This is a genomic window from Gordonia sp. UBA5067, from assembly GCF_002414845.1.
Lineage (GTDB): Bacteria > Actinomycetota > Actinomycetes > Mycobacteriales > Mycobacteriaceae > Gordonia > Gordonia defluvii.
Window position 1 is genome coordinate 220 of the sequence record NZ_DIAX01000078.1, and the last position, 46,053, is coordinate 46,272.

The 46,053-nt window shown below is 68.2% G+C and carries 36 protein-coding genes and 1 tRNA gene; 16 read left to right on the forward strand and 21 right to left on the reverse strand.

Annotated elements, in window-relative coordinates; genetic code table 11:
• The first annotated feature begins 110 nt into the window (after nucleotides 1-110).
• The 5 genes from B4M62_RS12795 (at nucleotide 111) to B4M62_RS14715 (ending at nucleotide 3,272) form a co-directional block, all read left to right on the forward strand.
• The gene (locus tag B4M62_RS12795) at nucleotides 111-797 is read left to right on the forward strand and encodes a VIT1/CCC1 transporter family protein (RefSeq protein ID WP_290713590.1); all 687 of its coding nucleotides are present in this window, start codon (nucleotides 111-113) and stop codon (nucleotides 795-797) included.
• A gap of 314 nt (nucleotides 798-1,111) precedes the next feature.
• Nucleotides 1,112-1,432, forward strand: coding sequence for a YchJ family protein (locus tag B4M62_RS12800; protein WP_290713595.1), 321 nt, complete (start codon nucleotides 1,112-1,114; stop codon nucleotides 1,430-1,432).
• A 166-nt stretch (nucleotides 1,433-1,598) separates the two neighbouring features.
• On the forward strand, nucleotides 1,599-2,285 hold the full coding sequence (locus B4M62_RS12805; RefSeq protein ID WP_290713598.1) for a VIT1/CCC1 transporter family protein: 687 nt from the start codon (nucleotides 1,599-1,601) through the stop codon (nucleotides 2,283-2,285).
• Between the two features lie 127 nt (nucleotides 2,286-2,412).
• Nucleotides 2,413-3,000 carry a type IV toxin-antitoxin system AbiEi family antitoxin domain-containing protein gene (locus tag B4M62_RS12810; RefSeq protein WP_349678355.1) on the forward strand — a complete coding sequence of 196 codons (588 nt, stop codon included), beginning with the start codon at nucleotides 2,413-2,415 and terminating at the stop codon, nucleotides 2,998-3,000.
• Nucleotides 2,958-3,272 carry a DUF559 domain-containing protein gene (locus B4M62_RS14715; RefSeq protein ID WP_344716608.1) on the forward strand — a complete coding sequence of 105 codons (315 nt, stop codon included), beginning with the start codon at nucleotides 2,958-2,960 and terminating at the stop codon, nucleotides 3,270-3,272. Before B4M62_RS12810 ends, B4M62_RS14715 begins: the two co-directional genes overlap by 43 nt.
• Here the strand turns inward: B4M62_RS14715 and B4M62_RS12815 are convergent.
• From B4M62_RS12815 to B4M62_RS12825, 3 genes are read right to left on the reverse strand one after another with little or no spacing between them, the layout of a single operon-like run.
• Entirely contained in the window at nucleotides 3,267-3,869 is a 603-nt protein-coding gene (locus B4M62_RS12815; protein ID WP_290713601.1) for a NifU family protein, read from the reverse strand. The genes B4M62_RS14715 and B4M62_RS12815 overlap by 6 nt on opposite strands.
• A 4-nt stretch (nucleotides 3,870-3,873) precedes the next feature.
• Nucleotides 3,874-5,973 (reverse strand): ferrous iron transporter B, encoded by a 2,100-nt coding sequence (feoB, locus tag B4M62_RS12820; RefSeq protein ID WP_290713604.1) that lies wholly within the window; start codon nucleotides 5,971-5,973, stop codon nucleotides 3,874-3,876.
• Nucleotides 5,970-6,206 carry a FeoA family protein gene (locus B4M62_RS12825; RefSeq protein WP_290713607.1) on the reverse strand — a complete coding sequence of 79 codons (237 nt, stop codon included), beginning with the start codon at nucleotides 6,204-6,206 and terminating at the stop codon, nucleotides 5,970-5,972. The genes feoB and B4M62_RS12825 overlap by 4 nt, the downstream gene beginning before the upstream one ends.
• Nucleotides 6,207-6,341: 135 nt before the next feature.
• Between B4M62_RS12825 and B4M62_RS12830 the strand changes: the two genes are divergently transcribed.
• Nucleotides 6,342-7,142, forward strand: coding sequence for a thioesterase family protein (locus tag B4M62_RS12830; protein ID WP_290713610.1), 801 nt, complete (start codon nucleotides 6,342-6,344; stop codon nucleotides 7,140-7,142).
• 85 nt (nucleotides 7,143-7,227) lie between these two features.
• On the opposite strand, the gene B4M62_RS12835 is transcribed toward B4M62_RS12830, so the two are convergent.
• The 10 genes from B4M62_RS12835 to B4M62_RS12880 all read right to left on the reverse strand — a co-directional run bounded on the left by B4M62_RS12835 (nucleotide 7,228) and on the right by B4M62_RS12880 (nucleotide 25,923).
• Nucleotides 7,228-8,430 carry an acyl-CoA dehydrogenase family protein gene (locus B4M62_RS12835; protein WP_290713613.1) on the reverse strand — a complete coding sequence of 401 codons (1,203 nt, stop codon included), beginning with the start codon at nucleotides 8,428-8,430 and terminating at the stop codon, nucleotides 7,228-7,230.
• Nucleotides 8,427-9,749: a salicylate synthase gene (locus tag B4M62_RS12840; protein WP_290713616.1), complete on the reverse strand. Its 1,323-nt coding sequence runs from the start codon at nucleotides 9,747-9,749 to the stop codon at nucleotides 8,427-8,429. Before B4M62_RS12840 ends, B4M62_RS12835 begins: the two co-directional genes overlap by 4 nt.
• 59 nt (nucleotides 9,750-9,808) lie before the next feature.
• Nucleotides 9,809-11,149 carry a lysine N(6)-hydroxylase/L-ornithine N(5)-oxygenase family protein gene (locus B4M62_RS12845; protein ID WP_290713619.1) on the reverse strand — a complete coding sequence of 447 codons (1,341 nt, stop codon included), beginning with the start codon at nucleotides 11,147-11,149 and terminating at the stop codon, nucleotides 9,809-9,811.
• Entirely contained in the window at nucleotides 11,142-12,647 is a 1,506-nt protein-coding gene (locus B4M62_RS12850; protein WP_290713675.1) for a pyridoxal phosphate-dependent decarboxylase family protein, read from the reverse strand. The genes B4M62_RS12845 and B4M62_RS12850 overlap by 8 nt, the downstream gene beginning before the upstream one ends.
• Before the next feature lie 77 nt (nucleotides 12,648-12,724).
• Nucleotides 12,725-14,212, reverse strand: coding sequence for a condensation domain-containing protein (locus B4M62_RS12855; protein ID WP_290713622.1), 1,488 nt, complete (start codon nucleotides 14,210-14,212; stop codon nucleotides 12,725-12,727).
• On the reverse strand, nucleotides 14,212-16,536 hold the full coding sequence (locus B4M62_RS12860; protein ID WP_290713625.1) for a penicillin acylase family protein: 2,325 nt from the start codon (nucleotides 16,534-16,536) through the stop codon (nucleotides 14,212-14,214). Before B4M62_RS12860 ends, B4M62_RS12855 begins: the two co-directional genes overlap by 1 nt.
• On the reverse strand, nucleotides 16,536-18,449 hold the full coding sequence (locus B4M62_RS12865) for an IucA/IucC family protein (RefSeq protein WP_290713628.1): 1,914 nt from the start codon (nucleotides 18,447-18,449) through the stop codon (nucleotides 16,536-16,538). The genes B4M62_RS12860 and B4M62_RS12865 overlap by 1 nt, the downstream gene beginning before the upstream one ends.
• Nucleotides 18,446-22,591: an amino acid adenylation domain-containing protein gene (locus B4M62_RS12870; RefSeq protein WP_414651843.1), complete on the reverse strand. Its 4,146-nt coding sequence runs from the start codon at nucleotides 22,589-22,591 to the stop codon at nucleotides 18,446-18,448. Before B4M62_RS12870 ends, B4M62_RS12865 begins: the two co-directional genes overlap by 4 nt.
• A gap of 11 nt (nucleotides 22,592-22,602) precedes the next feature.
• Nucleotides 22,603-24,279: a (2,3-dihydroxybenzoyl)adenylate synthase gene (locus B4M62_RS12875; RefSeq protein WP_290713634.1), complete on the reverse strand. Its 1,677-nt coding sequence runs from the start codon at nucleotides 24,277-24,279 to the stop codon at nucleotides 22,603-22,605.
• Between the two features lie 6 nt (nucleotides 24,280-24,285).
• Nucleotides 24,286-25,923, reverse strand: coding sequence for a long-chain-fatty-acid--CoA ligase (locus B4M62_RS12880; protein ID WP_290713638.1), 1,638 nt, complete (start codon nucleotides 25,921-25,923; stop codon nucleotides 24,286-24,288).
• A gap of 95 nt (nucleotides 25,924-26,018) precedes the next feature.
• Between B4M62_RS12880 and B4M62_RS12885 the strand changes: the two genes are divergently transcribed.
• The 4 genes from B4M62_RS12885 to B4M62_RS12900 all read left to right on the forward strand — a co-directional run bounded on the left by B4M62_RS12885 (nucleotide 26,019) and on the right by B4M62_RS12900 (nucleotide 30,482).
• The gene (locus B4M62_RS12885; RefSeq protein ID WP_290713641.1) at nucleotides 26,019-26,360 is read left to right on the forward strand and encodes an acyl carrier protein; all 342 of its coding nucleotides are present in this window, start codon (nucleotides 26,019-26,021) and stop codon (nucleotides 26,358-26,360) included.
• A 7-nt stretch (nucleotides 26,361-26,367) separates the two neighbouring features.
• Nucleotides 26,368-27,633: a wax ester/triacylglycerol synthase domain-containing protein gene (locus B4M62_RS12890; protein WP_290713677.1), complete on the forward strand. Its 1,266-nt coding sequence runs from the start codon at nucleotides 26,368-26,370 to the stop codon at nucleotides 27,631-27,633.
• 58 nt (nucleotides 27,634-27,691) lie between these two features.
• Entirely contained in the window at nucleotides 27,692-28,954 is a 1,263-nt protein-coding gene (locus B4M62_RS12895; RefSeq protein WP_290713644.1) for an oxygenase MpaB family protein, read from the forward strand.
• A 148-nt stretch (nucleotides 28,955-29,102) separates the two neighbouring features.
• Nucleotides 29,103-30,482 carry an MFS transporter gene (locus tag B4M62_RS12900; protein ID WP_414651845.1) on the forward strand — a complete coding sequence of 460 codons (1,380 nt, stop codon included), beginning with the start codon at nucleotides 29,103-29,105 and terminating at the stop codon, nucleotides 30,480-30,482.
• 60 nt (nucleotides 30,483-30,542) lie between these two features.
• Here B4M62_RS12900 and B4M62_RS12905 read toward each other — a convergent pair whose 3' ends face one another.
• Complete coding sequence (locus B4M62_RS12905; protein WP_290713650.1) at nucleotides 30,543-31,700, reverse strand: hypothetical protein; 1,158 nt, start codon at nucleotides 31,698-31,700, stop codon at nucleotides 30,543-30,545.
• 80 nt (nucleotides 31,701-31,780) lie between these two features.
• Nucleotides 31,781-32,812 (reverse strand): AraC family transcriptional regulator, encoded by a 1,032-nt coding sequence (locus B4M62_RS12910; protein ID WP_290713652.1) that lies wholly within the window; start codon nucleotides 32,810-32,812, stop codon nucleotides 31,781-31,783.
• A gap of 109 nt (nucleotides 32,813-32,921) precedes the next feature.
• Here B4M62_RS12910 and B4M62_RS12915 point away from each other — a divergent pair, with 109 nt between their 5' ends.
• A complete protein-coding gene (locus tag B4M62_RS12915) occupies nucleotides 32,922-34,520 on the forward strand; it encodes a hypothetical protein (RefSeq protein ID WP_290713654.1) in 1,599 nt (532 codons plus the stop codon).
• Nucleotides 34,521-34,540: 20 nt separating this feature from the next.
• Here B4M62_RS12915 and B4M62_RS12920 read toward each other — a convergent pair whose 3' ends face one another.
• Complete coding sequence (locus B4M62_RS12920; protein WP_290713656.1) at nucleotides 34,541-35,548, reverse strand: YeiH family protein; 1,008 nt, start codon at nucleotides 35,546-35,548, stop codon at nucleotides 34,541-34,543.
• 106 nt (nucleotides 35,549-35,654) lie between these two features.
• Between B4M62_RS12920 and B4M62_RS12925 the strand changes: the two genes are divergently transcribed.
• The gene (locus B4M62_RS12925; protein WP_290713658.1) at nucleotides 35,655-36,593 is read left to right on the forward strand and encodes a LysR family transcriptional regulator; all 939 of its coding nucleotides are present in this window, start codon (nucleotides 35,655-35,657) and stop codon (nucleotides 36,591-36,593) included.
• A 126-nt stretch (nucleotides 36,594-36,719) separates the two neighbouring features.
• Complete coding sequence (locus B4M62_RS12930) at nucleotides 36,720-38,696, forward strand: heavy metal translocating P-type ATPase (RefSeq protein WP_290713660.1); 1,977 nt, start codon at nucleotides 36,720-36,722, stop codon at nucleotides 38,694-38,696.
• On the opposite strand, the gene B4M62_RS12935 is transcribed toward B4M62_RS12930, so the two are convergent.
• The 3 genes from B4M62_RS12935 to B4M62_RS12945 form a co-directional block, all read right to left on the reverse strand.
• Entirely contained in the window at nucleotides 38,620-40,653 is a 2,034-nt protein-coding gene (locus B4M62_RS12935; protein WP_290713662.1) for a CocE/NonD family hydrolase, read from the reverse strand. The genes B4M62_RS12930 and B4M62_RS12935 overlap by 77 nt on opposite strands.
• A gap of 351 nt (nucleotides 40,654-41,004) precedes the next feature.
• Entirely contained in the window at nucleotides 41,005-41,496 is a 492-nt protein-coding gene (locus tag B4M62_RS12940; RefSeq protein ID WP_290713664.1) for a hypothetical protein, read from the reverse strand.
• A 126-nt stretch (nucleotides 41,497-41,622) separates the two neighbouring features.
• A tRNA-Ser gene (locus B4M62_RS12945) sits at nucleotides 41,623-41,707 on the reverse strand.
• 126 nt (nucleotides 41,708-41,833) lie between these two features.
• Between B4M62_RS12945 and B4M62_RS12950 the strand changes: the two genes are divergently transcribed.
• Nucleotides 41,834-42,811, forward strand: a complete 978-nt coding sequence (locus B4M62_RS12950; protein WP_290713667.1) for an NAD(P)H-quinone oxidoreductase — start codon at nucleotides 41,834-41,836, stop codon at nucleotides 42,809-42,811.
• Nucleotides 42,812-42,816: 5 nt separating this feature from the next.
• On the opposite strand, the gene B4M62_RS12955 is transcribed toward B4M62_RS12950, so the two are convergent.
• On the reverse strand, nucleotides 42,817-43,356 hold the full coding sequence (locus B4M62_RS12955; protein ID WP_290713669.1) for a MarR family winged helix-turn-helix transcriptional regulator: 540 nt from the start codon (nucleotides 43,354-43,356) through the stop codon (nucleotides 42,817-42,819).
• 82 nt (nucleotides 43,357-43,438) lie between these two features.
• A complete protein-coding gene (locus tag B4M62_RS12960) occupies nucleotides 43,439-44,638 on the reverse strand; it encodes an aminotransferase class V-fold PLP-dependent enzyme (protein ID WP_290713671.1) in 1,200 nt (399 codons plus the stop codon).
• Between the two features lie 60 nt (nucleotides 44,639-44,698).
• On the opposite strand from B4M62_RS12960, the gene B4M62_RS12965 reads away from it, so the two are divergent.
• Both B4M62_RS12965 and B4M62_RS12970 read left to right on the forward strand, forming a co-directional pair.
• Complete coding sequence (locus tag B4M62_RS12965) at nucleotides 44,699-45,220, forward strand: bacterial proteasome activator family protein (RefSeq protein WP_290713673.1); 522 nt, start codon at nucleotides 44,699-44,701, stop codon at nucleotides 45,218-45,220.
• 20 nt (nucleotides 45,221-45,240) lie between these two features.
• On the forward strand, nucleotides 45,241-46,053 hold an 813-nt coding region (locus B4M62_RS12970; RefSeq protein ID WP_414651844.1), incomplete at its 3' end, for an ABC transporter permease.

The window sequence follows — 46,053 nt, forward strand, 5'->3', positions numbered from 1 at the left end:
CGTCCACGCACACTTGGCCGCCGAGCACCCGGGACGCAATTATTCCGCCGACGACATCATGTCGATGGCGATGGAGGTCTCCGACAAGTTGGTCACCCCCAAGTCCTGACATGCGCTTTCCCGTCCCGCACTGGCGCAATGCCGCCCCCGGGGAAGTCCGTACTTGGATCACCGACATCAACGACGGCATCATCACCGTCGCCGGCATGGAACTCGGATTGGTCGGCGCTCAAGTACCGCAGCAGACCGCGTACGCGGTGATCAGCATCAACGCACTCGTCGGGGCCTTAGCAGTCTTCGGGGTGAAACTCGGCGAACGCTACGCCGACCGCGAGGCCGAAGCCGACCTCATCCGCCAAGAGTCGGACCGACTGGCGCTCTCGCCCGACGATGAGAAGGCCGAACTCATCGCGTGGTTCGAAGAACGTGGCGTCTGCCCATCGACCGCCCGCGGTGTCGCCGACGAACTGGCCGCCGGCGACGCACTCGGCGCGCAACTACTCATCGAGTACGGGCTCAAGAAGCGCACGACGCCAGACATCGCCTGGCACGAATCGGTCCAGGCCGGAGTCGCTTTCCTTCTCGGCGCGGCGCTACCGGTTCTCGCGACCATCCTCACCCCCTGGGACACGCACGTCATCTGGACCGTGGCGGTCGCCGCCACCTCGCTGACCACAACGTCATTCATTCTGTCGCGGCGCGGTCACTCCAACACGCGCGCTACGATCGCGCGCTCGCTGATCGTCGGCCTGAGCACCATCACAATCTCCTACTTTCTGGGCGACCTTCTGCTCTAGCTACATACGCTCCGGCCGAATCGTTCCGCGGTCACCGACGCGCACATATCAACCTGACCACGCCTCGCCAACTCAGGCTCAGCCGCGCTCGACTCGGCGAGACACGAGGCAGCGCGCCCAGTCAGGCACCAGCGCTGTACCCGTTGTCGATCACAGCGCCTATGCCCACTCTGCGTTGGGGACGTGCCCACTCGGCGAAGCGCCTATGCCCACTCGGCGTCGGGGACGTGCCCACTCGGCGAAGTGCAACTGCCCACTCGGCGTCGGGGAGGTGCCCCTTCGGCGGGCGATCGGTCACGGGTAACCTGCCCGACGTGACCAGCAGCCCAACCACCGCAGAAGACCTCATGCGCGCACGATTCGCGGCGTTCCGCGATGGCGACACCGACTCGCTACTGGCCACCTGGCATCCCTCCACCCGTCCAGACTCGCTCGACCTCACTGACAACCCCACCTGGCGCCGACTGCAGATCGTCGACGTCGTTGATGGCGGCCCCGACCATGCCGCTGGCATCGTCGAGTTTCGCGCCACCTACCTCAACCCGGAAGGCAGCATCGGTGTGTTGCACGAGCGGTCTCGCTTCATCCGTGAGGACGGCCGGTGGCTCTACGTCGAGGGAACCGTCTCAGACTGACGGCTTCAAGTCACCCGGCTGAGTCGATACCCGCGAAGCGGTAGCGTCGAATCGACCCGAACTACAGGAGGGCACCCATGATTCCGCGAGCGACCTCTCCAACCGGCACGACCATCCAACCGGCCGTCGAACGCAGCACTCGGTTGCCGTGAATCCACTTCGACGCATGCGCTTCACCGCAGATCGCTGGCGGGATTCTGAGCCCGAGGAGGTCCGCAGCTGGATCACCGAGGTGAACGACGGCATCATTGCCGTCGCCGGAATGGGCCTCGGGTTGGCCGGCGCCGAAGTCTCGCTGCGAACCGCGTATGCGGTGGTCTGCATCAATGCGCTCATCGGAGCACTCACCTCCTTCGGGGTGAAACTCGGTGAGCGCTACGCCGATCGCGAGGCCGAGGAAGACCTCGCCCGCCGGCAATCCACGAAGTTCGCCCTGACCCCCGAGGCAGAGAAGTCAGATCTCATCGAGTGGTTCCAGTCGCACGGCGTCACGCCGGCGACCGCTCGCACCGTCGCCGACGAACTCGGCGAAGGAAACGCGCTAGATGCGCAGTTGCTCATTGAGTACGGCCTCAAGGAGCGCACAACCACCTTCCTAGCCTGGATCGATGCACTACAAGCGGGTCTCGCGTTTCTCATCGGGGCTGCCGTGCCGATGCTCGCGACGCTGCTGATTCCCGGGAACTCCCACGTCATCGGGATAGCCGTCGTCGCGTCGCTCTCCCTGGTGATCACCTCATTCGTGCTCGCCCACCGCGGCCACTCCAACATCCGCGCAACGATCGGCCGATCGTTGGTCATCGGGCTGATCACGATCACCGCCTCGTACTTCTTGGGCGATCTCCTGCTTTGAAGCCGGGGCTCCTGCTGAGATCCGCGCCGCGGGAGGACACCGGCGTGATAATCACGCGCATCACTCCCCGGTGTGCGGATCTCCGCAGCACATGGAGCCGTTGAACGCTGGGGTGCGTCTAAGGGATATGAACGTTGGAGTATTCACCCGCGCCGAGTTGCTCCGCACCGGTGAGACCGACAGCTCACTGCGCCGATACGTCCGAGAAGGAAGGCTCAGCCGACTGCGGGCAGGCTGGTATGCCACGGGCACCGCCAACCCCGCCGCAGTCGAGGCGGTCCGTCGTGGCGGTGTGCTCTCGTGCGTATCAGCCCTGGTAGTCCATGGCTTCTGGGTGGCACCGGGATATCCGAACGTCCACGTCCGCGGACTCCGCGACAATCGGCACGCCGGATTCTGTCGGCATCGGGGCCGGCCGCTACCGACCCGCGCGGCAGTCGACTCGATCGCGACCGCGCTGGCCTGCGCCGCCGACTGCATGCGCGGCGAAGACTGGATCGCGGCCGCCGACTCGGTGCTGAACAAGAAGGGAATGGAGACCGAAGACCTCCGCCAAGCACTCGAAGGGCTCATCACTCCACCGGTCACCGACTGCTCGACAAGTGCGACCCCCGGTCGGAGTCGGGCACCGAGTCGCTGGCCCGGGTACGCCTGCGCGCCAGTGGATACGCGGTGGAGGTGCAGCCGCGGATCTGCGGGCGCAGGCGTGACCTGAGAATCGGCCGCCTCATCATCGAGTGCGACAGCAAGGCCCACCACACAAGCCCGGCGAACTACGAACTCGACCGGCAGCGCGACCGCGAGACCCTTCTTGCCGGCTACGCGACCATGCGGCTGACCTACAGCACGATTATCTACAACTGGGACAGAGCGCTGGACGACATTCAGGCGTTCACCCGGGCCGCGCGGCATCGCTACGGCGGGAATGCTGCGGAGATCCACACGATACCGAGCCATCGACGTGATAATCACGCCGATCGCTCATGAGGAGCCGAATCCCAGCAGCGGAAGCAATGATCGGCGAGACTCGCCAGCGGGACAAGGCTCCTCACCTGCGACAACAATGCCCCGGAACCCCGGAATGGTCGCCAGCCGGGCAGCTAGATTCTGTTTGACCGTCGCATCGGCGGCTGCGCACCCGTGGCACTGGCCGGCGAGCGCAACACGAACCTGCCCGTCCTCAACGCCAAGTAGTTCGACCCGCCCACCATGCGTCGCGGTGTACGCACCGAATTCGCCGGCCAACACGGCGCCGACCGCAGCCGCGACCTCCGCATCTGCCGCCTGCGCGACCGACACCCCGTCGTCCGGAGCGGGCCAGCCGCCATCGGCGGACAAGACGTCGAAAAGCGCCGTACGAATCGCCGGACCATCGGCCGCCGCCGTCCGTTCGCTGCCCAAATATGTGACGATCCGCCCCGGCTCGACTGCGACGCCGACGAGCACCCCGGCGTCGAATAGGGCCCGCAGCGGCGTGGGCGCATCGACGGCGCCGACCGTTTCGGAGTGCCGGATCAAGCCGGGACCGACCCGCCAGCAAATCGCGTCGGCACTGGCCGATTCGGGAATCAGATGCACGGCCATCGAATCATCCGCCGATCGCAGCGGCGATCTGATGGCCGATGAAGGCCGCCCCCCACGCCAGGACGAACATGTAAACCCATGCCACGACCGGCCAACGCCACGAGTTGGTCTCGCGGCGAAGCGCACCGACCGTCGACATGCACTGCAGCGCGTAGACGAAGAACAGCAGCAGGGCGACCATCGTCGGTGTCGTGAACACCAACTGTCCCTGTTTGGGCCCGTGAGTGTGCCGCATCGCGGCCAGTGCCTCGTCGGGGGCCTCGGGATCTTCGGCCGCGGCGATCTGCCCCAACGTGGACACCACGACCTCGCGCGCGGCGAACGACCCGACAATGCCGATATCGATGCGCCAATCGAACCCGAGTGGGGCGAATATCGGCTCGACCGCCTTGCCGATCGACGCGGCGAAGCTGTTGTCCATCACGTACGAGCGGGACGCGGCCTCACCTTTCGACTCCGCATCGGCCCGACTCTCCCCCGCGGCAACAGCCGTCGCGACGGCATGCTGGCGCACCGCGTCAGCCTGCTCGGTGTGTGCGGGCAAGGACAGCAACGCCCACAGCACGATCGCGGTCGCGAAGATGATCTTGCCGACCTTCAGCAGGAACTGTTTCGACGAATCCCACATTGTCAGCAGCACCGACTTGACCGACGGCAGCCGGTACGGCGGCATCTCCATGTAGAACGGCATCAGCCCGCTGCGCAGGGATTTGGTCCGCTTGAACAGTGCCGCGGCGACGAGCGCTGAGAGCCCGCCAAGCAGGTACAGGCCGAACATCACCGCGCCCTGCGCGTTGAACGGGCCGAACCGGGCGGTGCCGGGCACCAGCATCCCGATGAGCAGCACGAAAACGGGAATACGCGCCGAACAGGTCATCAGTGGCGCAGTGATCGCCGTCGCGATCCGGTCCCGCGACGACGGCATGGTGCGCGTCGCCATGATTCCGGGGACAGCACACGCGAACGACGACAGCATCGCCACAAAGGCGCGGCCCTCCAGTCCCGCGCGGCTCATCACCCGGTCGGTGAGGAATGCCGCCCGCGACATGTATCCGACGTTCTCCAGCAGGGCGATCAGCAGGAACATCAGCATGATCTGTGGCAGGAAGACCAGGATGCCTCCGACGCCGCCAATGACCGCGGTACCCAGGAAATCGGCCAGCACCCCGTTGGGCACGTACTCGTCGACCAGCTTGGCCAACCAGCCGAAAAACGTCTCGATGTAACCCTGCAGCGGTGCGGCGACGGTGAAGATCATCTGGAAGAAGCCGAACATGATGGCCAGGAAGGCCAGCGTGCCGAATATGGGGTGCAGCAACACCCGGTCGACCTTTGACGTGCGGGAATGCTCGCGCGGCGCCCGATAGGCGGACTCGGCCAGCACCGTGGCGATCCAGTCGTTGCGTTCGGCCCCCGGCTGTGCGGGCGGCGGCACGATCGGGGCCGGCCACGCCGAGGCATCGGCCAGTAGATCGCGAACCGGTTCCAGCGTCGAACTGTGCGTGCCGATGACCGCGCGCACCGGAACGCCCAGCGCCCGCTGCAGCCCAGTCACGTCCACGTGACCGTCGCGGCGCTCCATCTCGTCGCTCATCGTCAGGGCGACGGCGGTGGGGATGCCAAGGTTGAGGGTTTCGGCCACCAGCGCCAGCGACCGCTCCAGGACCGTGCAGTCGACGATGAGCAGTGCGGCGTCAGGTCGTCGCACCCCCGGCAGCTGGCCGGCGAGATGATCGGCGACCACCTGCTCGTCGGGGGAGATCGGGGTCAGGCTGTAGGTGCCAGGCAAATCTTCGAGGTACATGAAGTGCGTGGACCGCCTCGGCGCCGGTCCACCGACAAGCGCGGGCTCGGGTATCCGCACCCGGCCGACCGACCGGGACACGGTGACGCCCGGGTAGTTCGCCGTCTTGAGGCGCAGGCCGGTCAGCGCGTTGAAGACCGACGTCTTGCCCGCGTTCGGGCTGCCGATCAGGGCGACGCGGGGGTGCGAATCCGTCGGGCCCGGTTCGGCGATACCGCCGTTGTTGTGGCAGCCGGCATCGTGGGAGATTCGCCCGGGATCGTCGGCGCGGTCGCCGTCGGGCGCACAGCAATCACTCACTGCGGTCCCTCACAGCGGATGTAGTTCGCCTCCCGGTCGCGCAGGCAGATCTGGTAGCCCATCACCTGGTAGACACTCGGATCGCCCATCGGTGCGCGACGCACCTTGGTGACTGGGGACGTGGCGGTGAATCCGAGACTTGTCAATCGCTGACGGACACGCTCGGGGCACTCGGCGGAGAAATCGAGGACGGTGGCGGTTGCGCCGACCTCAACATCGCTGAGGGTGGTCATGGGCTATCTCGGTTCGCTGGGTGAAGTGAAGCATTAGTGGCTAAGAGCCCATGTTAGCGAAGGCTGGCTTAATTCCGCGAGAGTCACAAGTCCCGGTGGTCCCGACATCGCGTCCCGCGCCTATCGTCGAGAAGCATGAGCCACGTCTTCGATGAAGCGATCACCGTGCAGGCCCAATCCAACGGTGTCTTCCACGCAGTGACCCACGACGCCTATAACAACATGGTCGGCCCCTTTGGCGGCATCACCGCCGCGACCGTTGTCAATGCCCTCCAGCAGCACCCCGACGTCCTGGGCGGCCCGCTCGCGCTGACCATCAACTATGCCGCGCCCGTCGCCAACGGCACCTTGGATCTGCGGACCTCGATCGTGCGCACCAACCGGACCAATCAGCACTGGACGTTCACGATCGAGCAGGAAGGCGAAGTCGTCTCCACCGGTAACGCCGTCTTCGGAGTCCGCCGCGAGAGCTGGTCGGACACCGAGGCCGTCAAGCCGAGCGCACCGCCACCGGAAACTGTTGCCGCCGTCGACTTCCCCGAGTTCATCGCCTGGGCGCGCAACTACGAGAAGCGATTCGTCGTCGGGGGGCTCGGCGACGACAAGAGCCCCGATTCGACGTCGACCCTCTGGCTGCGCGACCTACCCGAACGCCCGCTCGACTACCCCTCCCTCGCCTCGATGGCCGATGCCTTCTTCCCCCGGGTCTTCCTGCGCCACGGCACCTACATGCCCGCCGGCACGATCACCCTGACCACCTATTTCCATGCGACTCCTGCGGAGTTGGCCACACAGGGCAGCGACCACGTCCTGGGCACCGCGCAGGCCGGGCGCTTCGGCAACGGCCACTTCGACCAGTCCAGCCAACTGTGGGGCGGCGACGTCCTGCTCGCCACCTCACACCAGCTCGTGTACTTCAAGGACCTGCAGGGCTGAGCACCGCCAACGGCACTGCTGAGATCCGCACCGTCACGGGCCGGGGACGTGATAATCACATCCGCGGTCTACCGGGGTGCGGATCTCAGTGGATCAAATGCGCCGACAAGTTCTCGTACGCCTCCGTGTCGGGCTTCATCGCCGCGGCGACCAGCTCCCACAACACCTCATCGGTCCCGCCGCCCACCCGACCGAGTTTGACGTCCTTCCACCAGCGGCCCAGCGGCGTCTCGTCGGTGAGGAAGCCCGACCCGCCAAAGATGTGCAGGCACTCCCCCGCCACCTCCTCGGCCAGTCGCACCGCCGTCACCTTGATGGCCGCGGCGGTGCGCAGATTCATCGGACCCGCCGCAGCAATCCCGTCGAGCGCGAACCGCAGCGTGTCGACCCGCGCCTGCAGGTCGGCGACCCGCAGCCGCAGCGCCTGGTGGTCGTAGAGCCGCTTGCCGAACTGCTCCCGATCCATCATCCGAGCCAGCGTGATCCCCAGGATCAGGTCGCAGGCCGAGGCGACCTGCGCGGCCACCGACAGGCGCTCGTGGGCCAACCCCCAGCTGATCACCGCGAGCCCGGTACCCGGCCGCGCGATGAGGGCCTGCGCGGGCACCCAGGTGTCGATGTCGACGGGCGCGGTATCGAGCGGCCCCGCCGACAGCTTGCGGTACCGCTCCCCAACCACAACGCCGGGACTGTTCATCGGTACCGCCACGACCACGTTGTTGCCGTGCGTGCTGCCGTCGTCGACGCTGCGCCCGACGGCGATCATGTGCCCCGCGATGGGGGCGAGCGAGCAGAACTTCTTTCGTCCGCGGACCCGGAATCCTGCTGCTCCACCGGCGGTTTCGGCGGACACCTCGGTCCCGACGATCTGCAGATCCGACCCGCCGGACTCTTCTGATGCCCCGATGCACAGCACCTCGGCACCATCGATGGCGCGCTCGGTGAGCGCTCTCAAATAGTCGCTCTTGCCAAATCGACGCAGCGTGGCGATGCCCGAGTCGTGCAGACTCACCCCGACGCCGATCCCCGTCGATGCGGTGCGCCCCAGCCGATAGCCCAACTCGAACAGCTTCGCCACATCGGGTTTGGTGGTCCCGGCCCATTTGGCTCGGAAGACCCCCGCGGCGCCCAGCTTTACGAGCAGCTCCCGGGGGAATCGTTCGGCCCGTTCGGCGGCCAGCACCATCGCGGTCACCTCGTCGTCGAAAGCCGCGTCAAGCAGGTCGCGGTATTGCGCCAGCGGCAGCGGCTCGGTGCAGGCACGGACCCCGCTCAGCCCCGCGCTCATTGCTGCCCGTCCTGGGCCACCAGGTAGGGCGCGACGCTGCCCAGCTTCTCGCATGTCTCGGTGAACTCGCGCTCCGGACTGCTCTGCCCGACAATCCCGGCGCCGGCCCGCAACCAGCTCCGTGCACCATCGCGGTACACCGAGCGCAGCACCAGCGCCGCCTCCAGGTCACCGGCCGACGACACCGTCACCACCGCACCGGAATACACCCGGCGCCGCGTGGCTTCCAGCCGGTAGATCGCGTCAACCGCCGGCGCCTTCGGAATCCCTGACGCCGTGACTGACGGGAACAGCACCTCGAGCGCATCCCATGCCGAATACGGTTGGGCCAGGCGCCCGATCACGGTCGAGGCCAAGTGCTGCACGCTGCCACGTGGGCGCACGGTCATGAATTCGCTGACCGCCGTCGTCCCCGGTTCCGCGACGCTCGCCACTTCGGCATACGAGGTTCGCACCGAGATCGCATGCTCCACAATCTCCTTCGCATCGCTCTCCAGTTCTGCGCGGGCCGCCGCATCTTCTCGGGGCGATACGCCGAAGGCGCGCGTACCCGCCAGCGGTTCGGTGGTCACCACCCCGTCGACGTCAACCGACCCCACCAGTTCGGGCGAAAAGCCGGCGGCTTCGAGGCTGCCGAGACGGAACAAGAAGGAGCGCGCCGGGGTGTTGGCCGATCGCCCGGTCAGGTAGGTGGCCGGAATGTCCACCGCAAATGGCACCGTCACCTCCCGCGACATGATGACCTTTTCGTAGCGGCCGGACCGGATCTCGCCGATTGCGGCGGCCACCCGGCCGCGGAAGTCGCTCGGATCGTCGTCCACCGACAACGGGCGGCGCGCACCGTCGGCGACGTCGATCGGCCGTTCGGCCAGTTCCAGCATCCGGTTTCGCAGATCCTCGTCGGCGCCGACAAATCGGATCCCGCTCACCGCTCCCACGAACGCCTCGAACTCGGGCACCACCAAATGGGCGAGCACCTCGTCATCGGCGAGATGGTCGGCCGCACCGAGGAAGGGCGCACAGAAGTCGAACCCGACCCAGCCGTAGGCGCGCCACTCAGCGGAGTCCAGGCCGGCCAACGCCTCTTCCAGCGCCTGCGCGGGACGCACCGCGTACGGCGTGGCCCGCATCGAGGGCTCGGCGGCGCCGTGGTCGGTGATTCGCACTTCCCGAGTGGTCAGCACGATCTCGTGGCGAACCCCGCCGGCGAACACCCACTCGTCGGCGCTCTCATACACGAAATAGTCCGTCGCAAGCCCGGCGCGCGCCCAAGTGGCGCAGATCTCCGGTTCGCGGACCAGCGTCGCGGTCGCAGTCATGTTGCTCGGTCCTTTCACGTCAGAAACGGGGTTTGTCAGAGTCGCGCTGGTGACCGCCATCATTCGACGACCAGATCGTCGTCGACGCCAAAGCTGGTAAAGGCGGTGTTCCGCGGCAGGCGGTACTCCTGCCGGCCGAGCACGGAGTTGAGGATCTTCGCGTTGCGCACCGCTCCGATATCGAGATTGGGTGCGGAAACGCCGTACGCATGGTGTTCGGCGTTGGCGACGAACAGCCGGTTGGCCAGCGTCCCTGACGCGCCGACGGAGTGGTTGGTCTCGACGACGAACCGCCCGCACGAGTCCCGGCGCAGCCGGTCGCTGATCGGCGCTAGAAAATCTGGTCTGCGCTCGGCATAGCCGGTGGCCGCGATCACTAGATCTGTGTTGTGCGACAACAACTTTCCAGTGTCGTGATGGCGACCGCGCACACGCAGACCACCGTCGGCGATGGGTTCGATGCCCTCGATCGTCACCCCGTTGCGCAACTGGACGGCCGGCAGTTTGCCGTGCAGTTCGCGCCGGTACAGCAGATCGTGGATTCGCGCGAGGGTGTCCGCCGAGACGCCCTTGTGGAACTGCCAGTGCCCCTTGCGCACCTCGTCGCGGGTCGCTTCGGGCAGCGCGTGGAAGTACTCCATATAGGCCGGCGTGGTCATCTCGAGTGAGAGCTTGGTGAAGTCCAGCGGCGCGAACCATCCAGTGCGCGTCCACCACCGGACGGCGGGACCACCGGCAAGGTTGGCCTCCAACAAGTCGGCCACGATCTCCGCACCCGACTGTCCCGAGCCGACCACCGTCACCGACCCGGCCCGCCGCACCCGCTCCCGGTTGGGCAAGTAGTCGGCACTGTGAATCACCGACGCCGAGTCCGCCGGTGCGACCGACGCGAGTTGCAGCACCTCGGGAACGACCGGCGCCGTGCCGATGCCGACGACGACGTGGCGCGCGATCACCGTCGCCGGTCCGTCGGGACCGCGCATCACAACCTCGAAGTGCTCGGCGGCCTCATCCCAGTGGACTTGCTCGACGGTGGTGCCAAAACGCAGGCCCGGCACGCGGTCGATCACCCACAGCAGATAGGCCTCGTACTCGCGCCGCGTCGGGAAGAAGTCCTCGCGCACCAGAAACGGGTACAGGCGGTCGACATCGGCGAGATAGGCCAGAAATGACAGTGGGTGAGTCGGGTCTACCAGCGACACCAGGTCCGAGAGGAAGCTGACTTGTAGCTTCGCGTCGTCGAACATCAGCCCGGAATGCCAGGCGAACCGATCTGCGGAGTCGACGACGAGCACCTCGGCGTCGTCGACGGTGGACGTGAGCGCGGCCAGACCAAGGTTGAACGGTCCCCCGCCGATGGCCAGTACGTCCACGTTTTCGGGTGTGGTCGGGTCAGTCATGGACAACTCCGGCATTCAGTGCGGGCGTCAGCCCCTCGGATTCGACTTCCAGTGCCACCCGCGCGATCTCGTCGAACAGCCGGCCGATGTCGGCGGGCGAGGTCTCCGGATTGAGCAGGGTCAGCTTCAGGCAGGTGCGGGGCCCGCCGCCGTCGGCGAGCGGAACCTGGGTGCGGCCGATGAGTGCCGTCCCCGAGCTGATCAGGCGCCGGCGCAGTTCGGCGTTGACCTGATCGATGTCGAGGTCGTCGCACCGATACCGGAACACGACGGTGGTGAGCGTTGCCCCCGAGACGAGCTCGAATTGTGGCTCGGCTTCGATCCGGGCCTGCGCGTGGCGGGCCAGGTCGTGGCAGGCGTCAAGCATCTCGCCGAGCCCGCCGCGGCCGTAGGCCAGCAGGGTGGTCGCGACTTTGAGTACGTCCGGGCGCCGTGTCGTCTGCAGGGTGAGCCCTAGCTGACCGCCGAAGCCAGCCTCCAGATCGTCCACGGGATTCAGGTAGGCGACCGAACGATCAAGGGGGGCAAACCGTTCGGCATCGGCCAGTAGCAGCAGGCTGGCGGCCGCGGGCTGCCAACCGACCTTGTGCAGGTCCAGGGTGATGGAGTCGGCCGCCTCGATGCCGCGCAGCAGACCGGCTAGACGATCGGAGAACAGCGCCCCGAAGCCGTAGGCGGCGTCGACGTGGAGCCACACACCGTGGTCGTGGGCGATGGCAGCGATCTCGGGTAGCGGATCGGCGGTGCCGAAGTCGGTGGTGCCCGCAGTCGCAACCACGGCGATCGGGGTGCGCGACGACTCGGTTGACGCGCGCAGCGCCGCCGCCAGTGCCGACGGCAGCATTCGGTGCTCCTCGTCGCAGGCAACGGTGACGACGGCCGACTCCCCCAATCCCAGTGCCGCACACGCACGTTGAATCGAAAAGTGCGCTACCGCGCTGCACAGGACAACGGGGGCGCGCAACGCGCCGACCCCGTGCTGGCGGATGTCGATGCCCCGGCCGACGCCCGCCTGGTCACGCGCTATCAGCAGGGCCAACAGGTTCGAATACGATCCGCCCGGGCCGAACACACCGCCGGACGTCGCCGGCAGGCCGGCAAGTCGCGCCAATACCTGCACGGCCCACGTTTCGACGGCCAGGGTCGCCGGCCCCGAGTCATACGTGTCCAGCGACGCGTTGGTCGCGCTGGCCAGCGCGTCGGCCGCTACTGCCACCGACAGGGGCGGCGGCTGCAAGTGCGCGGCGCACAACTCGTGGGTGAGGTTCAGCCCGTACTCGTGCACGATCCGGGCCATCCGGTTCAGCGCCGCCCGTTCACCAATGCCGGCGTCGGGCAGGTCACTCGAACCGAGTTCGGCGGCCACCCGCGCGAGAACTTCGCCGGGGGCGCCGATCGGCAGCGGGGCGCGGACCGGACGGTCGGCCACCGTCGCGGCCGCATCGATCAACTGCTGCCCGACGCGGCCCCAGCCGTCGCCGGGTCGCGCGAACCGCATCTCGGGTGTCGCCGTCGTGTCTGTCACGCGCTGCCTCATCACTGTGGGGGTGGTGCTGGGGGTGGACGGGTGGCGCATCATTGCGCGCCCGCCGCAGTCGCCTTCGCCTGGGCCAGCACAATGGCCAACGGGTCGTCGGGCGCCGCCGGGATGCGGCGCAGCAGGGTGGCGACGATGGCGGCGGCGTGCTCGGCGAGCACCTCGCCGGTAGCGGTTTGGTAGTCGACTTCGAGGTGCGCCCGCGTCGCGCCGGCGAGTTCCACGGCCAGCATCAGCGGGTAGGGCACGATGCCCGCGGAAACCGATCGGTATTCGACACTCATCCCATCGGCTACCGGAATGCCCCGAGTCGGGGCGGATCGGACCGATCCCAGGACTTCGACGACGGGAAAGCGGCCACCACTGTTCCGCAGGGCGGTGAGTATCGAGCCGAAGTCGACGTCGGCGTAGGACATCGCAGCGTAGGTCGCCGCCAATCCTGCGCGCATCGTTTGTCCGACGGTGGCGGCCGGGTCGAACGTGAAACGAATCGGAATGATGTTGCCGCAGTAGCCGACCCGGTCGGGACGCTGCCCCGGCTGCCGATTGTCTGCCGGAACCAGCAGGACATGGTCGGCGGCGCCGGTCACCGCGGTGACCGTCAGCGCGATGAGTACGACGAGTGCCGCGTTGCCGGTCCCGCCGACGATGGACGCGAACGAGGTGAAGGCCGCCAGGTCAACCGAATCCAGGTCGCGACGCAGTTGCCGTCCCGGCGCTTCGTGCAGCGGCGCCAGCCAGCTCTGCTCGGCCGTCGTCGCCGGCAGTTCGCCTGAGAAGGGGAATCGCACGCCGCCGGCCGCCCAGGTCGCACGGGCATGTTCGACAGCCAGCGCCGTGCGCACGTCATCACTGGTGGCACGGTCCTGTTCGCCGGTCGAATGTCGGCGAACCGGCGAATCTCCACCCGCCATGTCGACGCGCCACTCACCCGTCAGGATCGATCCCAGCAGCAGCGGCCATGAGGTGTCGTCGACGGCAAGGTGGTGAAAACTCAGAACAACGGCGACCTGATGGTCGGCATCCGCCGGAAACACGCGGGCGCGCACCGGTGCTTCACGGGTGAGGTCGAAGGGGGTGCGGGCCAGCGCCGAGGCAGTTTGCGCGGGACTACAGCCAGCACCGAGGGGCTCGCCTCCCAGCACCCACACCCGGCCCGGTTCGGCCCAGCGGCCGCCTATCTCAACACCTGCCCGCCGCGGCGTCTCATCGTCGACGATGATCACCGAGCCGAGGACCTCGGCCCTGGCGACCACGCTTTCGATTCCGGCAATCAGTCGCTCCGCACTCGTCCCGGCCACGGTCAGCGCGAGGGTGATGTTGTGCGACACCGAATCCGGGTCGAGCTGATGGATGCGCCACATGCGACGCTCGGGAACACCGAGCTGCCCACTCGGCGGCAGTTGGGTGCCCACTCGGCGCGATTCGGCTGCCCACTCGGCGGCAGTGGGGTGCCCACTCGGCGACCGGTGCTGGTCCCGCCGGCGGCGGAGGAGTTCTTTGCGCGCGGCGCGGGTGTCGGTCATCAGAGCCCTCCAGTGGTGGCCGCTAACCGTCCGGAATTCTTGCCGCGCAATACAGTCCAGTCGCTGACAATGGGTATCGTCTCGCCGGCCGCCCACATCGGGAGTTGATCCTGGAAGTGGGGCGACGCCGGATCGCCGGCGACCCCCAGGGGCACGATCCAGCGACCGCTGTCACGGTCGGCGACATCCCACACGTAGCGGGCCGCAGAGCCGACGCGGCACTGGTCGTCGAACCCGACCGCGCTCGCGTTGGCGAAAACGCATTCGGCATCGCCGCCCAGCGGGGCCCGAAACGGACGCACCAGCGCGGACATCTCGGGATGCGCCGCCGATGCGCCCATGAGATCGAAGCCGTGGATCGGGGCGAACCGATGATGCGCGCCCCACGCCGGTGCGGTCCTGCCGCCCGCGGTGGTGTCGGCCAGACCCTCCAGGCTCGCCACGACGAGAGCGTCGACGTCGACACCTAGTCCGGCGGCCTGGACCAGGACCGCCGCCAGCGCCGCCGCAATGCGCGGCTGGGGTACGAACCACGGATCCAGAATCGACGGGAGGCCGTGTGGCGCACCGAGTTCTGCCAGGCACTCATGCTCGGCGAGCTGGACCACCAGGCGGGTCCGCAGCGCGGCAAACAGATAGGCGTCGACGCTGTCGGCGGCCATCACCCGATCCCAGCTGATTAGGCGGGCACGGATCTTCCCGGCGCCGTCGGACAGCCCGGTCAGCGGCACCAGTCGCTGCTGCACCAGGGACGCTTCATCGAGCCGGGCGTCACGGTGGATCTCGGTGCAATCCTGCACCGAGAGCTCAGCACACTCACCGAGGACGGCAGCAATGCGATCAGCCCGCCCCGGCGCCACCGCCTCGGTGGTGACCGGCTGCAACGACGGGCAACCGGTGATGCGCTGGTTGGCGATGACGGCGAAATCGCCCACCTCGCCGTCGAACCCGTCATCGGCGACCGAAGCGGGGTGATAGCCCACCCACCGATAGCGCCCGTCCCAGCCGGGGACGGGCAGCCAGTAATTCTCCGCTGCCCGGCGGGGCATCGCGCCGACAACCTGTTGGCGCACATGACCGTCGGAGTCGGCGATGACGATCCGGTTGACCGGTTCGGACCACGATTCGAGTGCCTGCTCGACGTCGTCGATGGTGCGGGCGAACAACAGGTCGAGCACCGCGTCGAAGCTGAACCCGGCTGTATCGGCGAGCAACGGGCTGCGCAGGCTGAGCGCGTATCCGTCGTCGGCTCCACCCGCAACGACCGGACCGTTGTCGGTGACGACGATCTCGACCGCCACATCATCGGCGCCACGCACCCTGATGGCCTCGGTCCAGGAAAGCACGCCGGCTTCGCCCTCGGGAGTCAGCGCGACCACCCCGTTGTCGGTGCGCGACAACCGTTCTCGATAGACATCCTGGTAGTCGCCCATCGCGTTGGTGATCGCCCAGGCAACCCGTTGGGCGTGCGCGAAGTGTGGGACGGCCGGAACGCCGGCGAAGGCGAGGCCGACGACGTCGAATTCGGGGCAGCCCAGCTGGCACTGGAGGTAGATCCCCGGCAGCTCCAGGAAGCGGTGCGGATCCCCGGCGATCAGTGCGCCGCCGGTGCTGGTACGGGCCGGTGCCACGCCCCAGGCGTTGCTGCCGGAGATGGCATCACCGATCGGGGCCCGCCCGGCGGAAGGCTGGGCACACTCGGCGGAAAACTGGGCACGCTCGGCGAGAAGTTCGGCGATGAAGTCGTCGTCGGGCCGGGCCGGCCGGTCGTCGGCGCCGGGCCGGTCGTGCGCACCCTCGCCCGGGCCCTCGAGATCGAACCACGGACCCTCGAGATCGAACATCGTCAGTCCGGCGCGACCGAAGGCGCGCACCGCCTGCACGCGCCACAGCTTGGTGGTGAATCGGCCGAACAGCAGGTGGTGCATCACGAAGACGGCAATCGGGGTCCACGGCTGCCACGGTCGGGGCCGGTGGTCGAGTTCGTCGAGTTCCGGGGCCGTCGCCGAATCCAGGGCGCCGTTGACCCCCGCGACATACGCGTCGAGCAGCTCGCGGGTACGTGGCGAGGACCGCTCGTAGACAGTCCGCGCGGATCGCTCCATCCCTGATCGCCGCGCAAATCGGTCCCAGTCAACCGCCGACGACCCGAACGCCTCGGCAGTGCGGCCCTCTGCGCGCAGCCGCAAGAACTCGATCTGCCAGGCCCGGTCGAGGGCGCATGCGCGGCCCTGTCCATATAGGGCTCCCGCCGGGCTCGAAGCCCAGATATGTGGAATACCCCAGTCGTCGCGCAGGATCTCGTGCTCAAATTCACCGGCCATCAGGCACCTGCCGTCGTTGTGGAGAGCTCGCCGCGGATCGCCGATGCGCGGCGGCCGGCAATCGGGTTGGCCAGTTCGTGTCCCGCGGCGACCATGGCCGAGTACGGGACCGCGTGATCTGCCATTCGCCGGCGGTTACGCAGTTGCAACTCGTTGAGATGGATTGCGCCGAATGTCGGGGCAAAAAGGTCCCAGCGGGCGAAGCGCTCGACCAGTTCGGGAAGCTGGGCCGACAACCCGTTGACGCTTGCGGCCACCTCCCACCAGAAGTCGTCATCGTCGACGAGGCCGTGCTCGTGCAGCAGGGCGGCGAACGGGCGGAAGAAGTCGTCGAAGACATCGGAGAGGATGCCGAGGTTCCGCGACTCGTCGGCCTCGATCGACCTGGCGCGAGCACACTCGGGCGGCAGATCATCGCACGCCCCGAGGATGAATACCTCCTCACCGATGTCCTTGAGGATGACTCGTTGCGGCACACCGTCTTTCAGCACCAGTATCAGGTTCTCACCGTGTGGGGAGAACTTCAGCTCGTGCGCATAGAGGAGGTACACGATCGGCTGAAGGTAGGCGTCGAGATACCGCCGCAGCCATTCCCGCGCGAGCAGCCCCGACGCTCGGATGAGTGCGCCGACCATCGGCGCACCGCCCTGGTCGACGTGCAGCAGCGCGGCCATCGTGGCGAGTGCTTCCTCGTCGCGCAGCAGCGGGACCGGCGATTGCCGCCATAGCGCGGCCAGGGATTTGCGGTACTCCGAACCCGGATTGGTGGCCGAGGTGAATGCGGGATTGCGGTAGCCGATCGCCGCGACCTCGTAGAGAACCTCGAATCCGATGGACCGCAGGTACTCGTCGCCGCCGATCCGGTTGCGGATCCAGTCGTTGATGAGTGGCGTCGCACTCATGTAGTCGGCCGACATTCCGCGGGTGAAACCCATGTTGGTGATCGACAACGACATCTTGAGGTAGTGCCGCGCAGGATCGGTCCGGTTGAACAGTGTCCGGATCGACTGCTGCGGCTGGTACTCGTCGTCGGAGCGCCCGAGTTCGACGATCCGCCGGCTGCCGATTTCCGGCGCGAACAGCCGGGCCACGTGGTTCGCCCACTGCCACGGATGCACGGGCAGATACCGGAAGTCGGCTGGATCAAGGCCCTGCTCGACGAGGGTCGCGTCGAAGCGGGCGCGCTGCAGGACGCCGAGTTCATCGTCGAGGAGCGTGTCGTAGTCGACGCCGGCCATGGCGGCGAACTCGACGTCGTCCGCCCACACGGCCAGCCACGTCACCCGTAGACGCGGTCCGAATTCGGGCGCGTAGCGCGTCAGGTCGTCGACGCTGAATCCGATGCGTCCCGCGTTGGCGATGAAGCAGGGGTGGCCCTCGGTCATCGCGGCCTCGATCGCCTGGAAGGCGGCGACCCGGTCACCGCCGGCGCACACCAACGACACCGCCGACGTGCGCCGCTGTCCGCGGCGTCCGGCACCGAGCGCCAGAGTGTTGATCAACTCCTCAAGATAAGCCGCAAGGTCGTCGCCCCCCTGAGGTTCGGTCAAGCCCAGCGCCACCCTGAAGTCGACGATGATCGCGACCGGATCGAGCGGGCGGCCCACTCCGTCGACGTGGCGCCGCACACTGCTCGCCGGGATGCTCCACGAGTCGAGGGCGAGCACCTGCGCGTCGAAGGCGTATTCGGTCCGCCCGTCGTCCGAGCGCACGGTGTATGGGCGCACGGTGTATGGGCGCACGGTGTATGGGTGCACGGAACCCCCGGCGCCCGCGCTGTCGTCGGTATGGATCGGTTCGGGGATGATGATCTGCTCATGGCAGAGTTCCGCCAAGATCTTGCAGACCAGCCGGAGCCGGTAGACCTCCCACGCTTCGCGGTCCGGGACGATCTCGGTACTGGTCGGTGTCATCGTTCGGCGCACGCCTCGTTCTCATCGTCGAGGCCCGTCAGGCGCCGCCCGTTGTCGGTGAGCACGACGAAATCGTCGCGGGTGCAGTAACTCAGGCGCGCAGTCTTGGCGCCGACCGGGTAGTCGCCGGCGACGGTGAACCCCACCGCCGCATTGAGTCGCTGCACATCGGTGTTTCGGACATCGGGCTCCACGACGACCCGCTGCACGCCCGGCTGGGCGAAGGCCGTCCGCATGATGTGCAGCATTACCTCGCCGGTGAACCCGGAAATCGGCGTATCGCTGGGTGCCACCAGCAGGTGCATGCCGATGTCGCCATCGCGATGGACGTAGCCGGACGCCGGGTCGGACAGCTCGCCAATCGCCGGGTCGTACAGCTCAAACAGGAACTGCGGTTCCCCGTCGAGAAATCCGATGCGCATCCCGTATGACGCACCGGTGGCGGCGGCCCGGATCATCGTGGAAACCTCGTCGGCCGTCGCGGTCAGCATCTCCCAATACGCCGACTTCGGGTGCGTGAGCCACCGGTGAACGATCGGCGCGTGGGCATGCGGGTCCATCGGCTCCGCCATCAGCCGGTCGGCGAGGCGGCCCTGGGCACCCTCGGCGGGGTTGAGCTCGGCGGGGTTGAGTTCGGCGGGGTTGAGCTCGGCGGGGTTGAGTTCGGCGGGGTGGAGTGCGGCGGCCACCTCGTCGTCCGGCATGGCCATCACGGCGAGGTACTCGGCCGCGGCCGCCGCAACGTGCCCGCCGCCGCTCCCGGGTTCGAGGCAGGAGCCGTCACCGTCAAATTCGACGATGCGCCGGGCCAGCGCCGCGACCGTGCGCCGGGAGAACACGTCGGCGACCGACAGCCGCGGCACGGCCAGCCACTCGCGTGCCTCCGCGACGAACCGAGTCGCCGAAACCGAGTCGCCGCCGAGCGCCAGAAAGTCGTCGTGCACCCCGATCGGGCGGGTGGCCAGCACCTCGCCGAGTACGTCGACCAAGACTTCTTCGACCGGCGTGCGCGGTGCGGTGCCCCCGGGCGCCGCATCGGGAACACCGAGCTCGATGACCGCGGTGCGGTCGTACTTGCCGTTGCCGGTGAGCGGCAGCTCGGGCAGAACGGCGATCGACCGCGGAATCATGTACTCGGGCAGCTCATCGCTCAGCGCCGCCCGCAGATCATCGCCGGTGCTGGCGCCGCCCGGCGCGCGGGCGACCGCGGCCCGCAGGTCACGACCATCAGACCAGGTGATCGCGCCGCGCACCGCCGGTTGGCGCAGCAGCGCTGCCTCGACCTCACCGAGTTCGACGCGATACCCGCGTACTTTCACCAGGTGATCGCCGCGGCCCACGAAGTCGAGAAACCCGCCGGGTAGATAGCGCAGGACATCGCCGGTGCGATACCAGCGTTCTCCGCCGGATTCGACGAACCGGTCGGCGGTCTTCTCGGGGTCGCCGCGATACCCCCGGGCGACGCCGGCCCCCCCGATCCACAACTCGCCCGGAACGTGGTCGGGCCGGTCGCGGCCGCGCTCGTCGACGATGCGGCAGCGCACACCCGCCAGCGGGACACCGTACGGCACAAAGGCCGCACCGGCCGGCACGTCGCCGGCGGCGCAGTAGGTCGAATGGATCGCGGTCTCGGTGGTGCCGCCGAGCCCGGCGACCCGGCAGTGCGGCGACTGCTCGGCGACGCGGCGCATCAGCGCGACGTCGACCTTGTCGCCGCCCAGGATGATTTCGCGCACCGACGGCGCCAACGGGGCCAGGTCGAGAATCATGCCCAGGATCGACGGCACACAGTTGAGCACGGTGACCTGGTGCTGCGCCGTCAGCCGGGCCCAGTCATCCGCGTTGGTGACGCCGCCCTCACCGGGCACCACGACCGCGCCCCCCACCGCGAGCAGTGCGAAAACGTCGAAGACCGACAGGTCGAACTCGAGGGAGGACACCATGAGGCTGCGGTCGTGTGGGCCCAGGCGCAGCCGCTGCACGAGGTCGGTGAGCGTCGCAACGGCCGCCCGGTGCGGTAGCTCGACGCCTTTGGGTAGCCCGGTGGAGCCCGAGGTGAACAGCACGTAGGCCAGGTCGTCGGCGGTGACCGGGACCGGCCGGATCGGCTCGTGGCCAACCGCTTCCGCCGCGTCGACGACCGGTATTTGGACCCCGGCCCAGTCGCCTGGGGCGTCGGTGAGGATCGCGGCGGGCCCCGCCGCCGATAGGATCCGCTCGCGCCGCGCGCCCGGCTGGGTCGGCGCGACCGGCACATAGGCGCCGCCCGCGATCAGGACGGCCAGCGCCGCAACAATCTGGGCACCCCCCTTGGCGAGGTTCACGATGACGGTGTGGCCGCGGACCACACCCGCCGCGGTCAACGCGCCGGCGACCCGCTGCGCCTCCTCGACCAGCTCACCATGGGTCCAAATGCGCGCATCGGTGATGATGGCGGGCGCCGCGGCGCGCCCGGACGCAGCCGCAATCACGGGGCCGTGCAACGTGCCGTCGAACACGCTGGCGGCCGGCAGCGGTTGCTCGACGGCCAGCCGGTGCGCCCGGATCTGCGCATCGACGGGATCCGGTGCCGGGCTATCCCAGTCACCGGCGATGAGCTGATCGAGCACCCGGACGTAGTAGGCGAACATCGCCTCGGCGACGCCGCGCGGCAACTCCGAGACCCGCACGTCCCAGTTGAGCAGCAGTCCGCGGCCACCGCCGGGCGCACCCACCTCGGTCACCTGTGCGTCGAGCAGGACCTGCGGCCCCTGCGACACGATCCAGGAGGGTGTGCCGAACTCCTCGGCGACCTTGGCCGAGAACAGTTCGCCCAAGCCCAGGGCACTTGTGAAGACAACCGGCGACAGCATCGGTTCGCCATGGTGACGGCTCAGCTCGCGCAGCACGTCGAGCCCGCCGAACGAGCCGTGCGCCGCCGCGTCGTGCATTTCCCGACGCAACTGTGCCGCCCGGTCGGCCATGGTGGCGGACCGGCTCAGGTCGACGGCAACCAGGATCGACGAGGTGAAGTCGCCGACGACGCGTTCGAGGTCGGGGTGTTCGCCGCGTGGGTCGGCGCTGTCCCGATCGAATATCGGCACGGTAAGCAGAAAGCGCGGCGACGCGGAGTGGGTGCCGATCGCCTCGGCGAAAGCGGCGGCCACCGCCGCCGCCGGCGTCACACCCCGCTGTCGGGCATGCGCGTCGAGCCGCCGCCACTCCTCGGCGTCGATGCGGTGGTGCAACCGGACGGTGCGCGCCCCATCGGCGCCGCCGTCGGCGGCCGGGAGTTCCGGTGCGCCGGGCAGGTCGGCGATCCGGCCGCGCCACCATGCGGCGTCCGCCTCGCGAGCAGGACACTCGGCGCGCGCCGCACTGAGCTCGGCGTACGTGCTCCGAATCGGGGCGAGCTCCTCGCCCCGGTACAACCGCGCGAGGTCATCGACGAGGACGCGATAGCTCATCGCATCGGCGGCGAGCATATCGACGTCCAGGTGCAGCCGGGACCGACCACCCGGGAGCAACGACAGTTCCGCGCGGAACATCGCACCGTCGCCGACCGGCAGCATGCGGTGGGTACCGGTGTCACGGATGAGCGCTAGCTCCGCATCGACCGCCACGACCGCCGATGACCGCAGGTCGCGAACCACGCACGCCTGCGGGTGGGGTTCGCCGAGCCGCTGGGTTCCATCGGCCTCGATCCGCGTCCGCAGCATCGGGTGCCGGTGCGCCAGTGCCGAAACCGCGCGTCCGAAACGGTCGGCGTCGACGATCTCGCCATCGAATTCGAGGTAAAGGTGCGCGGCCACACCGCCCAGCTGGTGGCTGTTCGAACGGCCCAACCAGTAGGCGTGCTGCATCGGCGCGAGGGGAAAGCTGGACTCCGGATCGGCACCAGCGGACCGAACCGGCTCGTCGGGGAGGCGGTCGGTGCCGAGCAGGCCGGCCCAGGCGTCGAGCCGAGGATCGGCCGCCAGCCGCGCGAAGTCCACGTCGTGGCCGCGTTTGCGCCACTGCCCGGCCAGCCGCATCATGCGCAGCGAGTCCAGCCCGTGCATCACCAGATCGCTGTCCGGCGCCAGCGACTGCGCCTCGACGCCCAGCATCGCGGCGACCTCGCCGCGCACGTCCACCCCGGTCACGGCATCGGAACTGACCATCAACATCGGTGCTACCTCGCTTCGATCTCGGCGCGCAGCGCCTTCTTGTCGACTTTCCCGATGGCCGTCAGCGGCAACGACGAGACGGTCCGCACCTCGTCGGGCAACATGAATGCCGCCACATCGCGTCCCGACAGGAACTCCCGGATCTCGGCGAGCCCCAGTCGGTGGCCCGGCAGGTGTTCGGCGGAGGGCACCACCAACGCGCAGATCCGTTCGCTGAGGCTGTCATCGGGGGCGCCGATCACCGCGGCCTGCCGGATCGACGGATGGGCGATCAGGTACTCCTCGACAGCGTCGGCGGCCACGTTCTCGCCGGCGCGCAGAATGGTGTCCTTGATGCGCCCGGTCACCACCAGGTGACCCGAGCCGAGGCGCCGGACGCGGTCGCCAGACCGGTAGAAGCCGTCGGCGGTGAACGACGAGGCGGCCCGCTCGCTACCGCTCCGGAAGTAGGCGCGGATCGTGTACGGCCCCCGCACGAGCAGCTCGCCCTCGTCGCCGTCGGGGACGTCGGTGCCGTTATCGTCGACGATCCGCACCTCGTCTAGCTCCGACATCGGCCGGCCCTGCACCTCGTGCACCAGATCGCGCGGATCGTCGAGCCGGGTGGAACAGATCAGTCCCTCCGCCATGCCGAACACCTGCTGGACGATCGGGCCCAGAGCGGCATCGAGTGCCTGGGCGTCGGCTCGGGCGAGCTTCGATCCGCCGACCTGCAGCAACCGCAACGACGAGATGTCGGCGCTCTCCCACTCGGTGGCCGCGCACCACACCTGGGCGAGCGCGGGTACCAGTGCGGTCACCGTGACGCGGTGCGCCGCGATAATGTCGAAGGCCGCATCCGGGCTCGGGTTGTCGAGGAACACCGCGTGCCCGCCGGCCGACCAGATCCCGAAGATGCCGGGACAGCACAGCGCGAAGTTGTGCGCAGCCGGCAGCGCAGCGAGATAGACGTCGTCCCCGGTGAGCCCGGCAACACCCGCGGACAACTGCGCGTTGAGGGTGTAGTCGTTGTGCGTGCGCGCGATCAGCTTCGGCAGCCCGGTGGTTCCGCCGGAGACCAGCAGGAGCGCGGGCAGGTCGGGATCGACCGGCCCGGGGAGGTCGACCCCGGCGGGATCGGCGTCGGGCATCGGGGCCGCGGCGGAGCCGTCGCCGGTCTCGCCGGTTACGAAGACGTGCGCGACGCCGGGGACCCGCCTGATCAGCTCCTGGCCGAGTTCCCGGTAGTCAAAGCCGCGGGTGGCGTCCTCGGCGAGATAGGCGACCGCACCGGCGCCCGCCGCGAGATGGGCGATCTCGGCGACGCGGTGGGCGGGCAAGGCCATGACGGGCACCAGGCCCGCACGCAGCAATCCCAGCAGGGTGATGGCAAACTGCGCGGAGTTGTGTTGCTGCAGGATAACGCGCTGGCCTGGGCGCAGTCCGGCGGCGACGAACCCGGCGGCCCGAGCGTTCATCGCCCGGCCGAGCTGGGCATAGGTCAGGGTCTGCGGACAGCTCGTCGAGGCGTCGGTGACGGCGGGCCGGTCCGGCGTTTGCCTCGCCGCCCGCTCGATGAGCTGCCACAACGCCCGGTCGGCGAACAGCCCGGCGTCGCGATAGCGCTGCATCGCCGTCGGCGGATGCGGGGTGAAGCCGTCGCGCAGCCCGGCGAACGGGTCGGTATCGGTGGCAGCGGTCATCGCTGCTCAGCCCGCGACGACGAGGTCGGCGGCACAATGCCGGCGGATCTTGCCCGAGGGCGTCTTCGGCAGTTCGCCCCGCCCGATCAGCGTCACCGCCGACACCGGAACGCCCACGACATCGAACACCGCGCGGGCCACCTCGTCGTGGATGCGGCTCACCTGCGCCGAGTCGTGCGCGACGTCGGATTCGGCGACGACCGCAATGCCCTCGCGCCCGTCGCGTCGCCGGATTGCGATCGCGGCCGCGTTGCCCGCGCGGATTCCCTCGACGGTTCCGGCCGCTCGCTCGATCACGGTCGGCGAGAGGTTGCGGCCCGAAACGATGATGATGTCCTTCTTGCGTCCGGCGACCACGATCTCCCCGGCGCCGGTGCGGTAGCCGAGGTCTCCGGTGTCGAGCCACCCCCGCTCGTCGACCGCACTGCAAAAGCCCGTCGGGGTGAGGTAGCGGGAGGTGACCGCTCCCCCGCGCACCAGCACCGTGCCGATGCGGTCGACGGGCAGCTCGGCCTTCTCGTCGTCGACGATCCGGACCTCGATCCCGGGGACCGGGCGGCCCAGCCGGACATGGGTGCGTACCGATTCGCCGACTCGGACCACCGAGCCATCGGCCTCGGCGGCGTGCGCGTCGATCGTGTCCACCGCGAAACGGGTGTGCTGGGAGTCGAAGGAAACCGCGAGGGTGGTCTCGGCCATGCCATAACTGGGCATCATCGCCTCGGGGCGCAGGCCGAATCGCGCCCCCGCGCGCACGAACAGCTCCACCGACTTCTCGTCGATGGGCTCGGCACCGTTGATGGCCACCCGCAGTGACGACAGGTCGTAGGCGCCGTCGGGCGCCCGGCGCAGGCGCTTGGCCAGTACCGCATAGGCGAAGTTCGGCGCCGCCGTGCAGGTGCCGCCGAAGCGCGTGATCAGCTCGGCCCACGATTCGGGCTTGCGCAGGAAGGCCAGCGGAGTGGTGATCACGGCGTCGGCCTGCTCCAGCATCGGCATGAGCAGCAGGCCGATCAGGCCCATGTCGTGGTACAGCGGCAGCCAGCTGACCGCGACGTCGCGGCCGGTCGGTTCGACCGAGGCGAGCATCGCCGCATGGTTGTGCGCGACATTGTCGAAGGTAATGGCGACGGCTTTGGGGGTTCCGGTGCTGCCGGAGGTGAGTTGCAGGATCGCGGTGTCCGGCGCTTCGATATCGACCAGCGGCACCGCATCGTGGCCGGCAAGCGCGGCGACCGGGATGAACCGGGTGCCCACGTCCATGCCCGCATCGGCGAGTGGCTGGGCGAATGGATCGCCCGCGACGAGCGCAGTCGCGCCGAGCATCGCGATGACCTCGCGGGTTTCGTCGAGCCACACCTGCAGGTCGGTGCGCGGTGTCGGCTGGTGAAGCATGGTGAACGACGCGCCGCGCATCCAGATCGCCTGGACAAGATCGGCGACGTCACCGGGGTCGCCGGCGAGAACGGCCACCACGTCCCCCCGCCCGATCCCGGCGTGGGCCAGGCCCGCCGCCAGTTCCGTCGCGTCGTCGCGGACTTGCGCCCAGGTCCGGAAGCGCAGTTGTGCCGGATCGTCGCCGCTGTGCAGCCCGGTGATCGTCGACGCCGGACCGGCCAGCCACACGGGGACGAGGGTGCTCATTCGGGTAGGACCTCCACGGTTGTCGATCGGCACCAGCCACATTCACCTTAGTTAAGGGGAGGCTAAGAAGATGTTGGTTAGGTATACCTTGCAGGATGGGTTGCCGTCTACTACGGTTTGCGGTGACTCTCGCCACGGTCGGCCACCACGCCGGGCCGTGCTCCCGCGCTATTTCCACTCAGGAGGACCTGGTGTCCGATCATGTCGAAGCCACACTCACCGAGATCCTCATCGAGGACCTCGACCTGTCGGAGGATGAGGTGTCCGGTTCAGCCCGGCTCGTCGAGGACCTCGGACTCGATTCGGTCGCGCTGGCGATCGGCGTCGTCGCCATCGAGGAACGCCTCGGGGTCAAGCTCACCGAGCGGGAGATGCTGGCGGCCAAGTCGGTCGACGACCTGCGGCAGCTCGTCCGCGCACGCCTGGCAACGGTCTGACCCGGTGATGACCGGCGCCGCAATCGCCTTGGGCCCGCAGGACCACACCTACCTGCACCTGGACACCCCCAGCCGTCCGATGCACTGGGCGCTGCTATTGCAGTTGGGCGCGGGAGCCCGATTGGACATCGCGACCGTCCGGGACCGTGTCGCCGAGCGCGCCGGGCGCTACCCCCTGTTCCGCACGGGGATCATCGGCGGGCGGTGGCGACGGCCCCGCGTCGTCCAGGTCGGGGCGATCGACGCGCCGGCACAGGTCGGGGCGGCGACGTATACCGACGACGCCGATCTGCACGCCCAAGTGGGCATCCTCATGGGGGCACACCTCGATCGCGGCCGGCCGTTCTGGCACCTGACACTGTTCACCCCGGCCGAGCCGATGTCCGGCGCCGCGCAGTTCTTCCTTCTGTGGGTGCATCACAGCCTCTCCGACGGCATCGCCGGGGCGGCCTTCTCGGCACTGCTGGCCGACGCCGACGACAGCGGTCTCGCCGAGTTCGACCGCTTCACCACTAGCGAGCGCTTCCACCTCAGCGGTATCGACCCCGACGAGCTGGCGACCGCCAAAGCCGCCTTCGGCGAGATCTGGGCAGCCGGGCGGGCCGGGCGGAACTGGCCGCGCCTGCGCCGCTCGGGCCGACGCGAGGCGGTCTGGCACAGTGTGTCCACCCGCGACCTGCGGCGGGCGGCAAACCGCACCGGCGCCTCGGTGCACGAATACCTGCTGGCGGTGGTCGGCGCGACCCTCAGCACGGCGCCACCGGCGGGCACCTCGTCCTCGAATATCCGGGTCACCCTGCCGGTGACGCTGGACAACGAGTTCCGTCACACCGGCAACGCCGTGTCCGTGGCCCTGCTGAACCTGGCCGGCGACGAAACCGCCATCCCGCCGCAACTGGCGTCGGTGCGCGACCAACTGGCACGGATCGAGCGCGACCGCCCCGAGTTGCACCTGGCCGCCGCCGACGACGCACCACGCGCCCCGTGGCCGATCTTTCGCATCCTGTCCGGGGTCTCGATGAACCAGATGTCCCCCGATGCCCATGTCGGGATCAACCCCGGCTTCACCCGGGTGCGCACCGTGCTCGGGGTGCCGATCGACGACCTGACCGCGCTGTCGCCGCTGGTCGGCTATTCGTTCTCGGTGACGATTCTGGTCCTGGGCACCCGCACCAGCTTCGGCATCGTCTACGACGGCGGGGCCCTGCCCGGGTATGGCGAACGCTTCCTCACGACCTTCGCGGCACTGTTGGCCGAGGTTCCGGCCCCATAGCTGGGTGGCCTCTTGTTGAGACAAACTGTACGATTCGTCTCAACAGCGAGGAGACGAAATGCCAACCAGCCCGTCCACCGCCGGCAATGCCGGATTCCCGTCCGCCGTCACCCACGACCAGGCGGTCGCCAACCCGTGGGTACGACGGGCGCGCACCCTGACCCGCAAGCTCACCGGGACGGACCTTTTCCCCGAGCCCGAGCAGCTGGCATCCTTCGCCGCAGAGATGTTCCAGACCGACGCGGTAGCCGAACGTTTCGTCGCCGAGGTCTACGGCTCTCTCGGCGGCGAGGCAGCGCGCACCGTGCTCGACCAGGCGCTGACCGAAGGCATCGACAGCGTCCCCAATCCCCCGCCGGCGATGGCCGACCTCTTCGCGGAGTTCGAGACCGTGCCCGCCTGGGTGGACCCGGATCTCATCGCACAGGGTGAGGGGATCTGGCGCCGCTGGGGCACCGCCCTGTTCAGCGTCGCCGGCGGCGAAACCCTGGAAATGTACACCGAGGCCGCCGTCGCCAAGCCGCTTTCGCTGGCCGGTGGATACGCCGGCGACAACGCACTACGCCGCTTCCTGGAGACGGCGCGCTTCTGGATCGACGTCTCGCAGCCCAACGCCCTGCTCACCCCCGGATCAGCCGGCCGGGCCACCGCCATGCGGGTGCGGGTCATGCACGTGTGGGTCCGGCGCACCGTCGCCGAGCATCCGGAGTGGGACCGCGACCGCTGGGGTGATCCGATCAGCCAGTCCTACCAGCTCTTGACCCTGATGGGCGGCAGCGTGGTGCCGGCCATGGCACTCTGGCTCACCGGGATCCAGACCACCCCGAAGGAAATCCGGGCACTGCTGCACTACCAACGCTATCTGGGCCACCTGCTCGGCGTGCGGACGCAGTGGTACCCCGCGAACATCAGCGAGGCGCTGCGCCTGCTGGCCTTCGTCAACCTGACCCGCAGCTACGACGCCGGCAACGACGGCGCCGAACTCATCGAATCCTTCCCGGCCGCCTTCACGACCAGCGACGCCACCGGCCTGCGCAAACTGCGCGGCAGGTACAACGCCGCCATGTATGCCGCCTACTCGAGCATGTACATGTTCCCGTGGACCCGTCGCAAGTACGACCTGCCCAACCCGCTCCCAGGTCTGGTGCTGATTGCGGCGCGCCTACCGCTCGTCGTCGCCGTCGAAACCCTCCGCCGGGTCTCCCCGACGCTCTCCCGCTGGCACGAGAAGGCGATGTGCCGTCACCGCGAGAGCTGGCACGCCATGCAGATGGCCGGGCGCTCGGCCGACTTCGCACACGGCAAGGGTTTGCGTCGCTGACCCGGTTCCATCCCCGGGTGGTCGGCCGATTGCATTGTGCTCGCCCTTACGCGATAGCGTGACGACGGAGGTAGTGCCGGTGTCTGCAGAGGGGTCCACACCCCGCGAGGAGCCGTCCGACGACAACCATCCCCGCGCAGCGGTGGCCGTGCTGTCGCTGGCCGGGATCGTCGTGGCGCTGATGCAGACCGTCATCGTTCCGCTTATCCCCCAGCTCCCGCACCTGCTGCACGCCCGTCCCGAGCACGCCACCTGGGCATTGACCATCACGCTGCTCGTGGGTGCGGTGATCACCCCGATCGGTGGCCGTCTCGGCGACATGTACGGCAAGCGCCGGATGCTCCTGGCCAGCATGGGTGCGGTTACCGTGGGCTCCGCAGTGTGCGCGGTGTCGAGCTCGTTGCCGCCCTTTCTGCTCGGCCGCGGCCTGCAGGGCCTGGGCTTCGGCACGATCGCGCTGGGCATTTCGGCGATGCGCGACATCGTTCCTACGCGACGCCTGGGCTCCTCCGTGGGTGCCATGAGTGCCTCCCTCGGTATCGGCGGAGCATTGGGACTGCCGTTGGCCGCCGTCATCGCCGAGTTCATCGGCTGGCACATCTTGTTCTGGCTATGCGCCATCGCCGCCGCGCTGGCAGGCGCCGGAATCGCGCGGACCGTCCCGGAGAGCACCCAGCGCGCCGGTGGGCGTTTTGACTTCCTCGGCGCCCTCGGGCTGGCGGCGGTGCTGACCTGCCTGCTGCTGCCACTGTCGATGGGCGCCACCTGGGGGTGGGGTTCACCGCCGACCGTCGGCCTCCTCATCGCCTTCGTTCTGATCGCCGTGGCGTGGGGCGCACACGAACTGCGCCGGGCCGCGCCCCTGATCGATCTGCGCCTGGCGACCGGCCGGCCGGTCCTGCTGACCAACATCGCCTCGATCGCCACCGGCTTCGCCTTCTACTCGATGCAGATCATGCCGATCCAGCTGCTGATGGCCCCAACGAGTAGCGAACTCGGCCTGGGCTATCAGATGGCCGTCGCCGCCCTTGTTCTCGCGCCGAGCGGCATTCTGATGTTCCTCTTCTCTCGGGTGAGTTCCTGGCTCACCGAGCGCTACGGGCCCCGCATAGCGCTGGCCATCGGCGGTGGCGGCCTCGGCCTGGGGTATGCGGTCTTCCTCCTGCCGCTGGCGACCGACGTCCCGTTCACCTGGTGGCTGATGCTGATCAGCTCCGGGATCAGCGGCGCTGGACTCGGCACCGCCTACGCGGCAATGCCGGCGCTGATCATGCGCGCGGTGCCGATCGCGCAGACCGGTGAGGCCAACGGCGTCAATGCCCTCATGCGCGTCATCGGCACCTCGACGTCGGCCGCGCTGGTCGGCACGATCCTCACCTGGTCGATGGTGACGGTACTGGGCACCAACGGACAGCCGACACGGGTGCCCGACGTCGCCGGCTATCTGACCGCCGCCATCATCTCGCTAGCCGCCTGCGTCGCCGCCGCACTGGTGGCGCTGGCGATCCCCGCCCAATCATCGTCCTAGCAAGCCGCCGTGGTCACCAGGACCACGGCGGTTTGCCTCAGCGACGAATCTCTATCTGACTCAGGCCTTGCCGGTCAGCTTGCCGTACTCGATTCCGCCATGCACGTAGGTCGGCACCACCGGCCAGAACCGCTTCCACGGTGCCAGTTCGGTCGACGGCAGAATCTGCAGCCACCGCGGATCGTCCTTGCACGGATCGGCCAGCGTCTTCTCCTTGACCATGGAGTCGTACTGGTCGAGGGAATCCTCGAGCGTGTTCGCATTCGGGCAGATCTCCCGGCCGAACTTCTCGTGGTAGTGCCGCACACCCGGGATCTTCGACAACTCGGGCTGCCAGTTGTCCAGCGAGATCCCGTTCTCCGACGAGACCCAGACACCGTCGGGGGTGTTGATCACCAGGGAATGATTGCCGTCGGTGTGGCCGGGCGTCCACAGCAGGGCGATGCCGGGGCCGAGTTCGATGTCACCCTCGAAGGCGATGAACTTGTCAGGGTCGACGCCACCGAGCCCGCCGTCGACGTACCAGGCCCACTGCATCGGATGCAGGGATTCCAGCGTGGCCAGTTCCCGCGAGTGCACCAGCATCTTCGCGTCGCCGAACAGCGGCTTGCGGGGCTCCTTCTCGCCGTCGATGACCTCGGTGGAGCCGAGGATCATCCGGGGATCCTGAACATGGAGGTGGTCGAAGGTGCAGAAGTCGATGTCGTCGGGTGACAGGCCCAGCTTGTCTAGGACGCTGTCCGGCTCGTCGTAATACTGCAACACCGCCTTTTGCACGATCGATCCGCCGGGAATCTTGTCGATCAGCTTCTGCAGGTCGCGGTAGAACGGCGCCTCCGCCGAGCCCTCGGGCATCGTCGGCTCGAAGACCAGAGTGCGCGGGGTGCCGTTGAAGTCGTCGTACTGGACGACGATCATCCGGTTGATCATCGAAATCAGCGGCAGCGTCGGCACCGACACCGCATCGTGGAAGGCATATTTGACCGGGTACGGCGCAGCCGCGACATCGACGGACTTCACCGCCCGGATCTGTCCCTGTTCCTTGAACCGGACCTTGTAGGCGGCCGCTGCGTCGCGGACCGCCGCGAGGCGTTCGCCGCGGGGCCATACATCGTGTACGCCGTCGAATTCGGGGATCGGCCGGGCACCGATCGCGGCCAGGCGAGCGGTACTGATGTCCGCGTCGGCGCTGGTGGTGGGCTGCTTGGTACTCGTCACTGACCTACTCCTTGCTGGGCTGATGGCTCCCAGCATTCTACTAGTTGCCTACCAAAACTTGCTTTGAGGCGACAGTTTGCCTACCGGCCATCCTCGGCCACCGCTGCCCCGACACGGCGCAGTTCGCGCGGCGACATGGCGAACCAGCGCCGCACCGCATGACTGAGCGAGGATTGTTCGGTGAATCCAACGAGGTTGGCGACTTGCCCCAGCGGCAGGCCGGTGGCCGTGATGTAGCGGTGCGCCGCATCGCGCCGGACGCCGTCGAGGAGTTCGTCGAAAGACACGCCTTCGCCTGACAGCCGCCGCTGCAGGGTCCGCGGATGCAGCGCCAAGAGTCGGGCCACCTGCGGCAGCCCCGGCACCCCGGTCGCCAACAACTCAGCCATGGTCCGCCGGACCTGCGCCGCCGCCGCGACATTGAGATCAGGGTGCTCGCGCGCCAGATGGGCCAGCGCCAGCCGGCTGATCGTCAGGTCCGCGCCGTCGAACCTGCGGTCGAGGACCGCGCGCTCCACTCGAAGTGCCCCGATCGTGGCGTTGAACTGCACGTCGCAACCGAAGAATTCGAGGTATCGCTGCACCGGCGACTGCGGCGAATGCGGGATCTCCACCGAGCGGATGCCTCGCCCATCACCGGCCAGCGCCACGGCCACCCGGTGAAACAAGCCGAGGCCGAGTTCCATCGCCTGCGGCGAATACGGCGACATGAGGAGGTCTTTGCGATAGCTCAGCGCCACCACGCCGCGCGCGGACCGCGGGTCGGGCACGACACCGATCTGCAGCGCCGGACTGTGCACGAAGATGAACCGGGACGAACACCGCAGGGCCTCGGCGAGCGTGGGTGAGGATTCGATCGCCACGGCCAGTGGGCCGAGGATTGTCAGATCCTGCCGCTCGGCGAGCAGCAGGCCGAAGTCGGGGCGCTCGAGTTCGGTCGCCGCCGCGTCGAGCATGCGGTCGTGCGCCGTGATCGAAATCAGCCCGTCGTCACTCGCGAGCGTCACCGGGTTGATCCCGAACCGTGCGAGCAGGCCCTGCGGCTCACCGCCGAGTTCACCGACCAGCGGCACGAAGCCCCGGAGACTGGCGGCGCGAATGAACGGGCCCATGAACCGAGGCTACCGGGGGGTTATCGACCGACGGCGTAATCGCGCGTGGAATGATCGGCGTCACATTCACGCCCGCACCGCCATCGAAGGCGGCAGGTAGGAGTTCTTGATGCGCCGCCGTTCGGCTTTGACCTCATGTGCCGCAGCCGTCGCTGTGCTGATGGCGGCCGCGGTCGCCGCGCCGGGCGCCCACGCCCAGCCGACCCCGTCGTCACAGCCACTGGCCTGCGTCCCGTTGATCGGCACCAACCAGCTGATCCCGCCGCTTCCCGGCATTGCGACCCCGCTGCCCGGCGACAAGGGGCCCGCCGTGTTCACGGTGCTTGCACCGGCGCGGTCCAGCGCCGGACTCCCCGCCGCGGTCCACCTGCGCGACGGAGTCGTCGGCTTCAACAGCTTCATCGAGACCGCTCTGCGCCACGGCTCGCTGTACACCCGCCAGCGCGACTCCACCGGCCCGTGGCGCAAGGTACCGACGCCACCGTGCCTCGATGGGCGGATCGTCGGCGTCTCGGTGAACAACAACATGCTGGTGGCCCTGGACCGCAACGGCTGGATCTACTCGCTCGACAACCTCCTGTCCGCACCGGTGACGTGGAACTGGACCCGCCTGCACGGCGGGCCGATCTGGCTGTGGCCCGGGATGACGGTGCCCACCGACCCCCGGCAGGCGCGCACGTGGTCACTGAGTCACCGCATCTCCCGCAGCTTCACCGATGCGGCCGGTCACACACACCCGCTGACCGCCGGGCTGGTCCAGCTGGTCAGCCTGACCGGCGACGGCTCCCGCATCGTGTACCAGGATCCGTGGTTGCCGGCCGACTACAGCTACGAGATCGGCGGCCCGCTCGGCGGGCGCTTCCGCTCCGAGGCGATCTCGGCGTCGGGCTCGGTCACCTTTGTGATTAACCGCCACGGCGACATGTACACCCGCGAGTACGACCTCGACTTCGCCGGTTCCAACAACATCCCGGAGCGCTACACCTGGCAGCGGCGCGGCATCAACGGCGCCCAAGCCCCCTCCCAGCTCGAGGAGCGGTTCAACCCGGCCTACACCCCGGTGGCACTGCCCGCAAAGGACTGGCGTCATCAGCCGAAAGTCTCGGGCGAAGTGACCTCCCGCATCTCCATCCACGACTCGGGACCAGCCGTCGAGGACCGTGAACTGCGCGTCGAGGGCCGCCAGCACGGGACGACCGGCTTCTGGCACAAGCAACTCTTCGCCCCGGCCTGGCAGTTCACGACGACGGGCGACGCGCTCGCACGCCCGGTTCTCAACGCCGACCCGTCGACCGACCAGTCGGCCCTGACGCTGGCTCCGCCGAGCGGAGTCAACTTTGCCGGCGCACTGCCCGCCGGCTGGCGGCTCTCGACGACAGACTTCGACTGGGCGCAGACCAAGCACCCCATGGTGCTGACGTCGCCGACGGGCCGAAACTACGAGGTTGCGCTGTACACCACCGACGGTCTCCGCTTTCTGCCACGCGGACCGGGCCTGGACGACGAACTGCGCACGATGGATGGCGCACTCGACCTGCGCGCCGCCGAGCCGTGGGCGCCGGACTCGGCCGAACTTCGCCGGTTCATGAAGCAGCACCTGGCGGGTAAGGACATCTTCGAGGTCGGCGTGCAGGTCAGCCGCAACCGCCTTGTTATCGCGCCCGCGGGGCTGCTGACCACACCGCTGGGCACACTGACCAGGCGATAGCCGACCCGGCCTCCACCGGTTCACGCCACCACCAGGGCACCGATCAGCCCAAGTCCGGCGATCCACATGGTGCCCGCGGCACCCAGCAGAAAGGGCCGCGGGCCGACGGCGCGCAGTGCTGCGATCCGCACCCCGGTGCCGAGGGAGAACATGGCGGCGCTCAGCAGTGCGACCTGCACCTGGCCCGCGACGACCAGCACCTGGCCGGGCACGACATCGGCCGAGCGCAGCAAGACACAGACCAGGAAGGCGAACACGAACGCCGGCACCAGCGGCGGCCGCGGCCCCGATCGGGCCTGGCGCCGGCGGCGCAGACTGATCACCGTCATCACCGGCGCCAGCATCAGCACTCGGCCCAGCTTCACGACCACCGCCACCGCGAGCGCCCCCGAACCGATGACCCCGCCGGCCGCTACGACCTGCGCAACCTCGTGGATCGACGCACCCGCCCATACCCCGCCGCGCACCGGACCCAGCTCAAGCAGCCCCACCCCGAGCGGGATCAGCCCCAACAGCGCCGTACCGAAGACGACGACGGTGCCGATCGCCGTGGCGACGTCCTCGTCGTCGGCGTTGATCACGTCATCGACGGCGGCCACCGCGGCCGCGCCGCAGATCGAGGTCCCGCAGGCGATCAGCAACCGCTGAGCCGGACTGAGCCCGAGGAGCTTTCCGGCCCACAATGATCCAGCGAGGCTCAATGCCACGACACCGACGATGACCACGATCCCGCGAGCGCCGAGCCCCACGATGTCGCCGAAGACTAGCTGAAGCCCGAGCAGGGCGACCCCGACCCGCAGCAGCGGCCGTGCCGCCACCGCCAGACCGGGTGCGTAGCGCGGCCCGAGCGGGGCCACGTTGGCCACCGCCGCCCCGGCCACGATCGTCACCAGCAGCGGACTCACCACGGGTACCGCGCCGTGCACCGCCATCGCTGCCGCGCTGGCCGCACCGCAGAGCAGCAGGCCGGGCACGGCCGCCGCGGTCCGCCGCTGGGCCGGTGCGCTGCGGCTGAGTTGTTGAGTCATGCCACCAGCGTGCTGCGGACGCGCGACTGGCAGTAGTCCCCGGCCGGGCATGGGGACATGCAGTTTCGATATACCCCGCCGCACGTCGACGGGTAACCTCACCCCGGTGCACCCCCGCTCACTGCACCTCATCGCACTGGAATTGCTCGTCGGCGTCGACGACCACGGCAGCCTCAGCGCTGCCGCACGCGACCTCCACATGGCACAGCCGAATGCGAGCCGGGCGATCGCGCGCCTCGAGCGACAGCTCGACGTAGTTCTGCTCGAGCGCACGACGAGCGGGTCGACCCTCACTGCGCACGGCACGATCCTGGTCCACTGGGCGCGGGAGACACTGACCGCGGCAACCCAGTTCCTCACCGTCGCCGATGCTCTGCGCGGGGAGCGGGACGCCGAGCTGACGGTGGCCGCCTCACTGACCGTCGCCGAGCACCTGATGCCGCGGTGGCTCGGCGAGTTCCGTGCCGGACACCCCGACACCACCGTGCACCTACAGGTGCAGAACTCCGCCGACGTGCTCGACGCACTCAGCACGGGCGCGTGCGCGGTGGGCTTCGTGGAATCCCCGACGATCCCCACCGGCATGCACAGTGCCGTCGTCGCACACGACCGGCTGGTGGTCATCGTCCCTGCCGGCCATCCCTGGGCCCGCCGGAATCGCCCGCTGGGCCTCGCCGAACTCGCCGGCACCCCCCTGCTGATGCGCGAATCCGGCTCGGGCACCCGCGAGACCCTCGACACCGCGCTGGACGGATATGCGCGGGCAGCACCACTGCTGGAACTGGGCAGCAGCGCCGCCATCACGACCGCCGTCGCCGCCGGCGTCGGACCGGCGGTGCTCAGTACACTCGCCGTGGACGGCGCCGTGCGCGCCGGCACCGCGCGACTGGTCCAGGTCGACGGCCTGCAGGTCGCCCGCGATCTTCGAGCGGTCTGGCGGCCACCGCGCGATCTCGCGGGGCCTGCCGCCGACCTTGTGCGGATCGCGCGCAGTCATCACGACGACACGCCCTCGCATCGCACCGACCCGCCCGGACACCACTGACACCCATCCCGCGCCGGCGTCCTGTTCGCCTGGGTCCGGTTCGGTGCACCCCGGCACCACTTCGCCGGCAATCAGCCCAGCCTCACCTTCCATGCGGTTGCATCGGTGATCTGCGAAGATCGCGCCATGAAAAGGGTAAAAGCGGCGATTACGAACTACCCGCTCGTATTCCTCACCGTGGTGGTCGGCGTCACCGGTCTAGTGCTGCTGGCCACGCCGGCACACGACTACGCCGCCAGACTGGTCGGCGGCTACGCCCTGGCGATTGCCGCCGTCGAAGCAGTCGGCATGGTCCGCCAACTGATCCGCGGGCACGCCGGCCTCGATTTGCTCGCCGTTACCGCAATCGTCTCCGCCGTCCTGGTCGGCGAATCCTGGGCGGCGCTCGTCGTCGTGTTGATGCTCACCGGCGGAACCGCGTTGGAGGACTACGCGCAGAATCGGTCGAAGCGAGAGTTGACCGCGCTGCTGCACAAGGCACCGCAACAGGGCACGAGACTGCTCACCGACGACCCCGGGGCAGGCCTCGATGCCGCCGCGAGCGAAGTCGTGCCCGCCGACAAGATCGCCCACGGCGACCTGCTCCTCGTCCGGCCCGGCGAGGTGGTGCCCGTCGACGCCGTGTTGCTCGCGGAGCACGCGGTATTCGATGAGTCCTCCCTCACCGGGGAAAGCCTGCCGGTCGAGCGCCGGGCTGGGGAGAAGGTCTCCAGCGGGGCGGTGAACGGCGCCGCCGCCGTGGTGGTCCGCGCGGTCGCCGCGGCGCGCGACAGCGAGTACCAGCAGATCGTGCGGTTGGTCGAACAGGCTGCGAACAGCAAGGCCCCGGTGGTGCGGCTCGCCGATCGTTACGCCCTGCCATTCACCGTGGTGTCACTGTTCATCGCCGGCATCGCCTGGGCCGTGAGCGGGGAGGCGGTTCGTTTTGCCGAGGTCCTCGTCGTCGCCACCCCTTGTCCGCTCCTTATTGCCGCCCCGGTCGCCTTCCTCGGCGGCATGAGCCGCGCCGCGCACAGCGGCCTAATCGTCAAGGGCGGGGGCACCCTCGAACAGCTCGCCCGAGTCCGGTCCGCCGCCTTCGACAAGACCGGGACCCTGACCACCGGACACCCCGAACTGGTGCGGATCCTCCCGGCCCCGGGCTTCACCGCCGACCGCGTTCTCCAGCTCGCCGCATCGGCCGAGGTGTACTCCTCCCACGTCCTCGCCAGTTCGGTGGTGACCGTCGCCAAGGCGACCGACGCGCTTCCGCTCCTGGACATCGCGCATGCCGAAGAACTCGCCACCAACGGGGTCATGGCCGAGTTCCACGAGCCCGGCGATCCCCCGGCCACCCGGGTGATCCGCGTCGGGAAGCCAACCTGGATCGCCCAATCGGCACCGGATATGACGATCGCCGACCTGAATCCCGGCGAGCTCGCCATCTACACCGCCCTCGACGACGAATACGCCGGTGTCATCATCATGCGCGACCGGATCCGGCCCGATGCCGCGCAGGCGATCGCCGACCTGCGACGACTCGGCGTCGAGCGAACCGTAATCGTGACCGGCGATGTCGCCGCCACCGCCGGGCCGATTGCCGAGGCCGCCGGGATCGATGAGGTCCATGCGTCCTGCCACCCGGCGGACAAGGTTCAGCTCGTCGGCGACATTTCACCGCGGCCGGTCCTGATGGCCGGCGACGGCCTGAACGACGCCCCCGTTCTCGCCGCAGCCGACATCGGCTTCGCGATGGGTGCCCGCGGTTCGACGGCGGCCAGCGAATCGGCCGACGTGGTCAACCGCTACGACAACCTTTCCGGCCTCCCCCGCGCCGTCCGCATCGGACAGGACACCGTCCGCATCGCTCTGCAGAGCATTTGGGTGGGCATCGCGATCAGCGTCGGGCTCATGCTGGTCGCCGCGTTCGGCTACCTGCCCGCGCTGATCGGCGCGTGGCTACAGGAGGGCGTGGACCTCATCGCCATCCTCGGCGCCCTGCGGGCAATGGGCCCGCGTTCCGAGCGCCGCAAGCCGGCCGATCCGGTCAGCCGATCGGCCGGTTACTCGGCACCTGCAACCAGCTCGGGGAGCTCGGATCGATCAACACGTGCTCGGGCTTGAGCCGCGAGTCGTTCGAGATCGGGCCGAATGACACCGCCCGGGGCGCGTTGAACGCGTAGACGCTGACACGCAGACGGTGACCCCTCTTGAGTAGCGCGTCGGTGCCGAGCAGCCCAATGTCCAGGAACTGCTTGGCCCCCGGCTTCACCGTGTCGCGCTTGAACGCGTCGAGTGAGTAGATCGGGTCCACCACATCTCCGTTGGGCGCATAGTGCGAGCGCGCCTGGTCGATCTGGTTGCGGATCGAGACCGTCAGGGAGCCCGTGGTCAGGGCCTGCGACGACCCATCCGGCGCAACATCGCTGACCACGGCGGCGAAGAACCCGTCCTTGGCGTCGACCTGGGTCTTCACGTGCAGGTTAATCGCTCCGTTGATGGAGGTCGGCTCCGACACCGGCGCCGAGGTGAAGGTCAACGCGCCACGTTCGGCGGTCCGATTGTCCTTGCTGCAGAAGTCGAGCCAGCTGAGGGCACCAAGCTGATCGCGGTTGGTATCGCTCGAGCACAGCGTCGTGATGCCGGGGGCGACCGTCCACTTCGCGGCGCGCGTGGGCGCGCCAGCAGCCAGCGAACCATCGGCGATCGACGTCGGGGAGGTGCCGGTGCGCTGCGCCGTCAAGTACAGGCGACGGTGCACCTGATCGGGTCGCGGGAAGGACGTGGACTGCACCCAGCCCCCGCCTTGCTGATGACTGGTGGCCGGGGCGTACTGGTCGACGTGGTTGTCAATGCCCTTGATCCACTTGTCGAACCACGCGCGCTGCAAGATGTTCCAGGACGGCGGCTGGCCGGGCTCGCCCCGGGTATCCCAACCGTTGGTCACGTGCCGCCCGGTGCTCATCAGCATCTTCTTCTGACTCAGCGGCAGTCCGCTGAGCTGGTCGAGCGTGCGCCATTCCATGTTCGTAAACAGGTCCTGCCACCCGCCGACGACAAACGTCGGCACCTGCACGGCAGCGGCATCGGTGGTAAGTGCGTTGCGATAGGCCGAGTTCATCTGCACGATCTGTTTGGTTCGCCCACTCAGCGAATCAGTTGATTTCGCGAACAGTCCCTGCAGGTACTCGGGAACGAAGACGGCCGGGTTGTTGATCCGGTCGCGCAGCCAGATCGGATCGAACTCGCCCCGGAACAGACTGGGCACGTCCGGGATGGTCTTCGTGTAGTTCACCACCAGCAACCACGTTGCCAGGAAGCCGGCGCCATAGCCGGATCCCGGCGCAACGACGTCGGCGACGATGTCGGTCATCGGCGCGGCGGGGAAGAGCGCCTTCAGACCGCGCGGGTGTTTCGACGCCGCCTGCAGCTGGTTCACCGCCGAATACGAATAGCCGGACATCCCCAGCTCGCCATTGGAGTAGGAGCGGGTCCGTGCCCACTCGAGCACCTCGAGGGTGTCCTGGCGCTCGCGAGGCCCGAAAACGTCCCAGACGCCCTGGGACGTTCCGGTGCCGCGAACGTCGACGACCATCTGGGTGTACCCGCTGCGCACCAGGTTCGGATCAAAGGCGAAGGAGCTGACGAACCCGCCGTTGGCCACCTTGAGCAGTTGCTCCATGCCCGAGATAGGAGTCCCGGACAGGTTGATGCTGGCAAAAAAGTCGAGCACCGGCTTGGAGAGGCCGGGAACGTTCATGGCCACTGCCGCCAATCGGCTGACCAGTTTGTTATACGGCGTCAAGTTGACGATTACGGGATTCTTGTCAGCGGTGGCACGGCCGGCGGCGTCGGCCGGCCGGAAGATATCCGCGCGTAGGATGGTCCCGTCCGACATCCGGATCGGGACGCTCGACGCAGCGCTGATCCCTGCGTAGCGCGTCGGCCCGAAGTAGGTCTTGGTGAATTGCGGCGGGTTGATGCCCAGCGCCGTGGCCTGCGCCGGCGGCGCCTGGGCAACGCCAATCGCAATAGCCGACGCGACGACGACCGTCGCCAGTCGGCTGACAAGCTTATACATCCGAGACCCCCATGAGCTGTTCGCAGTCAGCGCATGTGATTCCCCACCACGCACCTAAGCCGTGTGACTTGAATCGCAGATTACTACTGGACGGTAGCTAGTGTCAAGGTGAGAGCAACCTGAGAAACGGCGAAGCGGACATCCGCCCCCGGGCCGCCGCTCAGCCCACCCGGAGCGGGTCGGCTGCCGATCGGGAAATGCGCGAACCTCCCGCCGGATGCTGCGGAAGTGGAGGCGTCTCAGACCATCGTTGTCGTCGCTGCGGCAGCGCGACCCGAACTCACGAGCGTGATATGTGCGCTGCTCGGGGACCGTCGGACCGAGCCGCGCGCCACCGCCTCGGGACCGTCGTTACCGGTCGGTCGCGGACGACGGTGCGGTCGGAGATTCTGCCGACGGCGCCTTCGGGGATTCTACCGACGGCGCCTTCGCGGATTCCGCGGAACGAGCGCGTTTCTTGCGGTACGGGCAGCGAAGTTCGAACGCCCCGGCATACTGCCCGGCGACGAAGATATCCCCGGTGTAGTAGCCCCGTCCCCGCGCGGTGATGTAATCGGTCACCGGGAGCCCCTTGTAGTCGATCCGCCACCGACGGGGGCCGACACTGCGCACGGTTCCGCCAACGATCTCCCCGGCAACCGTACGATTGATCAGGCGTCCTTTACCGTCGAACACCTTGCCGTACCAGATCGTCCCCGCCGCCCAGGGATACGTCGACGACGTTCCGGGGCAGAACCCGGTCGGCGCAGGTCGCGGTGACGCGTGAACCGGTCCCGCGAAGACGGCGGCTGCGATCAGCGCCAAGAACATGGCGAGAGTAGCGGTGACTGTGGACATACGCATGCCCCGATGATACCCGGTGCGCGATATGACCCGAATCGGCGTAGTTGAACCACGGCAGGTTGAACCACGGCAGGTCTTCGCGTCCCCGAGCCCCGACACCTCGAAAAAGAGGTCGCGACTCAACTGCGGAAGCGGAGGGATTTGAACCCCCGGTGGTTTTACCCACGCTCGCTTTCAAGGCGAGTGCATTCGGCCGCTCTGCCACGCTTCCTTCGGGCTCCAAGGCTAGCCGACCAGCACCGATGATCAACACACCGGACTCCCGTGCGGTTTCGTCGGCGCAACGTCGATCTGGGTGGGATTGACGAAACACCGGCGTACGACCAGCATCGAGGACATGCGTGCCATTGCTTGTCACCACGACGAATTGACCATCACCGATGTCCCCGTACCCGACATCGCAAACAACGAGGTCCTCATCCGGGTCGCCGCAGCCGGCGTCAACCGCGCCGATCTACACCAGCGGCGCGGCAACTATCCGCCGCCACCGGGAGCGAGCGAGATCCTCGGCGTAGAAGTATCGGGCACCGTGGTCGAGGTCGGCGAGCACATCACCGAGTTCCGGATCGGCGACCACGTATGCGCACTGCTGGCCGGCGGCGGCTACGCCGAGTTCGCGGCCGTCCCCGCCGCCCAGGTGATCCCGGTACCGAACGCCATCGAATCGCACGCCGCCGCAGCACTTCCCGAAGCCGCTTGCACCGTCGTCTCCAACCTCGTCCTGACCGCGCACCTACAGCCCGGCGAGACCCTCCTCATCCACGGCGGCAGTAGCGGAATCGGCACGCACGCCATCCAGCTCGCCAAACATCTCGGGGCCCGCGTCGCGGTCACCGCGCGCACCCCGGAGAAGTTGGCCGCCTGCCGCGAGCTCGGCGCAGACCTTGCGATCAACTACGCCGACGAGGACTTCGCCGCCGTCCTCGCAGCCCACGGTGGCGCAGATGTCATTCTCGACATCGTCGGCGGCAACTACCTGGAAGCCAATATCACCGCATTGAACACCGGTGGCCGGCTCGTCATCATCGGCATGCAGGGCGGGTCGAGGGGCACCCTGGACATCGGGCAGCTCCTCGCCAAGCGCGCCACCGTCGCGGGCACCACGCTCCGCTCCCGGCCCACTTACGGCGACGGAAGCAAGGCTGAAATCGTTGCCGCCACCCTGGAACTGACCTTGCCGCTGCTCGCCAACGGCACGATCAGACCGGTTGTCGATTCGGTGTTTCCGCTGGCCGCGGCGGCCGAAGCCCATGCTCGGCTCGAAAGCGGCGACGCCATCGGCAAGGTCCTACTCATCGTCGCCGACGACGAGTAACGCGGTCAGCCTTCCTCTGGTGCAGGGTCGGCGAGAACCTCGCCCGCCTCGTCCGCCAGACGCTGGAACAGCGTGCCGAAAGTGCAGAAGTCGTCCTCGCCGAGAACGGCCACGACGTGCTCGCGCACCTGCGCGTCCCGGCATTCGACGATCTGGGTCAGGTGCTCTCGGCCCGCCGCGGTGAGCCGAACCCAACGGTGGCGCGCATCGTCACCCCGCACCTCGTCGACCCGCTCGACCCACCCCTGCTCGACGAGCCGCCCGATCTGGCGCGACACGGTGCTCATCTGAATGTGAGTCGCCGAAGCGATGTCGGAGATGCGGAGGCGCCGCTCGCGGCCGAGTACCTCGAGGACCCGGAGATCAGACGGTGCAGAGAAGCCCGCGTCGGACAGCCCCTGGTTGATCATGGCCAGCACCTTCCAGCCACCGTCCAGGACTGCCCGCCACGACCTGCGCTGCTCCGGGGTCAGCGCCCCGAAGGCGACTCCCGCACCCGGCGCGTCGTCGGATTGTTCATCGTAAAAGTCCTGCACCCGAGTCATCTGCTCATTCACCTCCCTGAAACCAGGATTATAAATGACACTGCGCAGTCGATCGCCCGACTCCGCAGATCAGCAGCGCCCGCTAAGCCAACGACCCCACCGTTCGAACGAGGTGGTCAACCTCGTACGGGGTCGAGTACGGACCCAGGCCGACGGTCACCGCACCCCCCTCGTCGTCGACGCCGAGTTGCTTGAGCGCAGGACTCGGCACCCCGGCCAGGGCCCGGATACCGTTGTCGGCCAACCGCTGCACGACCCGGTCGGCGGGGACACCGTCGACCATGAAACTGGCGATCGGAACGCGATGCTCGGATACGCCCAGAACACGGACCGCCGACAGGCTCTCAAGAGAATTGACGAGGTAGTAGTCGAGTCGCTGCAGGTACTCGTAGAGCGCGTCCATCGACGTGGTCAGCCGGCGGCGCCGCTTACCCAGCGCCGTCTCATCGAGGTCGGCGAGATGCTCAACCGACGCCCCAAGGCCGGCCAACAGCCCCCCGCCCGGCGACGCCACCAGTTCGAGACGGGCCGGACCGATAGCGCCGCTGTCGAGCGCGATCGACTCGAGGTCATCGATGCGCGCCGGATCGGCGAACACCATCGCCGCCAATCGTGGTCCGCCCCATCGGTGCGCCGAGACGATGAGCACGTCGGCACCGAGCTCGGTGATGTCCAGTGGCAGGTAGGGCGCGGCAGCGGTGCCGTCGACGACGAACAGCGCACCGGCGTCGCGCACTCTGGGGGCGATCTCGGAGATGTCGGTGACGGCCCCCGTCGTCGACGACGCGAGCGGCGCGGCAACGACCTTCGTCGCGTCGCCGATCGCGCCCAGATACTGGTCGATCGGAATCGTCCCCGTCTCGATATCGGTCTCGGCCCAGCGGATCCGGGCACCGAACGCCTGCGCACGCCGCTCCCACGGAACAATGTTGGCCAGGTCGCTGTCACGAGAGAGCAGGACCTCGGTACCCCACCAGGCCTGCGTCCCGAACGCATCGACCAGGCCACTCACCAGGTGCGCTGCCGACGGGCCGAGCACCACCCCCGCGGGGTCGCCCTTCACCAGGTCCGCAATCGCGCGCCGCGCCGACACGACCGCATCGGCCATGGCCCGGGCCCCGGGGTTCGCCGAGCCCGGGTCGGAGACGAGCTGCCGGAACCCCGAGGAAACGGCCGAAGCCACCGACGCCGGAATCGACATCCCGGCCTGCGGGTCGAGCCTGATCCAGCCGTCGCCCAGGGTGGGGAACAACCCACGGGCATGGGCGACGTCGAACGGCATAGGAACACGATAGCCGTCGCCCCCGACCCGAGGTCAGACTCCAGTGACACAATGGTCGCCATGACTCACGGCTTCGGAACCCCGATTCCCCTCCCCGGCGACGAGGCGCCGGGACAGATCATCGTGGTCGGCGGCGGCGACGGGGCGGAGGGCGGCGAAGCAGTGGGCATCACCGACCTCGTCGAGCAGCCGGCGAAGGTGATGCGGATCGGCTCGATGATCAAGCAGCTCCTCGAGGAGGTGAAGTCCGCACCCCTGGACGACGCGTCGCGCAACCGCCTGCGCGACATCCACCGCTCCTCGATCCGTGAACTCGAAGACGGTCTGGCCCCCGAACTCCAGGAGGAGCTCGAGCGGCTGGCCCTGCCGTTCAGCGACGACGCCACCCCGTCGGATGCCGAGCTGCGCATCGCCCAGGCCCAGCTCGTCGGATGGCTCGAAGGACTGTTCCACGGCATCCAGACAGCGCTGTTCGCCCAGCAGATGGCCGCTCGCGCACAACTCGAGCAGATGCGGCAGGGCGCACTTCCCGGTCCCGGCAGTGGTCCTGCCCACCCGCCGGGGCCAGGTCAATACCTCTAACACTTGTATGCTGGGTAGCCGTGTCAATAGCAGCTGATGGGCGGGTGATCCCACCCGCCCCGGAAGTGTCGGATTCGCGGACGTTCCGACGGGCCTTCGCCGACCTCCAAGATGGCCTGTACAGCTCCGAACTCTGGCTGCACCTGGGGTGGACGGACATCAAGCAGCGCTATCGCCGATCCCTGCTCGGACCACTCTGGATCACCGTCGCGACCGGCGTCACCGCCATCGCGATGGGCCTTCTCTACGGCACGTTGTTCGGGTTCTCAATCAAAGAGTTCCTGCCCTACGTCATCCTCGGCCTAATCTTCTGGAACTTCATCCAGAACTCCATCCTCGAGGGCGCGGTGGTCTTCTCCACCAACGAAGGGCTGATCAAACAGCTGCCCGCGCCGATCAGCGTGCACGTCTACCGCGTGGTATGGCGCCAACTCATCATCTTCGCTCACAACATCGTCATATTCCTGGTGGTGGTAGCGGTCTTCCGGCCGCCGATCACCTGGTCGGCGCTGTTGTTCTTCCCCGCGATAGCGCTATTCGTGCTCAATGCGATCTGGGTGACCATCGTCTTCGGAATCCTCTCGACACGGTTCCGCGACATCTCCCAGCTCACGGCGACAGTCGTTCAGTTGGCCTTCTTCATGACGCCGATCATCTGGCGGCTTGGCCCGGAGGTGGGCAACAAAGTCGGCAGCCGGGCCCGGCTGGTCGAGCTCAATCCGCTCTACCACTACATCGAGATCACTCGCGGACCACTCCTCGGTGAGCATGTGGCCTTCTACCATTGGGGAATCGTCATGGCCTGCACCGTCGTCGGGTGTGCCGCAGCACTG

What these genes read in the sequence shown, in the direction of transcription:
- B4M62_RS12795 (WP_290713590.1), top strand. Translation starts at nt 111, where the DNA reads ATGCGCTTTCCCGTCCCGCACTGGCGCAATGCCGCCCCCGGGGAAGTC.
- B4M62_RS12805 (WP_290713598.1), top strand. Translation starts at nt 1,599, where the DNA reads ATGCGCTTCACCGCAGATCGCTGGCGGGATTCTGAGCCCGAGGAGGTC.
- B4M62_RS12810 (WP_349678355.1), top strand. Translation starts at nt 2,413, where the DNA reads ATGAACGTTGGAGTATTCACCCGCGCCGAGTTGCTCCGCACCGGTGAG.
- B4M62_RS12815 (WP_290713601.1), bottom strand. Translation starts at nt 3,869, where the DNA reads ATGGCCGTGCATCTGATTCCCGAATCGGCCAGTGCCGACGCGATTTGC.
- B4M62_RS12825 (WP_290713607.1), bottom strand. Translation starts at nt 6,206, where the DNA reads ATGACCACCCTCAGCGATGTTGAGGTCGGCGCAACCGCCACCGTCCTC.
- B4M62_RS12830 (WP_290713610.1), top strand. Translation starts at nt 6,342, where the DNA reads ATGAGCCACGTCTTCGATGAAGCGATCACCGTGCAGGCCCAATCCAAC.
- B4M62_RS12835 (WP_290713613.1), bottom strand. Translation starts at nt 8,430, where the DNA reads ATGAGCGCGGGGCTGAGCGGGGTCCGTGCCTGCACCGAGCCGCTGCCG.
- B4M62_RS12840 (WP_290713616.1), bottom strand. Translation starts at nt 9,749, where the DNA reads ATGACTGCGACCGCGACGCTGGTCCGCGAACCGGAGATCTGCGCCACT.
- B4M62_RS12845 (WP_290713619.1), bottom strand. Translation starts at nt 11,149, where the DNA reads ATGACTGACCCGACCACACCCGAAAACGTGGACGTACTGGCCATCGGC.
- B4M62_RS12850 (WP_290713675.1), bottom strand. Translation starts at nt 12,647, where the DNA reads ATGCGGTTCGCGCGACCCGGCGACGGCTGGGGCCGCGTCGGGCAGCAG.
- B4M62_RS12855 (WP_290713622.1), bottom strand. Translation starts at nt 14,212, where the DNA reads ATGACCGACACCCGCGCCGCGCGCAAAGAACTCCTCCGCCGCCGGCGG.
- B4M62_RS12860 (WP_290713625.1), bottom strand. Translation starts at nt 16,536, where the DNA reads ATGGCCGGTGAATTTGAGCACGAGATCCTGCGCGACGACTGGGGTATT.
- B4M62_RS12865 (WP_290713628.1), bottom strand. Translation starts at nt 18,449, where the DNA reads ATGACACCGACCAGTACCGAGATCGTCCCGGACCGCGAAGCGTGGGAG.
- B4M62_RS12870 (WP_414651843.1), bottom strand. Translation starts at nt 22,591, where the DNA reads ATGGTCAGTTCCGATGCCGTGACCGGGGTGGACGTGCGCGGCGAGGTC.
- B4M62_RS12875 (WP_290713634.1), bottom strand. Translation starts at nt 24,279, where the DNA reads ATGACCGCTGCCACCGATACCGACCCGTTCGCCGGGCTGCGCGACGGC.
- B4M62_RS12880 (WP_290713638.1), bottom strand. Translation starts at nt 25,923, where the DNA reads ATGAGCACCCTCGTCCCCGTGTGGCTGGCCGGTCCGGCGTCGACGATC.
- B4M62_RS12885 (WP_290713641.1), top strand. Translation starts at nt 26,019, where the DNA reads ATGGGTTGCCGTCTACTACGGTTTGCGGTGACTCTCGCCACGGTCGGC.
- B4M62_RS12890 (WP_290713677.1), top strand. Translation starts at nt 26,368, where the DNA reads ATGACCGGCGCCGCAATCGCCTTGGGCCCGCAGGACCACACCTACCTG.
- B4M62_RS12895 (WP_290713644.1), top strand. Translation starts at nt 27,692, where the DNA reads ATGCCAACCAGCCCGTCCACCGCCGGCAATGCCGGATTCCCGTCCGCC.
- B4M62_RS12910 (WP_290713652.1), bottom strand. Translation starts at nt 32,812, where the DNA reads ATGGGCCCGTTCATTCGCGCCGCCAGTCTCCGGGGCTTCGTGCCGCTG.
- B4M62_RS12915 (WP_290713654.1), top strand. Translation starts at nt 32,922, where the DNA reads ATGCGCCGCCGTTCGGCTTTGACCTCATGTGCCGCAGCCGTCGCTGTG.
- B4M62_RS12920 (WP_290713656.1), bottom strand. Translation starts at nt 35,548, where the DNA reads ATGACTCAACAACTCAGCCGCAGCGCACCGGCCCAGCGGCGGACCGCG.
- B4M62_RS12930 (WP_290713660.1), top strand. Translation starts at nt 36,720, where the DNA reads ATGAAAAGGGTAAAAGCGGCGATTACGAACTACCCGCTCGTATTCCTC.
- B4M62_RS12935 (WP_290713662.1), bottom strand. Translation starts at nt 40,653, where the DNA reads ATGTATAAGCTTGTCAGCCGACTGGCGACGGTCGTCGTCGCGTCGGCT.
- B4M62_RS12940 (WP_290713664.1), bottom strand. Translation starts at nt 41,496, where the DNA reads ATGCGTATGTCCACAGTCACCGCTACTCTCGCCATGTTCTTGGCGCTG.
- B4M62_RS12950 (WP_290713667.1), top strand. Translation starts at nt 41,834, where the DNA reads ATGCGTGCCATTGCTTGTCACCACGACGAATTGACCATCACCGATGTC.
- B4M62_RS12955 (WP_290713669.1), bottom strand. Translation starts at nt 43,356, where the DNA reads ATGACTCGGGTGCAGGACTTTTACGATGAACAATCCGACGACGCGCCG.
- B4M62_RS12960 (WP_290713671.1), bottom strand. Translation starts at nt 44,638, where the DNA reads ATGCCGTTCGACGTCGCCCATGCCCGTGGGTTGTTCCCCACCCTGGGC.
- B4M62_RS12965 (WP_290713673.1), top strand. Translation starts at nt 44,699, where the DNA reads ATGACTCACGGCTTCGGAACCCCGATTCCCCTCCCCGGCGACGAGGCG.